This window comes from Tabrizicola sp. (genome assembly GCF_041911175.1).
Classification (GTDB): Bacteria; Pseudomonadota; Alphaproteobacteria; order Rhodobacterales; family Rhodobacteraceae; genus Tabrizicola.
Genome location: NZ_JAYRPN010000122.1, coordinates 1 through 51,861 on the forward strand (window position 1 = coordinate 1; position 51,861 = coordinate 51,861).

The window sequence follows — 51,861 nt, forward strand, 5'->3', positions numbered from 1 at the left end:
GGATCGAGGCCTCGTCCGACTGGTCGCAGGGGATATGGGTGACGCCCGGCAGGGCTGGGCCGGGGCGGCGTGACAGGGCGAAGACGCGCGCACCCGTCGCCGACAGGTGGCGCGTCAGGCAGAGGCCGAGGCCCCGCGCCGCGCCGGTGACGACGAAGGCGCCGTCAGTGGCGGTGGGTGCGGTAGCGGTGCTCGATCCGGGCGACGAGGCTGGCGGCGATGAGGGTGAGGAAGACATAGACGATGGCCACCGTGTTGTAGGGCGCGAAGGTGAGGAAGGTCGCGGACTGGAACTCGCGCATCCGCTGGGTCAGGTCGCGGATCGACAGGATCGACAGCAGCGAGGTGTCCTTCAGGATCGCGATGAATTCGTTGCCCATCGGCGGGATCACGATGCGGAAGGCTTGCGGCAGGATCACCTGGCGGGCGGTCTGCCAGCGGGAAAGACCCAGCGAGCGGGCGGCCTCGACCTGGCCGCGGGGGACGGCCTGGATGCCCGCGCGGAAGATTTCGGCCATGTAGGCGGAATAGGCGATGGCCATCGCGGTGATGCCGCGCAACAGGTTCGGCGGGTCAAGTAAGCCGCCGGTCGAGGATTTCAGCACCCCGGCGAGTGGTAGGCCGATGTAGAGGATGATCACCAGCATCGGGATGCCGCGCAGGGTGTCGATCAGGAACTCGGCGGCGATGGAGAGCGGATGGCGCTGGTAGATGAAGCCGCAGGCGGCGAGGAGGCCAAGCGCGATGCCGAGGACAAGGGCGGTGGTGGCCAGGTTGGCGCGGGCGTCGGGCAGGACCTCGGTCTGCCAGAAGACCAGGTCGGGCGGGGCCAGCGCGGTGGGCACGACGGCGCCGGAGAGCTTTCCGGAGCGGACCTGGGCCACGGCATCCTCGGGCTGGACCACGGTCTTCAGCTTCGGCTCGCCCTCGGGCGCGCCGGGGTAGCTGCCGGAGCGGATTTCGGCGACAAGCTGGCCGGGGGTGCCTGCGGTGATGCCGATGGTGCCGGAGGGTTGGCCGATCAGCGACAGGGCAAGGCGGGGTTGCAAGAGCTGCCAGGCGGCAAGGCTGAGGGCGGCGAGGGCAAGCGCGGTGAAGATCGCCAGCGTATGCCGTCCGCGGCCGAGTTGCAGCAGGCCGACCCAGACAAGGGCCAGGATGGCGGCGAGGATATAGGCGGTGACCCCGGCGCGGATGGCGACGGCAAGGCCGGTGGCAAAGCCGAGATGGGCGTAGAGCAGCAGCCAGGCGAGGCCGATCCCGTCGATCATGAGCAGGAGGCGGCGGGCGAGGGTCGAGCCGGTGCGCAGGAAGGTCACCAGCAGGGCGGTGTTGGCGAAGGTCAGGGCAAGGGCGGCCAGTCCGGCGATGCGGCTGGTGGCGGCGAAGGCGGCGTCGGTCAAGAGGCGGGGGGCCTGGCCCTTGACCACGAGGGCCGAGGTGGTGGCGTCGACGGCATTGGCGACGGTGGAGGCGAGGAAGGGTTGGCCGAGGGGCGTGAGCCAGAGGGCGAGGCCCGCGAGCAGGGCGGCCAGTGCGAGGGGGATGGCCAGGCTGCGCAGGAACAGGGCGGCAATCGGCGCAGCGAAGAGGGTGAGTGTCAGGAGGAAGCCGGGCAGGAAGGCGGCCGCCCCGCGCTCGACCCCGATGATCGCGGCGAGCGAGCGGGTGTAGTCGGTCGAGGTGGCGAAGAGCCAGACCAGGAACGGCAGGGCGAGGAGGAGGAGCAGGTTCGCGGGGCGCAGGCCGTCGATCCGGGTGGGGAGTTTCACGGGCGGGTCTCCTTGCGGGGCGTCAGCGCAGCAGGCGGTCGTCCTGCCGGACGATCAGCTCGGGCCGGACAAAATGGGTGAGCCGCGCCGGGTCCTCGCCTTCCAGGAGCCGCAGCATGAAGTCGGCCAGCACCCGGCTGAGCGTTTGCAGCGGGCAGAGGAAGGTGGTCAGCGGCGGATGGAAATAGGCGCTGGCGTTGATGTCGTCATAGGCGATGACCGAGGCCTCGTCGCCGATCCTGACGCCGGTTTCGTGCAGGCCGGAGAGGACGCCAAGCGCGGTGGATTCGTTGACGCAGACGAAGCCTGTCGCGGGATCGGCCAGCCAGCGCAGGGCGAGGGCGGCGGCCTTGCCATGCGCGGCGGTCAGGTCGCCGCCGACGATCAGTGCGGGGTCGGGGGCCAGCCCGGATTCGGCCAGCGCGCGGGAATAGCCGGCGATGCGGTCGCCGCTGTAGGCCAGCGAGGGATCGGGGTTCACCAGCGCGATGCGGCGGTGCCCGCCCTGCAGCAGGCGGCGGGTGGCGGCATAGGCGGCCCAGTCGCTGTCGATGTCGACGAAGGCGTGGTCGCGTGCGCTATGGCTGCGGCCGAGGGTCACGAAGGGGAAGCCGCTCTCGACCAGCAGGGCGATGCGGGGGTCGTCGTGCAGGATGCCGGAGAAGATCAGGCCGTCGGCCAGGTGGCCCTCGACGATGCTGCGGACCACGTCGATGCTGTCGGCGGTGTCGCGCACCAGATGCACGGCGATGCGGTAGGGCGAGCCTTCCAGCCCCTCGGCGATCCCGGCCAGGATCTCGGCATGTTCGACGCCGTCCCATTCATGGCTTTTCGCCACCGACAGCGGCATGAGGACGGCGATCTGGTAGGACTTGCCGGTGCGCAGCGAGCGGCCCTTGAGCGAGACCTGATAGCCCACCTGTTCCGCCGCCGCGACGATCGCCGCGCGCGTCGGTTCGGTGACCACCGGCGAATTGCGCAGCGCCTTGGAGATGGTGGCGATGGAGAAGCCGGTCATCTCGGACAGGGTCTTGATGGTGGGGCGCGGGCGCATTTTACCTCATCGGGTAGCGGGAAGCGCGCTCAGCTGCGGGCACGCAGGACCTCACGATAGCAGAGGGCGGAGAGCTTGGGGCTGCGTTTCAGGGTTTCCAGGTCGACATGGACGATGCCGAAGGGGGTGGTGTAGCCGTAGGCCCATTCGAAATTGTCGATCAGGGTCCAGGCGAAATAGGCCTTGACCGGCACGCCCTTCCGGCGGGCGCGGTCCAGTTCGGCGATGTGGTCGATGTAATAGGCGGCGCGCTGGCGGTCGTGGATCAGCCCGTCCGCCTCGGGGGTTTCGGGCCGGGTCGCCATGCCGCTTTCCGAGATGTGGATGGCTTTCGGCGCGTAATCGCGGTGGACATACATCAGGATGTCGTGGAGGCAGGGCGGGTAGATCTCGTAGCCGACCGCAGTGTAGTCGCCGGGCGGGTTGACCCGGGCGAAGTTCAACGGCGGCAGGTCGCTGCCGGCCTGCATGACCGAGCGGCGGTAGATGTTGACGCCGAGGTAGTCGACCGGGGCGGAGATGGCGGCAAGGTCGCCGTCGCGGATGTCGGGAAGCTGGTCGTGGCAGAGGGTCAGCAGTTCCTCGGGGTAGCGGCCCTTGAAGACGGCATCGAGATAGAAGCGGTTCTGCGCCAGTTCGAAATGGCGGGCGGCGGTCACGTCCTCGGGCTTCTGGGAGGCGGGTTCGACCACGTTCAGGTCGAGGACGATGCCCACCTCGGCCCCCGGCGCGGCGGCGCGGATGCGGGGGACCGAGAGGCCGTGGGCAAGAAGGGCATGGTGGCTGGCGGCAAGCCCGCCTTTCACGCCGTCCGACAGGCCGGGCGCATCCTCGCCACTGGCGTGGCCGGACCAGCAGAAGGTCCAGGGTTCGTTGAGGGTGGTCCAGTGCTTCACCCGGTCGCCGAAGTGACGGGCCATCGCCTCGGCATGGTCGGCGAGGCGGTGGGCGGTGTCGCGGTTGTACCAGCCGCCCCTGTCCTGCAGGGCCTGCGGCAGGTCCCAGTGGTAGAGGGGGAGGTAGGGGGTGATCCCGGCCTTGAGAAGCCCGTCGATCAGCCGGTCATAGAAGGCGATGCCCTTGGGGTTCATCGCGCCTTGCCCCTCGGGCTGGACGCGGGACCAGGCGATGGAGAAGCGGTAGGCGTCGAGCTGAAGCTCCTGCATCAGGCGGATGTCGTCGGGCCAAAGGTGGTAATGGTCGCAGGCCACGCCGCCCGAGGAGCCGTCGATGATCACGCCGGGCTTGCGGCAGAAGCGGTCCCAGATGCTTTCGCCCTTGCCGTCGGCGTCCCACGCCCCCTCGATCTGGTAGGCCGCAGTCGCGCCGCCAAACACGAAGTCGCGGGGCAAATGCAGCGCGCGGGCGCGGGCGAGGAGGTCGTCGGAAGCATGGTCGAGCATTGGGGTGGTCCTTGGGTAGGTATGGTTCGGGCGCCCCCCACCCCCATCCCCTCCCCACGAGGGGGAGGGGGGGCGCGGGGTGGCAGAGGGTTATTCGGCGGTCCAGTATTTCGCGATCAGCGCGTCCAGCGTGCCATCGGCCTTGATCGCCGCGAGGCCCTCGTTGAAGGCGGCCACCTTGTCGCTGCCCTTCTGGAACACCAGCCCCAGCGGGTCGGCCTTGAGGTCGCGGATGGTGACGACCAGCTCGCCGGCGAACTCGGCCTCGTAAGCCCCGGCATTGGCGCCGTTGATCACCACGCCATCCACGTCGCCGTTGCGCAGCGCGAGGACCGAGCCGTTGAAGGTATCATAGGCCTGGACATTGTCCTTGCCCGCGATCTCCTCGGCGGTGGCGGCGTCGGTGGTGTTCGACTGCGCCGACAGCTTGTGCGCGCCGGATTTGAAGTCATCGACCGTCAGCGCGGCATTCTCGGCGCGGACCAGGATCGCCTGGCCGTTGACGATGTAGGGGTCCGAGAAGTCCATCACCGCCTGGCGTTCCTCGGTGATCGAGACGCCCGAGGCGACCAGATCGAACTGGCCTTCCTGCAGCGCGGTGAAGATGCCGTCCCAGCCGGTCGTGACGAATTCGGCCTTGCAGTTGATCTTCGCGCAGATGGCATTCACCACATCGACGTCGAAGCCGGTGATGGCGCCGGTGGCGGGGTCGATGAACTCCATCGGCGGCGAGGTGGTGTCGGAGCCGACTTTCAGCGTGACGCCGCCAAGGTCGGCAGCCTGAAGCGCGGTGCCGAGGGAAAGGGCGGCGAGCAGGGACAGGAAGGTGGACTTCATTCGGGTTTCCTCCGGTTGGGTCAGTTGGGCAGGGTGGACAGGGCGATTTCGGTTTCCGTGAGCAGGATCGCGGCCTCGGCGGGGCCGAAGACGAGGGGCGGCTTGATCTTCAGCACGTTGTCGTCCGGCCCGTCGGTCGAGGCGAGGATGCCGCGCAGGCGGAGTGTATCGACGATGTGGTCGGCAGCCTCTGGTGCCGGGGTGCGGGCGTCGCGGTCGGTGACGAGTTCGACGCCGATGAAAAGGCCCATTCCACGCACCTCGCCGATCACCGGGAAGCGGCGGGCGAGGTCGCGGTAGCCCTGCATCAGCGCCTCGCCGGTGGTGACGGCTTTGGCCGGCAGGTCTTCGGCCTCGATCACGTCGAGGACGGCGTGGCCGACGGCCATCGAGACCGGGTTGCCGCCGAAGGAGTTGAAATACTCCATCCCGTTGGCGAATTTCGTGGCCAGCGCGGGCGTGGTGACGACCGCGGCAAGCGGATGCCCGTTGCCGATCGGCTTGCCGAGGACGACGATGTCGGGCACCACCTCTTGCGTGGCAAAGCCCCAGAAGGCCGGGCCGATGCGCCCGAAACCGCATTGCACCTCGTCGGCGATGCAGATCCCGCCGCGGGCGCGGATGCGGGCGTAGACCTCGCGCAGGTAGCCCGGTGGCAGGATCACCTGACCGCCGACGCCCGAGAGGGATTCCGCGATGAAGGTCGCGGCGCCGGAGCCGGTGCGGGCCGTGATCGCGTCAAGGCAGCGGTCGATGTCGGCGGCATAGGCCGGGCCGGAACCCGCGCCCCGGTGCGGACCACGGTAGGGGTCGGGGAAGGTTGCGATCTGCACGAAATCGGGCTGCGGGAAGCCGCCCTTGCGCTTGAACTTGTAGGGGCTGATTTCCACCGTGCCGCCGGAATTGCCGTGGTAGGCCCAGTCCAGCACCACGGTATCCTTCTTCCCCAAGGCCGTGCGGGCGATGCGCAGCGCCAGTTCGTTCGCCTCGGTGCCGGAGTTGACGAAGGTCACGACCTTGAGGTCGCCCGGCATGGTCGCGGCGATCCGTTCCGCAAGGCGGGGCATCGCATCGTGCAGGTAGCGGGTGTTGGTGTTGAGTTCGGCGGCCTGCCGGGCCAGCGCCTGAACCACATGCGGGTGGCAATGACCGACATGGGTGATGTTGTTCACCGTGTCCAGATAGCGCCGCCCGGTATGGTCAATCAGCCAGGGGCCCCGGCCCCGGACGATCTTCAGCTTCTCGCGGTAGGAGACCGAGAGGGAGCGCCCGATGACCTGCTGGCGGCGGGCGAGCAGGGTTTCGGGCGGCTCGGGGTCGATCTGGAAGCTTTCCGGTTCCAGGCGGAGAAGGAGGTTCGCATCCGGGCTGATGTCGGCCCAGACCTCCCACAGGCTGTCATGGCCCACGCCGAAGAAGTTGCCCTGCTGGGTGAGGAGGCTGGTGATCACCTGCAAATGCAGATGCGGCGCCCAGCCGCCGTTCTCGTGCCAGTCGCCAAGATGGGCGATCAGGTCCCCGGCGTTGATCGCCTGGCCGGGTTGGCAGAGGCTGGGCAGCGAGCCGCCAAGATGGCCGTAAAGGGTGAAGAACGGGCGGCCTTTCGCCGTCTCGTGCCGCAGGATCAGCGTATGGCCATAGTCCAGCGGATCGGCGTTGTAGGTGACGCTTTCGACTGTGCCGTCCATTGGCGCGTGGATCGCGGTTCCGGCGGGGGCGAAGATGTCGATGCCAAGGTGGCGGGTCCGGCGCTCGGGACTGGCGGCGTCGGCGAACTGGGCGGAGGTGTAGACCGAGCGCTTCTCGCCGTAGAGGCCGAAGCCGAGGAAGGGGAGGTCCGGCGGCAGGTTTGCGGGCCGCTGCGACGCCATCCAGATGTCGAAGGCGCGGTCGGAGAAGGCGGGCATGTCGGCCCGGCTGCCGTCGGTCGGCAAAGCGATGCGGGCGGCGCGGCGGGGATCGAGGGCAAGGATCGGGCGCAGGTCGCGTACAGCAAGATCGGCGGCAACTTCGGATGCGCCGGGGACCGCCTCGAACCCGGCGGCCTTGCGGCAGAGGGCGATCATGAAGGCGGGGTCGATCTGGTCCAGCCGCTCCAGAAGCGCAAAGGCCGGGGCCTGCGAGATCAGCAGGTAGTCGTTTTCCGGGTGCAGTTTCGACTGGCGCGAGGAGAGGCAGACCGAACAGACAAGCCGCATCCGCATCAGGTCGAAGATCAGATCGGCTTCGTCTTCGGTCAGCGGGAATTCCGACGCGAAGCCGGTGATGAGGGCGCGGGTGGCGGCGTAAAGGTCGGGCGTGTCGAGCAGCGCATAGGCCAGCGTGATCGCCAGCTCGTTGACCGTGCGGCCATGACACATGTCGCCGAAGTCGATCAGCCCGGCGATGCGGGTCGGGTCGGTGGCGTCGGTGATCACGTTCCAGTCGTTCGCGTCCTGATGCAGCACCGAAGCCCGCAGGCCGGGAAGGCGCGGCAGGACCTGCGCCTCGTAGCGGATGAAAAGCCTTTTCACCATGTCGCCGCGTGCAGGGTCGGCGATGTCTTCGGCGTGGTCCTTGAGCTGGATCACATGGTCCAGCGACCAGGGAAACTCCGGGCGGAAGGCCTGGGCGTGGCCGAAGCCCTGCATCGACCGGGTGAGGGTGCCCATGAAGCGGCCGAGGTTCGTGAGTTGCTCAAGCGAGCGCGGCGCTTCGGCCAGGGGCGTGCCGCCGATCCATGTCACCAGTCGCATCGCGGCGGGCTGGCCATTCACGCTGACTGTGGCACGGTCAGCGCCGGTGAGGGTCGGCACCACGCGGGGAATGCCGGGCTGGCCCACGCGGGCGAGCTGCAGCATCGTGGCGTTTTGCAGGTCGATCTGACCGGGGTCTTCCGCCGGGTTGGCGATCTTCAGGACGTATTCCCCATCGTCGCAGACCAGGCGCGCATTCTGGTCGCGCTCGGAGGGCAGGGGGCGGATGGTGCCCTGCTTGCCGAAATGCTGCGTGGCGAGGGCGGCAAGGTCCTCGGGCGAGAAGGCGGGATTGCCGGTGGTGAAGGCGGTCATGCGAGGGGTCCTTGGTCGGTCCGGGCCAGCCAGGCCGCGAGGGTCAGGTAGACGGCGGAAGTCCAGGCGAAAGCGCGGTCGCGCAGGCCCTGGCCGGTGAGGGCGTCGAAGTTTTCCGCCATGCCCGAGGTTTCGCAGAGGCGGCAGAAACGGCGGGCGATGTCGGCGGCAAGGTCGGGGCGGCCTTGCCGGTTGAGGCCGTCCCAGACGAGCATCGTCGTCGGCGCCCAGATCGGCCCGCGCCAGTAGCCGTCGGCTTCATAAAGCGGGCTTTGCGGGCGTTCGGTGGCGGGGCCCCAGTCGGTGATCCAGCCTTGGGTCAGGCGGGTGATCAGGCGGGTGGCCATGTCTTGCGGCAGGCGCGGGCCGAGGAGGAGGGGCATGAAGCCGATCAGGCTGTCGTCGCTGCGCAGGCGGTCGGGATCGGAAGCAAGCCGGGTGCCGAAGGTCTGGCCGGTCCAGAGGGTCATCAGGAGCGTGGTCAGCTTCTCGGCCTCACCCTGCCAATGCCCGGCGCGGGCGGGGTCGAGGCGGGCGAGACAGTCGCAGGTCAGGATCAGGAAGGTGGGCAGATCGGGCGAGATCACCGGCCCGCCCTCGGCGAAGAAGCTGGCGTTGTCCCAGCCGGAATCGTTGCCGTGGAAGTAGGCGGGAAGGCTGTGCGCGTCCTTCCGGGCATGGGTCAGCCAGTAGGACAGTTGCCGCTCCAGCCAGAGGACCAATGCGGCGCGGCGGGGTTCGGTCAGCCAGTCGGGCTGGTCCCCGATCAGCCGCAGGATCGCCCAGCCGTGGACCGGGGGCTTGGTGAAGGCGAAGCTCGCCTCGCGGTCGTTGACGAAATCGGGGAGGAGGCCAGAGGGGTGCTGGTGGTCGTAGATCGCGGCGAACTGGTCGAAGGCAAGGCTCGGGTCCATCGCCGCGACGCCGAGGGCCGAGAAGGCGTTGTCCCAGGACCAGATGTTGATCATGTGGTTCTTCGACATGAAGACGGCGGGTCGGGTCAGGGCGCCGGAGGCGGGGACGGTGTTGGCCCAGAGCAGGTAGGCGGCGAGAGTGCGTGCCTCAGGCTGGCCGCCCAAGGGCGGGCGGGACAGCCAGCCCGCGAAGTCGGCGGCGGTGCCGGTGCGGGCCTGATCGAAGGTTTCCTGCGACGCGGCGGGCGGGACGGCGGGGAAGAGGTCGATGGTGCCCTCGAACCCGCTGTTGCCGCCGAAGACCATCGCCACATTGTCCGCGTGATCGCGCCGCCAGTCGCCGGTGACCCGCACGACGCCCTTGGTCACACGCGGCAGGAGCCGGGTGTTCTCATAGGCCGCGACCAGGCAATGCGTGCCTTGCGGGGTCTGGTAGGCGTAATCGTAGCGCGAGCCTTCCAGCGCGAAGCTGACGCTTGCCCCCTGCCCGCGCAGATGCAGCCGCTCGCCTGCGCCGATGGTGAACTCCACCCGCCCCGCAGCGGTTTCGGCGGTCAGCAGGTCCGGGGCAAGGGTCCAGACCACAGGCCCCTCGCCAACCGTGATCCGGCAGAGCCGCCCGAGCGACGGCTTCAGGTCGCCGCCTTTGACCAGCCGCAGCCAGACCTGCCCCTCCATCGTGGAGAGCGTCAGGAACCGGCCAAAGCGGCTGAACGGGATATGGGCGAAGTCGAACATCAGCCCTTCACCGACGAGCCGAGCGCGTTGTCCATGATGTAGCGCTGGACGAAGAAGAACAGCAGCAGGGGCGGCAGGCAGAGGACCACGGTGATCGCGGCAATGGCGATGTTGTCCACGTCATGCCGCCCCTGGAAAAGGCCGAGACCCAGCGGCAGCGTGTATTTCGTCTGGTCGTTCAGATAGATCAGCGGCCCCAGGTAATCGTTCCAGGCGTTCATGAAGTGGAAGGTGCCGACCAGCACCAGCCCCGGCAGCATCAGCGGCAGGTGGATGCGCCAGTAAAGCTGCCAGGCATTCGCGCCGTCCATCCGGGCAGCCTCGTCGATCTCCATCGGCACGGTCATGATGTACTGGCGGAGGAGGAAGATGAAGAAGGCCTCGCCGAACCAGGCCGGAATGATCAGGGGTTTCAGGGTGTTGATCCAGCCCAGGAGGTTGAACTCCATGTAGAGCGGGATCATCTTCACGTCCCAGGGGATCATCATCGTGGCGAGCAAAAGGACGAAGATCGGGTCGCGGCCGGGAAAGCGGAAGCGGGCGAAGCCGAAGGCCACCAGCGAGGAGGAGAAGACCTGGCCCACGGTCGACACTGCCACGACGGTCGTCGAATTCCACAGATAGGTGCCGAAGGGCTGCTTGGCCCAGCTTTCCGGGAAGTTCGCCCAGCGCCAGTCTTCTGGCCAGAAAACGGGCGGCCAGGCGACCAGCTCGGCCTCGGTCTTGACGGCGGTCAGCAGGGTCCAGAGGAAGGGCGCGACGAAGAGGGCCGAGAGGAAGATCAGCGCGCCGTAGGTCAGCGTCCTAACCATTGCCGCCCCCCTTCACTTCGCCTTCGTAATGCACCCAGGCGGCGGAATATTTCAGGACCAGCATGCTGAGGGTCAGGATGATCAGGAACATCACCCAGCTCATCGCGGCGGCATAGCCCATGTCGTGAAACTTGAAGGCGTTGTCATAGATGTACATCGCGAAGAAATAGGTGGAGTTGAGCGGCCCGCCCTTGGTGAGAAGAAGCGCGATGGTCAGTTGCTGAAAGGCCGAGATCAGCGAGGTGATGAAGGTGAAAAGCAGCATCGGCGACAGCATCGGCAGAGTGATGTAGACCGTCTGCGCCCAGGCCGGCACGCCGGAGATGCGGGCGGCCTCATACAGCTCCTTCGGGATGGATTGCAGCCCGGCGAGCAGGATCAGCATCGTGCCGCCCAGACCCCAGAGCGAGGCGATGATGATCGACAGGATCGACCAGTTCGGATCGCCCAGCCAGTTCGGCCCGTCGACGCCGAGCACGGAGAGACCATAGTTCAAGAGGCCGTAATCCTTGGAGTAGATCCATTTCCAGATCATCACCAAGGCCACGCCCGAAATGATCGAGGGCAGGTAGAAGGCGGTGCGGAACAGCGCCGTGCCGCGCACCTTGACGTTCAGAAGCACGGCCAGAAGGAAGGACAGAAGAATGTTCAGCGGCACGAAGATCGCCGCGAATTTCACCGTGACGCCAAGGCTTTGCCAGAACTTCGGGTCCTGCGTCAGCATCACGCGGTAGTTGTCGAGGCCGACGAAGCGGCGTTCCCCCACCACCGGCCAGTCATGCAGGCTCATCACCAGCGAGAAGACCATCGGGCCGAGGGTGAAGGCGAGAAAGCCGATTATCCACGGAGAGATGAAGAGCCACGGCGCAAGATTGGGCCGGCGTCGGGAGGAAAACCGTCGGGCGTTGGGCATGGCGGTGACCTTCACTCTCCGTGGACCCCGGTCCCTAGTTCAGGAACCGGGCAGAGGCGGCGACCGCCTCATCCAGATGGGCCTTGGCATTGCCCTGATCGACCATCGTGGCCTCGATCGCGGTGGCGAGGTTGGCCTGGATCTGGCCCCAGTCCGGGTTCTTCAGGAAGGCGTTGGTCTCGCGGTTCGAGACGGCCAGCATGTCGAAGAAGGGCTTGGTGATCGGGTCGGTCGCAAGGCCCAGCTTCTCGGCCACCGAGGTACGGATCGGCAGGTCGTTCGTCCGCATCTCCACCGCTTCGGGGGTCGAGAAGAACTTGACGAATTTCCACGCCAGCTCCGGGTCCTTCGCATTGGCCGAGATCGACAGGCCCGAGGCGCCGATCACCGAATGCACCGGCTTCGCACCAAAGGCGGGCAGCGGGGCCACGCCGTAGTTGATGCCGGACTCATCAATGCCGGTCTTCGACCACATCGCCGACTGGAACATGGCGATCTTGCCCGCCTTGAACAGGGCGGAGCCGGGGGTATCGTCGCCGATGTTCAGCGCCACGGCTTCCTCGGTCTTGATCATGTCGGCGAACATCGTGAGGACTTCCACCGCCTCGGGGCTGTTCATGTAGCCCTCCAGTGTCTTGCCGTCGTCCGAGATGTATTTGGTGCCGTTCGACCAGAAGAACTGCTCGAAATCGAACGGGTCGGGCTTGGCATCGACGGCGAAACCATAGGTCTTCGTCTCGGCATTGCGGAACTTCGCGGCGTCAGTGCGCAGATCGGCCCAGGTCCAGCCCGCGACGGGTTCCGGCACCCCGGCGGCGGCGAACATGTCCTTGTTGTAGAACACGACCTGCGTGGTGAAGCCGATCGGCATCGCATAGGTCTTGCCGTCGATCTTCGAGATGTTCATCAGCCCGGCGGGAATGTCGTCGAGGTTCAGTTCCGCCGCATCGCGGGCGATCAGGTCGTCCAGCGGCAGCAGCGCGTCCTTGTAGGCCGGGAAGTTCCACATGTACATCAGGTCGGGCGCGTCACCGGCCCCCATCGCGGCCGTCAGCTTGTCGTCGAACCCGTCGCCGTACAGCTCGATCTGCACCTTCACGCCGGGGTTCGCTTCCTCGAACTTCGTCGCGATGGCCTGGTTGATGGCGATGCTCTCGGGGTCGGTGTTCCAGGTGGCAAAGCGCAGGACCTGGTCCTCGGCGTAAGCGCCGCCGGGCAGGGCCAGGATCGTGGCCGCCAGAAGCGCGCGTCTGGTGATCTTCATCGGTCTTCCTCCCTATGGTCGGGCCGGTTCCGCCGGTCCCTCTGAGTCGTTGATCAATGCTGCCGTCGCCGCGTCCAGCCGCCGGGGCAGGGACTTGCCCGCAGCGTCGAAGACATGCGCGTCGGCGGGCGGGATGCGCAGCCGCACAGTGTCGCGGGCGCGGGCCGAATGGGTGCCGTCGGTGATGACGACGACGCTGCCGCCGGTGTCGAGGTCGATGTGCAGGTGGTTTTCCGTCCCCAGCCGTTCGGCCAGGCGGATGGTGCCGGAAAGCTGGCCGTCCGGCGCGATTTCCAGCCGGTCGGGGCGGACGCCAAGGGTCACGCGGCCCGAAAGGGCTGGGGCGGCGGTGGCGACGGTCAGGCTGCCGCCCATGACCGAGAGGGTCAGGCTGTCGGCAGTCTGGCCGGTGACATCGGCGGGCAGGAAATTCATCTGCGGGCTGCCGATGAAACCCGCCACGAACAGGTTCGCCGGGCGGTGGAACAGCTCCAGCGGGCGGCCGACCTGGGCGACATGGCCCTTGTCCAGCACGACGACCAGGTCGGACAGGGTCATCGCCTCGACCTGGTCATGGGTGACATAGATCATCGTCACCCCCAGCCGGTCATGCAGCGCCGCGAGTTCCGCGCGCATGGTCACGCGCAGGCTGGCGTCGAGGTTCGACAGCGGTTCGTCCAGCAGGAACAGCTGCGGCTGCCGGGTGATCGCGCGCCCGATGGCGACGCGCTGGCGCTGCCCGCCCGACAGCTGGCGCGGCTTGCGGTCGAGAAGCTCGGTGATGCGCAGGGTCTCGGCGGCGTTCCGGACGCGGGCGTCGATTTCCGCGCGCGGCATCCCGTTCAGCGCCAGGCCGAAGGCCATGTTCTTGCGCACGGTCATATGCGGGTAAAGCGCGTAGTTCTGGAACACCATCGCGATGTCCCGTCTGGCCGAGGGCAGGTCGGTGATGTCACGCGCGCCAAGCTGGATGCCGCCTTGGGTCAGCTCTTCCAGACCTGCGATGCAGCGCAACAGGGTGGACTTGCCGCAGCCCGAGGGGCCGAGGAAGCTGACGAAGGCACCGTCGGGAATGTCGAGGTCGATACCCTTCAGGATCTCGACCGCGCCGAAGGATTTCCGCAGTCCGGTGACCCGCAGTTCCGCCAAGCCCCACCCTCCCCAGAATCGCGGCCTGAGGAGAGGCTATACGTTTTTATTTCGTATGAAAACGTTTTTATTTCGCGTCGTCGGCCACTCTAGGACGATTTTTCCGGCAGTCGGCTTCTGGTCAGCGTCCTGGCAATTGCCCGTCCCGGGGTCGGACCACGGCCTTGATCAGCTCTTCCCTGTCGTTGGCGAGCGCGGCGAAGCGGTCGGGCAGGTCGGCCAGCGCCAGTTCTGCCGACAAAAGCGCATCCGTGTCGATCCGGCCGTCGCGGATCGCGGCCATCACCCGCCTGAAATCCGCCTCAACCGCATTGCGGCTGCCGATGATCCGCGCCTCGCGCTTGTGGAATTCGGCATCCTCGAAGCTGATGCGGTCCTTGACCACGCTGACCAGAACATAGGTCGACCCGTGCGCGAGAAGCGGGAAACCGGCCTCGATGGCTTTCGCGCTGCCGGTGGCATCGAAGACGATGTCGAACCCGTCGGCCAGATCACCCCGAAGCAGCGTCGCGGGATCCGAATGCAGGCGGTCGAAGCCGAACTTCGCCCGCGCCTGCTCAAGCCGCCGGGTGCTGAGGTCAAGCAGATGGACCTCGGCCCCCGCCAACCGGGCGAAGAGCGCAGTGCCAAGGCCGATGGGCCCTGCCCCGGTGACCAGAACCCGGTCGCCTGCCTGCACATCCGAACGCGTAACGGCATGGGCTCCGATGGCCAGAAACTCGACCATCGCCGCCTGGATCTCCGTCAGCCCGTCCGCCGGATAGACATTGCCCGCCGGGATCGCGATCCGGGCGCAGAGCCCGCCGTCGCGATGCACCCCAAGCACCTGGATGGCGCTGCAGCAGTTCGGCTTGCCGCGGTTGCAGGCCCGGCATGTGCCGCAGGAAACGTAAGGATTGACGACCACCAGCGTCCCGGCGGCAAGCGCGCCGACAGGCGCCACCAGCCGACCCGAAAGCTCATGCCCGATCACCCTCGGGTAGTCGAGGAACGGGTGCTTGCCCGCGAAGATGTGGTAGTCGGTGCCGCAGATGCCGACAGCTGCGATGTCGACCAGGACCCAGCCTTCCGGGGCCGTCTCGGTCAGCGGGACCTCGCGCAACTCGAACACTCCCGGTTCGACGCAGGTTCCGGCCAGCATCCTGCCAGCGCTCATTGCCGCACCCCGGTGGTCCGGGGGCTCCAGCCCTCGGGAAGCGCGCCCTTGATGATGAGGCTCAGGATATCGTCCTTGCTGACCGTCTCGATCCGGTGGGACCCGACACAGACGCCCCGGTTCATCACGACCACGCGGTCGCACAGGTCGAAGACGTCGTGCAGGTCGTGGCTGATCAGGAAGATCCCCACGCCTTCCTGGCGCAGCTGCTTGATCAATTCGCCCACCATCGCTGTTTCCGCCGGGCCAAGCGCCGCGGTCGGCTCGTCCATGATCAGGCATCTGACATTGAAATGGATCGCCCGCGCAATGGCGATGACCTGCCGCTGGCCGCCCGACAGCTTCGAGACCGGGTCGGCCAGGTTGCGGAAGTTCGGGTTCAGCCGCGCCAGAACCCGCCGCGTCTCCTCCAGCATCCGCCGGTCGTCCAGATTGCCCCAGCGGGTCCGTAGCTCGCGCCCGAGGAACAGGTTCGCCGGCGCGTCCAGATGGTCGGCAAGGGCCAGCGTCTGATAGATCGTCTCGATGCCGTGGTCGCGTGCGTCCTGCGGCGAGGCGATCTCGGCCCGCCGACCGCCGACGCGGATTTCCCCGGCGCTTGGCGGCATCGCCCCCGACAGGATCCGCATGAGGCAGGACTTGCCCGCGCCGTTGTGGCCCAGAACCCCCACGACCTCGCCCGGGAACAGGTCCACCGAAACGCCGTTGACGGCCTGCACGCCACCGAAGTGTTTCTCGATGCCGATCATTTCCACCAACGGCGCCATGCTCTGGTTCCCTGCTGTCAGTTGAAAGACGGGGCGACGGTGAGGTGCCGCCGCCCCGGAACGCTCTTAGTACAGGACGTTCCTGGCTTCCGGGCTGTCGATGTTGTCCTTGGTAACATAGACGACACCTGTGTCGATCGTGGCTTCGACCGATTTCCCCCCGATCAGGTCGGCCACAGCCTTCACGCCCATCTCGCCCATCGCGAACGACCCCTGCACCAGCGTGGCGTTCAGGGTGCCGTCCTTGACCATCGCCTGCAGGTCCTCGTTGCCGTCGAAGCCGATCGCCGCGATCTGCCCCGCCTTGCCCGCCTGCTGCAGCGCGCGGCCCATGCCAACCGCCGTCGGCTCGTTGGCGCCGAAGATGCCCTTCAGGTCGGGGTTCGCGGTCAGGACGTCCGTGGTCTGGTTCAGCGCGGTGGCCATCTGCGATTGCGAGTAGAACGGCCCGACGATCTCGATCTTCGAGTTCGCCTTGATCTGGTCGACAAAGCAGCCGACCCGTCCAACTTCGGAGCCGACGCCCGCCACATAGGACATCACGGCAACCTTGCCCTCGCCGCCGGTCAGCTTGATCATGTTGTCGGCGGCCATCTTGCCCGCAGCGCAGTTGTCGGTCGCGAGGAAGGTCTGGTAGGTGCCCGCCGCCGCATCGCCAAGCGCCGAGTCGATGATGGCAACCGCGATGCCCGCATCATTGGCGCGCTTGACCGCCGGAGCCAGCGCATCCGGGTCCGACGGGGCCAGCACGATGCCCTTCACGCCGCGGTTCACCGCGTTGTCGACCAGGTTCACCTCGTCGGCGACGGCGGATTCCGCCGCCGGGCCGTCGAAGGTCATGGTCAGCCCGGTGCCCTCGATCGCCGTCGAGGCGCCCTTGTTCACGTTCTGCCAGAAGTTCGAGTTCGTCGTCTTGACGATGACGGCGATCTCGTCGGCCATCGCGCCCGCCGGAAGCGCCATGACGGCGCCGAGTGCGAGCAGGGCCTTGAATGTCGGTTTCATGTCTCTCTCTCCCTTGGTGGACTTTTGTTGGTCGGGTCGGCTCACCTGCGGCTTCGCATCTGGTCGATGTAGACGGCCAGGATGACGACGAAACCGATGATGATCTGCTGGATGAATGCCGAGACCCCGGCCATGTTCAGGCCGTTTCTCAGCACTCCGATGATGAAGGCGCCGATCATGGTGCCCGAGATGCCGCCCACGCCGCCCATCAGCGAGGCGCCCCCGATCACCGAGGCGGCGATGGCGTCAAGCTCGTACATCACGCCCTCGTTCGGCTGGGCGGTGACAAGGCGCGACATCAGGACATTGCCCGCAAGACCGGCCAGCGCGCCCGACATGACATAGGCGGCGATCTTCGTGCGCTCGACATCCACGCCGGACAGCCGCGCGGCCTCCTCGTTCGAGCCGGTGGCATAGAGGTGGCGGCCAAGCGCGCGGCGGCCAAGCAGGAAGGCGGCGGTGATGGCGACGACGGCAAGCAGGATCGCCGGATAGGGGATGCCGGGGAAGATCACCTTCGACAGCCCGTTCGGCTGCTTCTCGACCATGCGGAACAGTGCGCCGTTGCCCAGCCGCCCGAAGGCCTCGCCCAGTTGCGAGATCGGGGCTGCCCCGGTCAGTTGCAGCGCGGTGCCGCGGGCGATCAGCATCATGCCAAGCGTCGCCACGAAGGGGGTGATCCGCATCCTCGTGATCACAAGGCCATTGGCCAGCCCGCAGGCCGCGCCGACCAGGACCCCCGCCGACATGGCCAGCGGCACCGGCGTCCCGGCCTTGACCAGCATCCCCGTCACGGTACCCGACAACGCCAGCACCGAGCCCACGCTGAGGTCGATGCCGCCGGTGATGATGACCATCGTCATGCCGATGCCGAGAAGCCCGATGACCGAGGTCTGCAACAGCACCGTCAGCCCGTTGTTCACCGTCAGGAACGCCGCATTGCCGAAGGCGAAGACGCCGATCAGCAGCGCCAGCGTGGCAAGCGCCGAAAGCTTGTGCAGGCCCTCGGTGTTCAGGGCTGGCAGCACGCGGCGGAAGGCTTCGGTCGGGAGGGGCGCCATGTCGGCTCTCTGTTGGTCTACTATTATTAAATACTTCATTGACGGCCACAGGCGGACCTGTCAAATGTTTTTAATCATTGTCGACAATGCAGCTTTCCCGATGCCGGGATCGACAGGACAGGGAACGTCATGGCCCGGACCGACGAGAGATTTCGCGAAGCTTTCAATGCCTTGCTGGACTATTGCGCCACCCTGGCACCGGGCGAGCAACTGCCTGCCGAACTGCCGCTTGCCGCGCATCTGGATGTCAGCCGCACCGTTGTCCGAACCGCGCTGGATCGTTTGCAGGCCGATGGAATCATCCGCTGGGACGGCCGCGACAAGACGCTGCTGCGCCAACCGGGGGCGGCGGACCGGCTGGTGATCGAGGCCGGGCAGATTTCGGCCGAGGAGCTGGAACGTCAGTTCCTGGACTGGGTGCTGCGCTTCGACGTGCCGCCGGGAACGCCGCTCAACGTGACCGAGCTGGCCCGCAAGTTCCGCGTTCCCGCCTATGGCCTGCAGGAATTCCTCGCCTCGCTCAGCCGGTTCGGGCTGGTACGCCGCCGCCCCAAGGGCGGCTGGGAGCTGGTGGGCTTCACTCGCGACTTCGCGGTCGAGCTATCAGACTTCCGCATGACGCTGGAGCTGAACGCGGTGACGCATCTGGTCGCCCTGCCCGCCGACCATGCCATCTGGCCCCGTCTCAAGGAGCTTGAGGCCGAGCATCGCCAGCTGGCCGACCATCTCGACTCCCGCTTCCACGACTTCTCGCTTTTGGACGAACGCTTCCACACCGCCATCGGCAGCGTCGTGCAGAACCGCTTCGTGAACGAGTTCCAGAAGGTGATCGCGCTGGTCTTCCACTATCACTACCAATGGGACAAGACCGACGAGCGCGAGCGTAACAAGGCCGCCATTGACGAACATCTGCGGCTGATCGATGCCTTGAACCGGCGGAACGAAGTCGAGGCGCTGGCCGCCGCGCGCGATCACCTGCGCACGTCGAAACAGACGCTTTTGTCCTCATTGCGCAGCAACGCGCTGGCCTAAACCTCTTGCAAGGCAGAGTCAGCCGATGCTGGCCAGGGCGCTTCAGCCGCGTCGAGGTTGCGGTCCAGCGACGACGCCTTTGCCGTGCCGATCAGGACGGAAGCCGCCTGCGGATGGGTCAGCGCAAAGCGCAGGGCCGCCGTTGCGAGATCGACGCCCGCCGCCTGCGCCCGGTCCTGCAGCCGGGTCGCGCGGGCAAGGATCTCCGGCGAGGCGGGCGCATAGTCGAAATGCGCGCCCGGTCGCGGCCCGGTGGCAAGAATGCCCGAATTGAAGATGCCGCCCAGCACCAGGCTTGTCCCCCGTGCCCGGCACAGCGGCACCAGTTCCGCCTCGGCGGTCCGGTCAAGCAGCGTCAGCCGACCGGCGAGCAGAATGACGTCGATCTCGGCCTCGGCCATCACCTCAAGGCAGACCTCGTTCTCGTTCACTCCAAGGCCGAAGGCGCCGATCCGCCCCCCGGCCTTCAGCGCCCGCAGCCGGTCCAGCCCGCAGCCCAGCAGATCGCCCATGTGGCGGGCATGGTCCGCGCCATGCGTGACCTGCCCGATGTCATGGACATAGAGGATATCGATGAACCGCGTGCCAAGCCGGTCGCAGCTTTGCTCGAAGGCCGCCTCGATCCCGTCTCCGGTGTAGTCGTAGCGCACGGCATTCGGCAGCGGCGCGATGAAGCCGTCGGCCTCGGCAAGCTCGGAACCGGGCGACAGAAGCCGCCCGACCTTGGTCGAAATTGCATACAGGCTACGGTCGCGGCCCTTCAGGAACCGGCCCAGCCGCGCCTCGGACAGCCCGCGTCCATAGTGCGGGGCGGTATCGAAATAGCGGATGCCGCGGTCCCAGGCCCGTTGCAGCACGGCCTGGGCGTCGGCCTCGGCGATCCGGCGATAGAGGTTGCCAAGGCCCGAGCAGCCGAAGGAAAGCCGGGTGACCTCAACGGAAGTCCGCCCGATGTGATTGCGCCTCATGCCCCGGCCCCGGTCATGGCGATCACCCTGCGCAGACGCGGTTGTGGGGCGATCACGTCCAGGCTGTCGCCCCAGTCGACAAAGGCCGCGATGCGCCGGCGCACCTTCTCGGCATGGTTCTGTGCGATGTCTGACAGCCGATGCGCGAGGTAGGGATTGGCGAAGCGGTCCATCGTGGTCGCGACATAGCTTCGCGCCTCGTCCGCCTGGCGTGCCGCCGCAAAGACCGGCAGGACCTCTTCGTCGAAAAGGCTTTCCAGATCGGCGCGAACCGCCGGTGTTGCCAGTTCGTCACGCACCAGCGCCGAGGCCCTGCCCCCCCGCGCCAGCCAATTTGCCACCAGATAGCTGTGGCCAAGATTGAGGATATGGAGCTTCAGCCGCTCGATCCGGGTCAGGTCGGCAACCACCTGCATCTCAGGATGGCGACAGGGCAGGACAAGGCCGGGGCAGGCCTCAATCGCCCAGAGCGCATAGGGTTCGGCAACCGCGCCCGCCGGGTCGAGCGGCTCGGACACGATGCGGTCGACCAGCGAATTGGCAAAGCACACCTGCCCGGCGACCCAACCGGCAAAATCGGCACCAAGCGGTGCCGCAAGCCGCAGCACCCGGGCCCGAAGCTGATCACCATTGCGTGCGACCAGCTCGGTCGGCATCACCACGATGCTGCGGCCCCCGGCCCGGAACCGCGCCAGCAGAAGCTGCGTCAGCTTTGCCGGATAGGACATGCCCTGCCGGAACTCCGCCGCACTGTCATCAGCCGAGGTGAGCCAGCCCGCATCGCCGGTGTTCGACAGGATCACTTCGGCCTCTTCCGCCGCGATCCGCGCGATCTCCGGCCAGTCGGTCCCGGTCGACAGCGCGCGGGCGACGGACCTGACCTGCACGATGCGCGAAACCGTGCTGCCACTCTCGATGCCCTCGACCCGAACCGGAAAGCCGCCGGGCGACGCCAGCGCCGCAAGCCGCCCGCTCCGTCCGGCATCGCCGCTGGATTGCACGACGGTGACCGGCCCAAGCGCCTCGCCCCGCGCCAGCGCCTCCGAGATGAACAGGTCGGCATGGGCCTGAAGGAACCGGCTGGTGCCGAATTGCAGGATCGGGGTGATTGACATGGCGTCCTCCGCAGCGATACGGTTCTTAATGATAACATACATTCTGTCAAGCGGCAGGGATTGCGGCCAGTGGGGGGACGGATGCTGCGACTTCTGTGCATGGGCGAGGCGATGGCGGAACTGCGCAAGACCGGCGATGGTTTCGCCGTGGGCTTCGCGGGCGACACCTTCAACACCGCCGTCTACTGCCGCCGCCTGCTGTCCCAGGACGACGCGGTCGGCTACCTGACCCGCGTCGGCACCGACCCCTTGTCGGACGGCTTCCTCGCGCTGGCCAGGGCCGAGGGCATCGACACCACGCGGATCGGGCGCGAGGCGGCGCATAACTTCGGCATCTATTCGGTGCAGACCGATGCGGCGGGCGAACGGTCGTTCCACTACTGGCGCGATGCCTCTGCCGCCCGGCAACTGTTCGGTTCCGCTGACGATCTTGCCGTGCTGGACGGGGCGGAAATCCTGTATCTCTCGGCCATCACCCTTGCCATCATCGCACCCGCCGCACGCGAGGCGCTGATCGCCCGGCTGGCCGAGTTGCGCGGCCAGGGTCGGCGCATTGTCTTCGATTCCAACTACCGCCCCCGGCTCTGGCCCGATGCGAAGACCGCGCGCGACTGGACCGGACGGATGTGGCGGATCGCCGACATCGCCCTGCCCTCGGCCGACGACGAACGCGCACTGTTCGACGATGCTGACGATGCGGCGGTGCTGTCGCGGCTGCGCGGTTGGGGCTGCCGGTCAGGCGCGCTGAAGCGCGGCGCCGCCGGGCCGGTTGCCCTGGATGAACGGCTTGCTGGCGGGCATTTCCCCCCGGCCAGCCGCGTTGTCGACACGACGGCGGCGGGCGACAGCTTCAACGGCGCCTACCTTGCCGCGCTGCTGCAGGGTCAGGACGAGGCCACCGCGCTGGACTGGGGTCACCGTATGGCCTGCGAGGTCATCGGCCAGCCCGGCGCCATTATCGCCCGAACGCCGGACTGAACGCCCCGGCGCTGGCCGGACATTGCCGCAGCCCCCTGGCTTGCCGCCTTCCCTGCCTTTCTTGCATGGATTTCATCTGCTTGCACAAGGGCTCGAAAACTATTTGACTAAACATGCAGTATAATTAATGCTCACTCCACCGACTCCACGAAAGATTCGTGCGCGGTCGGCGCCCGGTTCGTTCGAAAGGGAATGCGCAGTTGCCGACAGAAGCCTCCGCCATCGAAGTGCGCGCCGTGTCGAAGGTGTTCGGCGCGGGGCAGTCGGCCTTCACCGCGCTGGACGCCGTTTCCATCGACATCCGCGCGAACGAATTCTTCACGCTGCTCGGGCCCTCGGGCTGCGGCAAGACCACGCTGCTGCGCCTGATCGCCGGGTTCGAATATCCGACCGACGGGGAAATCCTGCTCTCCGGCAAGGATATCGCGCTGCTGCCGCCCTATGACCGCCCGGTCAACACGGTGTTTCAAAGCTACGCCCTGTTCCCGCACCTGAGCGTCGCCCGCAACATCGGCTTCGGGCTGGAGATGCAGGGCCGCCCCAAGGCCGAGATCGCCGCCCGGGTCGACGAGATGCTGCGCCTTGTCCACATGGAGGAGATGCGCAACCGCCGGACCAGCGACATTTCGGGTGGGCAGCAACAGCGGGTGGCTCTCGCGCGCGCCCTTGCTCCGGCGCCCAAGGTGCTGCTGCTGGACGAGCCGCTCTCGGCGCTGGACTACAAGCTGCGCAAGGAGATGCAGATCGAGCTGAAGCGGTTGCAGCATGAAACCGGCATCACCTTCATCTTCGTGACCCATGATCAGGAAGAGGCGCTGACCATGTCGGACCGCATCGCGGTCATGTCGCGGGGCCGGGTGTTGCAGGTCGGCTCCCCGCAGGAGATCTACGACAGCCCGCGCGTGCGCTTCGTCGCCGACTTCATCGGCGAAGCCAATTTCCTGGACGGTCGGGTGGTGCACAATGCGGCCGGACAGGCCCGCCTTGCCCTGCCCTGCGGCGCCGAGATCGACACCATCCTGCCCGACGGCATGGCGCCGGATGGCGAGGTGACGGCGATGATCCGGCCCGAACATGCCGAAATCGTCAGCGACGGCGGCCCCTGCGACCTGGAGGGGACGCTGGAAAACGTCGTCTACTTCGGCACCGACACGCATTTCCACGTCCGTCTGAAGGGCGGGCTTCCCTTCGTCGTGCGGCTTCAGAACGGCCCTTCCTCCGCCACCCGCCTGACACCCGGCACCCATGTCGGGGTGAAGATCGACGAGGCCGCCGCCAAAGTGCTGAGGGACTGAGATGGGCCGCGCTGCCGAAATCGCCGCCGAGGCCGCCCGCCGCGATATCCGCACCCGCTGGTGGATGTCGGCCCCGGCGCTGGTCATCATCCTTCTGGCCGCCATCCTGCCGCTGTTCGTCGTCGTGATGTATTCGGTGATGGTCAAGGGCGACTATGGCGACGTGAAATACTGGCAGTTCTCGGGCGAGGGCTGGTTCAGCGTCTTCTTCGAACGCGACATGTTCGACAATTCGCTTTCGCTGGCCGATGCCCATGTCAGCATCCTGTGGCGGTCGGTGAAGCTGTCCATCCTGACCACGCTGGTCTCGCTTCTGGTGGGGTTTCCCACCGCCTATTTCATCGCCACGCAGGACCGCACGAAGCGCGACCTGTGGCTGTTCCTGATCACCATCCCGTTCTGGACCAACCTGTTGATCCGCACCTTCGCGATCCAGGAGGTGTTCCGCAACGAAGGCGTGCTGAACAGCGCGCTGCTCTGGACAGGCGTGATCGACAAGCCGATCCAGATCATGTTCACCGAATCCGCGATCATGCTGGGCATGGTCTATGTCTACCTGCCGCTGATGGTGCTGCCGCTTTACGCCAGCCTGGAAAAGTTCGATTTCCGCCTCGCCGAAGCGGCCTCCGACCTTTACGCCAGGCCGCGCCGGGTGCTGTTCCGCGTCATCCTGCCGATGGTGCGACCGGGGATCATTGCCGGGTCGATCCTCGTTTTCATCCCCTCGCTTGGCGCCTATGTCACCCCCCGGCTGCTGGGCGGCGGGAAAAGCCTGATGCTGGGAAACCTGATCGAGCTGCAATTCGGCCAGGGCCGCAACTGGCCGCTTGGGTCGGCGCTGTCGATCACCCTGACGGCGATGGTGATGCTGGTCCTGATCGTCTACGTCCGCGCCACCTCGAAGACCGGAGACATGCGGCATGGCTAAACGCTTCTCCGTCCGGCGACAGCGCGGCTTCACCTTCATCGCGCTCGCCTGCTTCTTCCTGCTGTATCTGCCGATCGCGACGATGGTGGTCTATGCCTTCAACGCGGGCACCACGCTGGGCGACTGGCAGGGCTTCTCGTTCCGCTGGTTCACGTCGATCTGGCAGAACGATGCAATCGTCGACGCCACGATCCGCTCGCTGACCATCGCCCCCATCGCCGCGCTGGTCGCCACGGTCACCGCGACGATGGCGGCGCTGGCGACCACAAGGACCGCGCCCTACCGGGGCATGATGCTGAAATACTCGCTGATCAACCAGCCGCTGATGGTGCCGGAAATCGTCACGGCGGTCGCGCTGCTGGTGGTGTTCTCGCGCATCAAGATCTGGACCGGCTATTCCGGCATCGGCTACCTGATCGCCGCCCACAGCGCCTTCTGCATTCCCTTCGCCTTCCTGCCGATCCGGGCGCGGCTGGAGACGATGGACCTGACGCTGGAACGCGCCGCGGCCGACCTTTACGCCCGGCCCTGGATGGCCTTCCGCCGGGTCACGCTGCCGCTTCTTTGGCCCGGCATCCTTGCAGGCTTCATGCTGGCCTTCGTGGTGTCGCTGGATGATGTGGTCATCACCGAATTCATCAAGTCCGCCGGGCAGGAAACCCTGCCGACCTACATGCTGGGCCGCCTGCGCCGCACCATCACCCCGGAAATCAACGCGATCTCGACCGTGTTCCTTAGCCTGTCGGTGGTGATCGTCACCCTGTTCTTTTTCGCCAGCCGCAAGAAGGACTGACCCGTCCTGCACCCCAACCGAAAGGAAGACCTCATGCGAATTCTCGTCGCCGCCGCTGCCTCCAGCGTGGTCCTTCTGCCCTTCGCCGCCCAGGCCGAAGGCGTGCTGAACATCTTCAACTGGGGCGAATACACCAACCCCGACCTGATCAGGAAGTTCGAGGAGACCTATGACGTCAAGGTGACGATCACCGACTACGACTCGAACGACACCGCGCTGGCCAAGGTGCGCCAGGGCGGCACCGATTTCGACATCGTGGTGCCATCCTCGACCTTCATGCAGATCTGGATCGACGAGGGGCTTTTGCTGGAAACCCGCCCCGACCAGATGGAGAACTTCAAGAACGTCGATCCGCGCTGGGTCGACGTGGCCTTCGATCCCGGCCGCCACTATTCGGTGCCGTGGCAATGGGGAACTACCGGCGTTGTGGTCGATACCTCGGTCTATGCCGGCGATCCGAACACTTCGGCGATCTTCCTCGATCCGCCGGAAGAACTGGTGGGCAAGATCAACGTCTATCCGGAAATGGGCGATGTGATCGACCTGGCGGTCCACTACTTCGGCGGCGAGTCCTGCACGGCGGACATGGAGGTGCTGCGCAAGGTCCGCGACAAGCTGGTCGAGGCCAAGCCGAAATGGGTGGCGATGGATTACGCCAGCATCGAGAAATATGTGCAGGGCGACTATGCCGCCGGCATCAGCTGGAGCGGCGCCTCGCTGCGGGTGCGGCTGGAGGCCCCCCGTTTCGTCCACGGCTATCCGAAGGAAGGCTATCCGATCTGGATGGACAACGTGGCCGTGCTGAAGGACGCGCCGAACGCCGAGAACGCCAAGCTGTTCCAGAACTTCATCATGGACCCGGAGAATGCGGCGTTGATCTCCGCCTATGCCCGCTATGCCAATGGCATCGTGGGGTCAGCGCCCTATATGCCCGCCGACATGCAGGATGCCCCGGAAATCAACGTCCCGGCCGAATTCCTGGACATGGGGTCGTTCACCCCGGCCTGCCCGCCGGAGGTGACCGAGCTTTACACGAAGATCTGGACCGACGTGCTGAAGTAACCCGCAACCCCTGCCCTGACCCTGACTGCCGGTGGCCATCGTGCCACCGGACGGGGGCGACATGCCGCCCGGTCCTCAACCTACGGAGCTTTCGATGAGCGATCCCGACCTGATCTACCTGCCCGCGCATGAGGCGCTGCGCCGTTTCAAGGCCCGCGAACTGTCGCCGGTCGAGCTGATGGAGGCGACGATCCGGCGCGCCGAGGCGCTGAAATCCTCGGTCAACGCGCTGACCTTCACCCATTTCGACGAAGCGATGGACAAGGCCCGCAAGGCCGAGGCGAAATATGCCCGCGGCGCCCGCACTCGCGCGCTGGAGGGCCTGCCGGTCGGCATCAAGGACGAAAGCGAGATCGCGGGCAAGCCGACCTCGTCGGGGTCGCTGATCTTCAAGGACAATGTCGCGACCCAGACCTCGACGATGAACGCGCGGATCATGGCGGCGGGTGGCATCGTCCACGCCCGCACCGCGACGCCGGAATTCTCCTGCGCCGGAACCACCTGGACACGGGCTTGGGGGGTGACGCGCAACCCGTGGAACCGCGACTTCACCCCCGGCGGGTCGTCCGGCGGGGCGGGGGCATCGCTGGCCTCGGGCACCTCGTCGATTGCCACCGGCTCGGACATCGGCGGCTCGATCCGCATTCCGGCCTCGGCCTGCGGCGTGGTGGGCTACAAGCCGCCCTATGGCCGCAACCCCGACGACCCGCCGTTCAACCTGGATTTCTTCTGCCACACCGGGCCGATGGCGCGAACAGTCAGGGACACGATCCTGCTCCAGAACGTGATGTGCGGCCCCAGCCCCTTGGACATCGCCACCCTGCGCCCCAAATTGCGGCTGCCCTTGGACTACAAGCCGATCAAGGGCTGGAAGATCGCGTACTCGCTCGACCTCGGCCTGTTCGAGATCGACCCCGACGTGCGCCGCAACACTCTGGCCGCGCTCGACGTGTTCCGCGAGCTTGGCGCCACCGTCGAGGAGGTTGATCTGCGCTGGCCGTCCTCCACCCTTGCCGCCGGGATGGGCTATCTGAACCACCTCTTCGGCGCCTACCTGTCCACCCTGCTGGACGAGCATGGCGACGAGATGACCACCTATGCCCGGAAATTCGCCGAAGACGGGCGGGAGTCGAAGGCGATTGATTTCGTCCACAGCCTGGAAGTCATCGCCGGGATGTATGAGAGCTTCGGGCCGATGATGGAAAAGCATGACGTCTTCATCTGCCCGACCAATGCCCTGCCCGCCGTGCCTGCCGATTTCGACCAGACGACCGGCACGGTAAGGATCAACGGCAAGGTGGTCGATCCCACGCTCGGCTGGGCGATGACCACGCCGTTCAACATGCTCAGCCGTTGCCCGGTCCTGTCGGTGCCCTCGGGCCACGCGAAGAATGGCGTGCCGACCGGCATCCAGATTGTCGGGCGCAGCTATTCCGACGCCGACGTGTTCCGCGCCGCGCTGGCCTATGAGACGGCGCAGGGCGGCTGGTTTGGCGACGCCTCACGACGGCCGGTGCTGTAGGGCGGCGTTGACGGGGCTGGTCGCGCGGCCAATAACCACGAGGGGCTGACGGGTTGGACAAGGCGATGGCGCAGAAGGCGATGACGGTGGAACAGGAGGCGGCGCCCGGCCCGAAGGCGGACGGTCGTCGCCAGCGTGGCACCGCCAGCGCGCAGCGAATCATTGACGCGACCATCCGGCTGATCGCCGACGAAGGCCTCGGCGGGATGACCATGCAGCGGATCGCCCAAAGCATCGGCTCGTCGAACTCGCTGGTGGTCTTTCACTTCGGCAGCAAGGAAAACCTGCTGCGCGCCGTGATCCAGCACCTGAGCGACCAGTTTGACCAGATGTGGCGGCAGATGGTGAACGCGCCGGGGCTGACGGCTGAACAGCGCGTGCTGGGCGCCATCGACTGCGCGCGCCACTTCAGCCGCCAGCACCCCGACTGGGTGGCGGTCTGGGTCATGGTCGGCGGCGACCGCCAGACCATGCAGATCGACCGGGCGATCAGCGCGCCGAACGACCTGGCCTATACCGCCCAGGTCCGGGCGCTGCTGGCGGAAATCGCCGAGAGCGGCGGCTATGCCGGGGCCGATCCCGACATCCTCTCCGCCGGCTTGAACTATCTGGTGCAGGGCGCCTGGTACTGGGACAACGCCTTTCCCGACGCCAAGGCCTCGGACGCGATGCACAAGACGGCGCTGATGCTGCTAGCCTATGCCTTTCCCCGGCATTTCCAGCCGGGGTGACGCCACGGATATCGGCGACCAGGTCCAGGCTACCTGTGGTGGTATCCAGAGAGCGATTTCGTGACGGCATGGACGGTCCGCGCGTCACAGTCGTCGCGGACGCGCGCCACGAACCCCGGAAGCGTGCCGGTTTCCAGCAGCCGGCCAAGACGGCTTTTGCCCGCTGACCATCCGGATCTCGCTGGTCGAGAGCCTGCGCCTCGCCTGAGGGCCACCGGCACGGGCAAGCCCTGCGACGACACCGGCGCAATCCCGCAGCGGGCGGAAACGCTTCGTCACCCGGTTCCGCACAAGTTCCGCCTGCAACGTGGTTCTGGAGGCACCTACTGCGCGCTCTCGCCGATTGCCCCCACCGGACGCAGCACGATCTCGGTCGCGTTTCGCACCGTCAGCACCAGACCCGGCAACAGCCCCACACGCGCCCGCGCATCGGCCGTGAAGGAATCGGCAATCCCGATGAGCCCACCGAACAGCTTCAGCAGCGCCGGGTTCTCGCCCAGGTTCAGGTGCCCGGTCCCCGTCGCATAGGCCGACGTGTCCAGATAGATCACGTTCAGGTCGGCGATCTTCCCCACGCCGTCGATGTTGCCCAGCCGGTCCCCCGTTCCCGACAGCGTCGCCGAGATGTTCAGCACCCGGTCGCGCGAACTGCCGAAGATCACGAAGGGCTGCGGCAAGGTGCCGATATCCTTCGCCTGCGCCCGGAACACGTCCAGGTCCAGGTCCGGCGCGATCAGCACCACGCCCTTGATCCGATCCAGCGCATGCGGCCCACCCGTCAAGGCCATCTGCCGCAGCGCCTCCATCGTCAGGAACGCCCCCATCGAATGCGCGACGATGATGATGTCCTTCGCCCCGGCATCCTCGACCTCGTCCAGCAGCGTCACGAAGCCCGACCGCGCGAACAGGACCGAATCCCGATCGTAGACATAGCCCAGCGCCGACCCGCGCGAGGGCCAGGCGTAGTGCACCGCCACCCCCGGCACTTGCAGGTCGTGGTGCATCTGCGCCACCCGGTAGACGCCTTCGGCCATCGTGTTGTTGAAGCCGTGGACATAGACCACCGCGTCGCGCTGCCCCCGCAGCTTCATCGCCGCCCGCAGGGCCGTGCTGAACTCGTCCCCCGAGGCAAAGTCGCGCTGGTCCAGCGTCAGGAAATCCCGCTTGCCATCCGGCTTCCGCGACCTTGGCGGCCAGTTCACCTCGCCCGGCTCGCGGTCGGTCGGGATCGCGATGTCATAGCGCAGGAAACTCGGCTCGCCCGCCCGGGCGAAATCGAAGGCCCCGCCCTCCTTCATCCGCGTGGTGCCGACGAAGATCGTCTCCGGCGTTCCCCCCGCCAATCCCGAGGGTGCCATCGTGAAATCCCCCCGCGCCGCGCAGCCCGCCAGCACCAGAACCAACATAAGCTTGCGCACCGGCATCTCCCTCTTTCCGCGACCCTTGCCCGACCCCCCGGCAGCGTCAACCCGATGCCGACTGTGGACAGCGGACCTCTGCCACAGCTACCCTTCCAGGGTCACGGAAGGAGCCTCCGATGAAACTCACCGGCAAGACCGCCCTCGTCACCGGCGGCAATCGTGGCATCGGGCTTGCCACCGTCCGCGCCCTGGCCGAAGCCGGGGCGACGGTCCACTTCACCGCCCGCACCGCCGCCAACCTCGCCGCCGCCCAGCGCGACCTGGGCGAGATCCGGGCCACCGGCCACCACGCCAACCTGACCGACCGCATCGCGATGGCCACGCTCCTCGACCAGGGCTTCGACATCCTGGTCAACAACGCCGCCGTCATCGCCCCCATCGGCCGCATCCTCGACATCTCGGCCGAGGATTGGGCGACAAGCATCGACATCAACCTCACCTCCGCCTTCCACGCCACCCAACGCGCGCTGGCCCACATGGTTGCGCAAGGCGGCGGCACCATCGTCAACATTTCCTCCGGCGCCGCCCATCGGCCACAGGAAGGCTGGTCCGCCTATTGCGCCGGCAAGGCGGGCCTGGCCATGCTGACCCGCTCGGTCCATCTGGAGTATGGCACGCAGGGCATCCGTATCTTCGGCTTCGCCCCCGGCGTTGTCGACACCGACATGCAGGTCGCCATCCGCGCTTCGGGGATAAACCCGGTCTCGAAGCTTCCCCGCGAAAGCCTGGCCCCCGCAAGCGAGCCTGCCCGCGCCATCGCCTGGCTCTGCACCCCCGCGGCCGATGCACTTGCGGGGCAAGAGCTTGACGTGCGCAACCCCGACCTGCGCGCCGCCGTGGGATTGCCGCCCATCTGACGTAGCTACAACCTGTAGTTACATGTATCTACACGCACTCTCGCGATCGACACATTCAAGCCCTTGATCCGAAAGGTCTCCATGCGCTCCGCTGCTCTTGCCCCCAGCCTGATTGCTCTCGGCCTGATCGGCGCGCCCGCTCTCGCCGGCCCGTCGCTGCAAGACGCGGTTTCCGGCCTCGACCTCTTTCCTTGTGCGCTCTCCAGCCTGTCCTGCACCACGCTCACCGTCCCCCTCGACCACCGCGCCAACGACCCGACCCAGACGCTTCAGATCACCTTCGCCCTGTCCTTCGCGACCGAGGAAAGCCGTGGCATCCTCTTCTACTTCGTCGGCGGTCCCGGCGGCTCCGGCCTTGCCTCGGCGGAAGGCTACCTGTCCTCCTTCGATCCCACCCTGGTCGAGAACATGGACATCGTCTTCGTCGACCAGCGCGGCACCGGCCCGGTGCACGGCCTCGCCTGCCCCAAGGCCCAGGCGGCCTTCGACATCGCCCCCGCGCCGCTGTCGGACCCGGACGCCATTCTCGCCACCGCGAAGACCTATGTCGCCGACTGCACCGCCGAGCTTGACGCCGACGCGCTCCTTGCCGTGGTGAACACCGACCAGGCCATCCGCGACTCCGAGCTGTTCCGCCAGAAGATCGGTTCGCCGAAAGTCTGGCTCTATGGCGAAAGCTACGGCACCCAGCTGGTGCAGGCCTATGCCACCCAGTTCCCCACCGCCGTGAAGGGCGTGATCGTCGATGGCGTGGTCGATCTTTCGCTGACCACTGAACAGTTCTACCGCCGCTATACCCTCGCTGCGGAAAAGCTCCTCGCCGAATCCTTCGCTCTCTGTGCCACGATCCCGGCCTGCCACGCCGATATCCCCGGCGATGCGGCGCAGGTCTACGACGACCTCGCCGCCCGGGTCGCCGCCGCCCCCGTTCCGGTGCCATACATTCTCGCCGATGGCAGCACGGTCCAGCGTCACCTGACCACCGGCCTCCTCGAAGCCAGTGCGTTCAACTCCCTCTACTCTCCCGAAGGCCGGGCCGAGTTCCTGCGTGCCCTCGCCGCCGCCGGGCGCGGGAACCTGATCCCCCTGCTGCAACTCGGCTTTTTCAACATGTACATCGACCCCGAAACCGAAATCGGGATGGAGGACCCCGGCTGGTTCGGTGCTGCCTTCTACGCCATCACCTGCACCGATTACGGCAGTGGCAGCGGCACCCCCGATGAACGAGCGTACCGCATCTTCGACGAGGCGAAAGCCCTCGCGCCCGAAGCGCCCCGGCTTCTCCGCTCCTACTTCCTGGAACGCGTCGCCTGCGCCTACTGGCCGCATCAGGGCTCCGACACCCGCCCCGCACCCTATGCCGGTGGCGACTTCCCCACCCTTGTCCTGAATGGCGACCATGACCCGATCACCCCGATCACGATGGCCAGGTCCGTCCTCGACAGCGCCCGGAACGCCTATGGCGTCTTCATGCGCGGCGGCCCGCATGTGATCTGGGGCCGCGGTCTCGCCTGTCCCGACACCATCGTCCAGGCGCTCCTCTACGACGGCACCCTGCCGGTAGCCCGCGAACAGCTGTGCGACCAGGACCCGATCGGCGATTACACGCCGCTGACCCTTACCGACCCGGCGCAGCTGGCCGACCCCTTCACCGTGGCCCGCGCGGTCGAGGTCGAGCTGCTGAACTACATCCCGCTCGCGGCCTGGGACGGCGAGCAGCCCACCAGCTTCGGTTGCCCGCTTGGCGGCACGCTCACCGCCACGCCCACCGAACCCGGCACCGACTTCATCTTTGCCGATTGCCGCTTCTGGCCCGATCTTGCATTCAGCGGCACCGGGGTCGAGCTGTCGATGGGCCACCCCGATGATGGCATCACCCTGACACTCGGCTTCACCGGCGCGGCAAGGGGCGACCTCACCTACCTCCACCGCACCGCCGATGAGGCCTACAGCCTGACCGGCAGCTGGAACGGCAAGGCAGCAATGTTGCCCCGGTGAAAAGTTAACCGGGAGTAAACCGCCCCCGGTAACTCGTTGATTCCACTCGGTCGAAAAATCTGTCCACCGTGGACAGCTACTTGGCCACCCTTGCATTCCGGCTCGCGATCAGCCGCAGCCGCAGGGCGTTCAGCCGGATGAAGCCTTCCGCATCCTTCTGGTCATAGGCCCCGGCATCCTCCTCGAAGGTGACGTGCTTCTCGGAATAAAGGCTCTCCTCCGACCAGCGCGCCACCGTCACCGCCCGGCCCTTGTACAGCTTGACCCGCACCGTCCCGCTGACATGTTCCTGGGTCTTGTCGATCAGCGCCTGCAGCGCCTCCCGCTCGGGGCTGAACCAGAACCCGTTGTAGATCAGCTCGGCATAGCGCGGCATGATCGAATCCTTCAGGTGCCCCGCCCCCGCATCCAGCGTGATCTGCTCGATCCCCCGGTGCGCCTCCAGCAGAATGGTCCCGCCCGGCGTCTCGTAGACCCCGCGCGACTTCATCCCGACGAAGCGGTTCTCCACCAGGTCCAGCACGCCGACGCCATGCCTGGCGCCGATCTCGTTCAGCTTGGTCAGGATCGTCGCCGGGCTCATCGCCTCGCCATTGATCGCCACCGCATCGCCCTTCTCGAAGGTGATCTCCACCATCTCGGCCTGATCGGGGGCTTCCTCCACCGGCACCACCCTTTGCAGGACGTAGTTCGGGAATTCCTCCGCCGGATTCTCCAGCACGCGGCCCTCGGACGAGGTATGCAAGAGGTTCGCATCCACCGAGAACGGCGCCTCGCCCCGCTTGTCCTTGGCGATCGGAATCTGGTTCGCCTCGGCGAATTCCAGAAGCTTGGTGCGCGAGGTCAGGTCCCACAGCCGCCACGGCGCGATGACCTTGATGCCTGGGTCCAGCGCCGCCGCCGACAGCTCGAACCGCACCTGATCATTGCCCTTGCCCGTCGCCCCATGCGCCACCGCATCGGCCCCGGTCTCATGCGCGATCCGCACCAGATGCTGCGAAATCAGCGGGCGCGCGATGGAGGTGCCAAGCAGATACAGCCCCTCATACAGCGCATTCGCCCGGAACATCGGGAACACGAAGTCCCGCACGAATTCCTCGCGCACGTCGACGATGTGGATGTTCTCCGGCTTGATCCCCATCAGCAGAGCCTTCTGCCGCGCCGGTTCCAGCTCCTCGCCCTGGCCCAGATCGGCGGTGAAGGTCACCACCTCGCAGCCGTATTCCGTCTGCAACCATTTCAGGATGATCGAGGTATCGAGGCCGCCCGAATAGGCAAGCACGACTTTCTTGGGCTTCAGCATCGGGAAGGCTCCACTGTCAGTTTCGCTGGCGCTTAATCCCAAACGCCCGCAAGGGCAAGCAATGCCCTGTGCCCCTTACAATCCCGGCATACCAAGGCATTCCTTGCCTTGTCTCCTGCCTTCCGGCATCTCACCCCCATGACACAGTTCAGCACCGCCGCCCGCCAAGCCACCGCCGCCCTGCGCGAGCTGTTCCCCGAGACGCCCCTGCAGCGGAACGACTTCCTTTCCGCCCGCTACGACGCCGAGATATGGCTCAAGCGCGAGGACCTGACCCCGGTCCGCAGCTACAAGCTGCGCGGGGCCTTCAACGCCATGCGCAAGGTCCGCGCGAAAAAGCCGGACCAGCACCAGTTCGTCTGTGCCAGTGCGGGCAACCATGCGCAGGGGGTGGCCTTCGCCTGTCGGCATTTCGGGGTCGAGGGCGTGATCTTCATGCCGGTCACCACGCCGCAGCAGAAGATCGACAAGACCCGGGTCTTCGGCGGCGACAACGTGCGGATCGAGTTGACGGGCGACTATTTCGACCAGACCCTCGCCGCGGCGCAAGCCTGGTGCGCCGAACGGCAAGCACATTTCCTGTCACCCTTCGACGACCCCGATGTGATCGAGGGGCAGTCCTCGGTCGCGGTGGAGATGCTGGAACAGCTTGGCCGCGCACCCGATCTGGTGGTGCTGCCGGTGGGCGGCGGCGGGCTTGCCTCAGGCGTGACCGGGTATCTGCGCGAGGTTGCTCCCCAGACGGACTTCCGTTTCGTCGAGCCTTCGGGCGGGGCCAGTCTCTCCGCCGCACTTCTGGAAGGTGCGCCGACAAAACTCCCCAAGATCAACAGCTTCGTCGATGGCGCCGCCGTGGCCCGGATTGGTGACAACACCTTCCGCATGCTGTCCTGGGTCGACCGCGCCGACGTGCTGCTGGCGCCCGAGGACCGGATCTGCGTGACCATGCTGGAGATGCTGAACCACGAAGGCATCGTGCTGGAACCCGCAGGCGCGCTGTCGGTCGATGTCCTGCCCGAGCTTTCCGAGGACATCCGCGGCAAGACCGTGGTCTGCGTTACTTCCGGCGGCAACTTCGATTTCGAGCGTCTGCCCGAGGTCAAGGAACGTGCGCAACGCTACGCGGGCCTGAAGAAATACTTCATCCTGCGCATGCCCCAGCGCCCGGGTGCCCTGCGTGAATTCCTGAATCTGCTCGGCCCGGAGGACGACATCACCCGGTTCGAATACCTGAAGAAATCCGCCCGCAACTTCGGCTCGGTCCTGATCGGGATCGAGACCAAATCCGCCGACGGCTTCGCCCGGTTCACCGCCCGGATGGATGACGCCGGACTTGCCTTCCGCGACATCACCAATGACGAGGCGCTGTCCGAGTTCCTGATCTAGGCCGCCCCCGCCTGATCCGCCGAAAGCCCGCCCAGAAGGCTGGCCCGCGACGCCCGCCAGATCGCCGCGACCTGCGCCGTGTCCACCGTGGCCCCCTGCCCGGCGGCGGCCCTGCGCTCGCCCTCCTGGCAGATCGCCGCCAGGTCCGAGAGCCCCAGGTTCAACGCGCTGCCCTTCAGGAAATGCAGCTGGCCCTCCACCTCGTCGGGAGCTAGGCCCGCCATCAAGGCGCATACCGCGCCTTCCGCTTCGTCCAGGAACATGTCGGCGACCTCGACAAAGCCATCGGCGCCGATCTCCTCCTTCAGTTCCGCAACCCGTTTCCAGTCGATCATGGTCCACACCCGCTAACCACCCAAGGCCACAGTTTGCCGCCATCGCCGTTAACAATTCGTGGCCAGGCACCCGCGAAGCGACAGGCATTTTAGCTTTCACCACTCGTTAAGACCTCGCGCGCAGCTTGGCCGCAACGGAGGTCAGTCGTGCTTGCCAGTGTCATGAGGGTGGAAGACGGAATGCAGGCGATCGCACTGCCGCGTCATGTGCTGGTCGTCGACGACAGTCGCGCGCAGCGGCACATGGTGTCCATGCAGCTGCGGCGCTGGGGCTACCGCGTCACCGAATGCGAATCCGCCCTTGTCGCGCTGGACCTGTGCCAGCTGTCGGATATCGACATCATCATCAGCGACTGGATGATGCCGGGCATGACCGGCCTGGAATTCTGCCGCAAATTCCGTGGCTTGGGACGGGAAAGCTATGGCTATTTCGTCCTCCTCACCTCCAAGTCGGAAAAGACCGAAATCGCCGACGGGCTGGAGGCCGGGGCCGATGACTTCCTGACCAAGCCCGTCGCCTCGAACGAACTGCGCGCCCGTCTGCGCGCGGGGGAGCGGATGCTTGCCATGCAGGCCGAACTGCTGGCCAAGAACAAGGTCATCGTCTCGACCCTCGTCGAATTGCAGAAGCTCTATGATTCGCTGGACCGTGACCTGATCGAGGCACGGAAGCTGCAACAGACCCTGATCCGTGACCGGGTCCGCGATTACGGCTGGGCGCGCGTTTCCCTGATCCTGCGCAATTCGGGCCGGGTCGGCGGCGATCTCGTCGGCAGCTTCCGGGCGGATGACGACCGGGTGGTGGTCTATTCGATCGACGTCTCCGGCCACGGCGTCGCCTCGGCGATGATGACGGCGCGGCTGGCGGGGTTCCTGACCGGATCGTCGCCCGAACAGAACCTGGCGTTCCAGACCGGACCGGAGGGGGATCACATCCTGCTGCCGCCCGCCGCCGTTGTCGAACGCTTCAACCATCTGATGCTCGAGGAAATCCAGGCGGAACAGTACTTCACGATGGTCTTCGCGGTGATCGACCGGCGCTCGGGCAGGCTTGATCTCGTGCAGGCCGGCCATCCGCACCCGATGCTGATCCGCGCCGACGGCGGGGTGCAGCGGCTTGGCAACGGCGGCCTTCCCGTCGGCCTGATCGCCGGGGCGGGATTCGAATCCGTCACCGTGCAGATCAGGCCCGGCGACCGGCTGGTTCTCGTCTCGGACGGGTTCACCGAATGCCCCCTCCCGAACGGGCAGGATTTCGGCGAGGACGGGTTGACCGAAAGCCTGCGCGCCTCGTCCCACCTCTCCGGTTCCGACCTGCTGGAGGCGATGGTCTGGGATCTGGCCCGCGCGGCAGGGACCGAATCCTTCCCCGACGATGTTTCGGGGATCGTTCTGGATCTTCTACCGCAGGAAGCGGGCCAGCATTGCCCGGTCGCCAGCGTTGCCCAGCCGGGTCAGCGCCTCTTCGACGGGTAGCCAGACGGCGGTATGCCCTGGCTCAGATGGCGGGCCCAGCCGCATCACCGGCTGCGCCAGATAGACCGTGCACAGCTTTTCCGCCCAGATCGCGTATTCCGGCATGAAGGCGAAGCGCCGGAACGCCCCCAACCGCCGCGTCACCGCGATCTTCCAGCCGGTTTCCTCATAGACTTCCCGGTGCAGCGCGGGGATCGGCTGCTCGCCCTTGTCGATCCCGCCCCCCGGCAGCTGGAACTCCGGCACCGGGGCCGCCTGATGCGTCGCCAGGAGATGATCCCCGTCCAGCAGGATCGCATAGACCCCCGGCCGCCGGGTATATCGCTGTCCGGCCTTCACCGGCTCGCCATAGCGTCGGATCATGTTGCCCCTTGGACCTGCGGTTGCTCTGCCTATATAGGCGCGATATGCCAGCACTGGCACCATCAGGAAATCCCCTATGTCCACCGGAACGCAGATCGCCTGGGACGATTCCGTCCTGCCATTCCAACTCGACGCCTCGGGCATCCGTGGCCGCATCGCGCGGCTGGACGGCGTGCTCGACCAGGTTCTGAAGCAGCATGCCTATCCCTCGGTGATCGAGGCGCTGGTGGCCGAAACGGCGGTTCTAACCGCGCTGATCGGCCAGGCCATCAAGCTGCGCTGGAAGCTGTCGCTGCAGGTCCGCGGCAAAGGCCCCGCCCGCCTGATCGCGACCGACTACTATGGTCCGACCGAGGAAGGCGGACCCGCCCGCATGCGCGCCTATGCCAGCTTCGACGCCGACCGGCTTGACCCGAACGCCGACCCGTTTTCTCAGATTGGCGAGGGCTACTTCGCGGTCATGATCGACCAGGGCGAGGGGACCTTGCCCTACCAGGGCTTCACCCCCATCGCGGGCGGCTCACTGTCCGCCTGCGCCGAGACCTATTTCGCCCAGTCGGAACAGATCCCGACCCGCTTCCAGCTTGCCTACGGCGAAAGCGCCGAGCCGGGCCGTCCGCTGCACTGGCGCGCGGGGGGCATCATGCTGCAGCACATGCCTGCCGTGGGGGGCGTGGCCGCCGAACAGGGCAGCGGCGAAGGTGGACTTCTCACCCATGCCGACATTCTTGGCGGCGCGGAATCGGAAGACTGGAACCGCGCGAACGTCCTTCTCGACACGGTGGAGGAGCTGGAGATGATCGGCCCGTCCGTCCCGCCGACCGACCTGCTGGTGCGCCTGTTCCACGAGGAAGGCCCCCGCGTGTTCGACGCCCAGCCGGTGCGCTTCGGTTGTTCCTGCAGCGAAGACAAGGTGCGCAGCACCATGTCGATCTACAGCCAGAAGGACATCGCGAAGATGACGACCGAAGCCGGGATCGTCACCGCCGATTGCCAGTTCTGCGGCGCGCATTACGAGCTGGACCCGAAGACCCTGGGGTTCGAGGGCAAGCATGGTTGAACTGGCGCTGCTGCGAAGCGCCGTCCAGCTGGCGTCTTCGGGCGAGACGTCGGATTTCGACCTGAACCCCTCCGTCCAACTGCCGCCGGGCCGCAAGCTGCGCCCGGCGGCGGTGCTTCTGGCCTTCCAGCCGGGCAAGGGCGTCTGGCTGACCAAGCGGTCCTCGCACCTGAAGCATCATCCCGGCCAGATCGCCTTTCCGGGTGGCAAGCTTGACCCGACCGACGCCAGCCTGGAAGCCGCCGCCCTGCGCGAGACGCAGGAGGAGATCGGCCTGCCGCCCGAACATGTGCATATCCTCGGCACCCTGCCGCCGCATGAGACCGTGACCGGCTTTCTGGTGACGCCCTTCGTCGGTCATGTGTATCGTGACTTCACCGCCCGGCCCGAAGCGGGCGAGGTGGAAGAGGCCTTCACCGTGCCGTTGCATCACCTGATCGACCCGGCGAACTATCACATCCAGTCGCGGCGTTGGCAGGGACAGCTTCGGCGCTACTACACCGTGCCCTGGGGCCCCTATTACATCTGGGGTGCCACAGCCCGCATGCTCTACGGTCTTGCCGCAAAGGCGCCGGTGTCATGAAGCTGACCGGCGGTTGGATCGACCATCCCGGCACCCAGGCGCTTTGTGCCGCGTTGGAAGCGGCGGGGTTCCGGGCGCTCTTCGTCGGCGGCTGCGTGCGCAACGATCTGCTGCGAGAGCCGGTCAGCGACATCGACATTGCCACCGATGCGACGCCCAAAACAGTCTCTGACATTGCCCAAAGCGCCGGTTTCAAGGTTGTCCCGACCGGGATCGACCACGGCACGGTGACGGTCGTGGCAGAGGGCGAGCCGCACGAAGTCACCACCTTCCGCCGCGACGTCGAAACCGATGGCCGCCGCGCGGTAGTGGCCTTCTCAACCCGCATCGAGGAAGACGCGCAGCGCCGCGACTTCACGATGAACGCGCTCTATGCCGACCGGGGGGGCAGGGTGATCGACCCGCTGCATGGCCTGCCCGATCTGCAAGCCCGCCGTGTCCGCTTTGTCGGCGATGCCGAAACCCGCATCCGTGAGGACTACCTCCGCATCCTCCGCTTCTTCCGCTTCCACGCCGCCTATGGCGACCCGGAGGGTGGCCTCGACCCCGAAGGCCTCGCCGCCTGTGCCGCGTTTTCCGCCGGGTTAGAGACGATTTCCCGCGAACGCATCACCGCCGAGCTGAGAAAGCTCCTAAGCACGCGCGACCCCGCCCCTTCCATCGCCGCGATGGCGCAATCGGGCGTGCTAACCAGCATCCTGCCCGGCGCCGATCCCCGCACGCTGGCTCCGCTGGTCCATCTCGACCAGGCCGAACCCCCGCGCTGGCTCCGCCGCCTTGCCGTCCTCGGCGGCGACAATGAAAGGTTGCGGCTCTCCAAATCCGAAGCGCGCGACCTCGCCAGCCTCCGATCCGCCCTCGGCTCGACCGAGACCCCCGCTGCGCTGGGCTGGCGCCTTGGCGAACCTTTGGCCACCGACGCGATCCTCGCCCGTGCCGCCAGCTTTGGCAGCTACCCGCCCGAAGACTGGCAGGCTGAGGCCCGTCGCGGCGCTCACGCCCGCTTCCCCGTCACCGCCGCCGACCTGATGCCCGCCCTGCAAGGTGAGGCTCTCGGCGCCCGGCTGAAGGCGCTGGAATCCCGCTGGCTCGCCTCGAACCTCACCCTTGCAAAGGACGCCCTGCTGAAAGGGGCGTGACAATCCGCCGCGACTCAGCTACGGAAGACCCACCCAAGGACGGAGACCAGCATGGAACACGGGATCTCATTTCAGCTCGCCTGAGCCGACCGATCCCGTCGTGGCGGTCGCCTGACAGGCACCGCGTCACCCCATCGCTGCATCCTACTTCGGGTCTTCCCCCATGTTCCGCTTCCTTGAAAACCTCGTCGATCCCTATCAGCCCTATGCCGAACTGGACGCCCCGCCCAGAAAGCTCTGGCCCTTCCTGCGCGACTATGTCCGCGCCTTCCGCAAGGTCTTCGCCGTCACCGCGGTCTTTTCCATCGGCAACGGTGTCCTCGACATCGGGCTGATCTGGTACCTCGGCCGCCTCGTCGACCTGATGACCGGCCAGACCCCGCAGGCCTTCCTCGCCGCGCATTGGGTCGAAATCTGCGTCGTCGCCTTCGTCGTGGTCTTCGTCCGTCCCCTCGTGGCGGGCGGGGCCGTGGGCCTGCTTCACAACACGATCCTGACGAACTTCGGCACCATGATGCGCTGGCGGGCACACCGCCACGTCTTGCGTCAGCCGGTCGGCTGGTTCGAAAGCGATTTCGCCGGCCGCATCGCCAACCGGATCATGCAGGCCCCGCCCGCCGCCGGGGACGCGGTGTTCCAGGTCTTCGACATGGCCGCCTTCGCCTGCACCACCTTCGTCGGCGCGCTCCTGATGCTCGCCGATGCCGACCCGCGCCTGATGATCCCGCTTCTCCTCTGGCTGGTCGGCTACATCGCCCTGATGCGCTGGACCATCCGCCGCGCCGGTCCCGCCGCCACGGCGTCAAGCGAAGCCCGCAGCGCTGTCACCGGCCGCGTGGTGGACAGCTACACCAACATCCATTCGGTCAAGCTCTTCGCCCATCAAGGCAGCGAACTCGACTACGCAAAAGAAGCCATCGAGACCGCCCGCAACGCCTTCCAGCGCGAGATGCGGATCGTCACCAAGATGGACATCGCGCTGACCACGTTGAACGGGCTGATGATCCTCGGCGTCGCGGGCCTGGCCATGTGGCTCTGGACCCACAACCTTGCGACCGTGGGCGTCGTCGCCGCTGCCGTGGCCCTGGTCCTGCGGCTGCATTCGATGACCTACTGGATCATGTGGGCCTCGACCCAGCTGGTGCAGAACCTCGGCACCCTTGCCGAAGGGATGGAGACCATCGCCCAGCCCGTCACCCTGACCGACAAGCCGGGCGCCAAACCCCTGCACTTCAAGCAGGGCCTGATCGAGCTGAAGCAGATCAGCCACCACTATGGCCGTGGTTTCGGCGGCTTGCAGAACGTGTCGCTGACCATCCGCCCGGGTGAGAAGATCGGCGTCGTCGGGCGGTCCGGCGCGGGGAAATCCACGCTGGTCAAGCTGATGCTGCGCTTCTACGACACCGAATCCGGCGCGATCCTGATCGACGGCCAGAACATCGCCGACGTGACGCAGGAAAGCCTGCGCCTGAAGATCGGCATGGTGCAGCAGGATTCGTCGCTCCTCCACCGCTCGGTCCGCGACAACATCCTGTATGGTCGCCCCGACGCCACCGAAGCGATGATGATCGCCGCCGCGCAGAAGGCCGAGGCGCATGACTTCATCCTGACGCTGGAAGACCCGCAGGGCCGCACCGGCTATGATGCCCATGTCGGCGAACGCGGGGTGAAACTGTCGGGCGGCCAGCGCCAGCGCGTCGCCATCGCCCGGGTGATCCTGAAGGACGCGCCGGTCCTGATCCTGGACGAGGCGACCAGCGCGCTGGATTCCGAGGCGGAAGCCGCCATCCAGGGCGCGCTTTACGGCGTGATGGCGGGCAAGACGGTGATCGCCATCGCCCACCGCCTGTCGACCATCGCCGCGATGGACCGGATCGTGGTGCTGGAGGACGGCCAGGTGGTCGAGGACGGCCCGCATGCCGAACTGCTGCGGAAGAACGGCCTCTACGCCCGGTTCTGGGCGCGGCAGTCGGGTGGCTTCATCGGGCTGGAGGAAGACGCAGCGGAATAGGAACCCCGCCCCGGGCTTGATCCGGGGCCTCCATCGACAGCAGGAGGTCCCGGATCAAGTCCGGGACCGGCCTACTCCGAAGCTCCACTCTTGCCCTTTCCCGCCCACAGGCCTACCTCTCCCTCATGAGCGCCCTTCAAAGCCTCGGCTCCCTCATCGACGCCTTCCGCCCCGCCGACGGCCCCCCGCCACAACGGCTGGGCCGCTTCATGCGCTGGTCGCTGGCCGGGTCCTGGCCGATGCTCGTCGTCGCAGGCATCCTCTCCTCGCTTGCCGGCGTGACCGAGGTCGTCTCGGCCCTGATCCTCGGCTGGGTGATCGACGCCGCCGTGAACTCGGGCCCGACCGACTTCTTCGGCCAGCACTGGACCCTGATCCTGTGGTTCCTGGGCTTCTACCTGATCCTGCGCCCGCTGGCCTTTGCCGTCTCCTCCGCATCGAACAGCATCATCGTCGGGCCGAACGTGCTGCCGCTGGTCCTGTCGCGCCTGCACCGCTGGACGCTGGGCCAGGCCGTCACCTTCTTCGACAACGACTTCGCCGGTCGCATCGCGCAAAAGCAGATGCAGGCCGCCCGCGCCGTCACCGACGTGGCGACCGAGGTGATCAACACCGTCTGTTTCGCGCTGGCCTCCGTCATCGGCTCGGTCGCTTTCCTTCTGGCCGTCGATGCCAAGGCCGCGGTGGCCCTGATGGTCTGGCTGGTCGCCTATGTCTTCCTGATCCGCTTCTTCCTGCCGGTGATCCGCAAGAACTCCGCCGCCCGTGCCTCCTCGCGCGCGATGGTTTCTGGGCAGGTCGTCGATACGATCACCAACATCAAGACGGTGAAGCTTTTCGCCCATGCCGCCTTCGAGGACCGCGTCGCCATCGACGCGATGGAGGTCTTCCGCGACCGCAGTCTTGAATTCGGCGTCATCTCCACCTGGTTCCGTCTGGCACTGATGCTGTTGGCCGGCGTCCTTCCGGTCGTCCTGATCGGCGGGGCCGTCCTCTTGTGGCAACAGGGTGCGGCCACGGCGGGCGACATCGCCGCCTCGGGTGCCATCGCGCTGCGGATCGCGCAGATGTCGGGCTGGGTCAGCTTCACGCTGATGTCGATCTATACTTCGGTCGGCGAGGTCGAGGACGGCATGCGCACCCTTTCCGTCCCGCATACCCTGACCGATGCCCCCGATGCCGTGACCCTGCCCCGCGTGCAGGGGGAAATCCGCTTCGATGACGTGACCTTCGCCTATGGCCGCGAGAGGGGCGGGGTCCGCGGCATCGACCTGACCATCCGCGCGGGTGAGAAGCTGGCCATTGTCGGGGCTTCTGGGGCGGGGAAATCCTCGCTCGTCTCGCTGCTTCTGCGGCTTTACGACCCCGAACAGGGCCGGATCACGGTGGATGGCCACGACCTGCGGGCCGTGACGCAGGAATCTTTGCGCAAGCAGATCGGCATGGTCACGCAGGAAACCGCGATGTTCAATCGTAGCGCGCGCGACAATATCGCCTACGGCCGACCTGAAGCCTCGGAGGCAGAGATCATCGCCGCCGCCCGCGCCGCCGAGGCGGACGAATTCATCGCCCATATGCTCGACCACCAGGGCCGCAAGGGCTACGACGCCTTCCTTGGCGAACGCGGGGTCAAGCTTTCCGGCGGCCAGCGCCAGCGCATCGCCCTGGCCCGGGCCTTCCTCAAGGATGCGCCGATCCTGGTGCTGGACGAGGCGACCTCGGCCCTGGACTCCGAGGTCGAGGCTTCGATCCAGGAAGCGCTGGGCCGGGTGATGCAGGGCAAGACCGTGCTGGCCATCGCCCACCGCCTGTCCACCATCGCCGCGATGGACCGGATCATCGTGATGGACCGGGGCCGGATCGTCGAACAGGGCACCCATGCCGAGCTGTTGGCACTGGACGGCCTTTACGCCCGCTACTGGAACCGGCAGTCTGGCGGCTTCATCGACACCGAAGACGAAGCGGAAGCGGCAGAGTGATCGTCACCATCGAACGGCTGGGCCATCTGGGTCACGGCATCGCGCCCGGCCCGATCTACGTCCCCGGCACCCTGCCCGGCGAGGTGGTCGAGGGCACGCAAGAAGGCGACCGTCTGCTCGACCCGAAGATCGTCACCCCCTCGCCCAACCGGGTGAAACCCCCCTGCCGCCACGCCCGCGCCTGCGGCGGCTGCCAGTTGCAACACGCCTCGGACACCTTCGTCGCCGCGTGGAAGCAGGAGGTCGTCCAGAACGCCCTGGCCGGACAAGGGCTGACCGCCGAGTTTCTTCCGCTGGTGACGTCGCCGTCAAATTCCCGCCGCCGCGCCACGCTTTCCGCCCGCCGCACCAAGTCCGGCGTGCTGATGGGCTTCCACGCCCGCGCCTCCGACACCATCGCCGAAATCCCCGACTGCCAGCTCCTCCACCCTGGTATCCTCGCCGCTTTTCCCGGCTTGCAGGCGCTGGTCATGGCCGGAGGGTCGCGCACGACCGAACTCTCGCTACAGGTGACGCTGACCCGCGGCGGCCCGGATGTTGTGGTCACCGGCGGCAAACCCCTCGACGCCGCCCTGCGCATGGACCTCGCCCGTCTGGTCGAAACCCATGCCTTCTCCCGCCTCACCTGGGACGGCGAGACCGTCGCCCTGCGCGACCGCCCGGCGCTGACGATGGGCCGGGCCAGTGTCGCTCCCCCCGCCGGGGCCTTCCTGCAAGCCACCACCGAAGGCGAGGCCGCTCTCCTCCACGCCGTCCGGCAGGCCCTCGGCCCGCAGAAGCGCGTGGTTGATCTCTTCTCCGGCATCGGCACCTTCACCCTTCCCCTCGCCGAAGCGATGGAAGTCCACGCCGTCGAAGGCGACGCCGCGATGACCAAGGCCCTCGACCTTGCCGCCCGCACCACTCCCAACCTCCACCGCATCTCCACCGAAACGCGCGATCTCTTCCGCCGCCCGCTGGAACCTGACGAACTGCTCAGCTTCAGCGGAGCCGTCATCGACCCCCCGCGCGCCGGGGCCGAGGCGCAGACCGACCGCCTGGCGCAGTCGAAGATCCCGGTGATCGCCGCCGTCTCCTGCAACCCCGTCACCTTCGCCCGCGACGCCCGCACCCTCACGGACAAAGGCTACCGGCTCGACTGGGTCCAGGTCGTCGACCAGTTCCGCTGGTCCACCCACATCGAGCTTGTCGCACGCCTCTCCCGCTGACATTTCCGTGAACCCTGCGCCCCGCCAGCCGACTAGGCAAACCCGGCCCTTTCCTGTATTCATTGGAAAAAACAGGCAGACTACAGGCGGACACGGGCAATGCGGCTTTTCGGTTGGTTGGCGATCCTCGTCGCGGTGATCGGGCTTTCGGGCTGCGACTCGAAATTCAAGCGTTACAACGGCCCCGAAGTCACCCAGGTCCAGGTCCACAAGGCCGACCGCAAGATGTATCTCTTCCACAACGACAAGGTGTTGAAGGCCTACGACATCGGCCTCGGCTTCGCCCCCGTCGGCCACAAGCAGTTCGAGGGCGACGGCAAGACACCCGAGGGCCAGTATTTCATCAGCCACAAGAACCCGGATTCGCAGTACCACCTCTCGCTCGGCATCTCCTACCCGAATGCAACCGACATCGCCTTCGCCGAGGCCGAAGGCAAATCCCCCGGCGGCGACATCTTCATCCACGGCGGCCCGAATACCCGCGTCTCGAAACGCGACTGGACATGGGGCTGCATCGCGCTGACCGACAAGGAGATCGAGCGGGTCTACTCGATGGTCAAGCCGGGAACCCCGGTCTTCATCCTGCCCTGACCCGGACACATGAAAAAGGGGCCCGAAGGCCCCTTGATCCACGCTGTTTCCCGGGCTTATGCCCCGGTCAGCATCGTCCACCAGATCTTGCCACCCGGCTCCTGGAACCAGGCAAAGCCCAGTTTGGTCGCCAGCGGGTCCATGATCACGTTGCGGGTATCGCCCTGCGCCATCCAGGACGACAGCGTTTCCAGCTCGGTCTCGTAGGTCTCCGAGATGTTCTCGCCCAGAAGCCGCCCGGTGAACCCGCTGCGCTGCACCCGAACCAGCGGCGACGAGCCATCCGACCCAAAATGCCAGGGCCGGTTCTGCACCGACATGTCACGCGAATGTGTTTCGGCAGCGGCGTTCAGCGTCGCGTCGAAGGCCACCGGCGGCAGCGATTTGGCCGCGCGCAGGGTGTTCATCGAATCGAGGAAGCGGAACGAAACCTCGCGCGCATCCTTGATCTTGTAGACGCGCGGCAGGGGTTTGCCGTCGGCACCAACCGTCGGAGCGCTTGTCGAAGCACAGGCTGCAAGGGCCAGGACCGCGCCCTGAGCAAGGAAAATGCGTCTATCCATTCCGTCCACCAGTTCGTAGCCGCCCGACGCGACCGTTCGGCCCTTCCTTAGCCGAAGCTTGCGACGGGTTCAAACAGGCTTCTGCCCCTCGGCGGATGCCGACAGAAAGTTGATCTCCGCCGCTGCCGACAGGCGCTTGCCGATTGATCGCTGCTGACAGGTGTTTGATTTGCGGCGGGTCGCGAAAACCGCTATAGGCCGCCCAAACACGGTCTTTGAGGAGTTTCAGCCATGTCGAACGGCCCCGTCAGCCGCCGCGCGGTTCTGGGTGCAGCAGTGGGCGTTGCCGGAATGGCGGCGCTTCCGGCCTTCGCGCAGGACAACAGCACCGAATTTTCCGAACCTGCCACCTCGGTGCGCAACAACATCTCCAGCTTCCGCATGCTGCAGTGGCAGGACTACTTCGACAACACCCGCAACGGCGCGATCCTGGCCGACACCACCTCGCGCGCGCTGCATTTCTGGTCGGAAGACCAGTCGATCTACCGGCTCTACCCCACCTCGGTCCCCCTGACCGATGATCTGAAGCGCCTCGGCGTCACCTCGGTGATCCAGAAGGTCGAGAATCCGACCTGGCGTCCGACGGCGTCCATGCTGGCACGCCACCCGGAATGGCCCTCCGTCGTGGAAGGCGGGGCACCGGACAATCCGCTTGGCGTCCGCGCGCTTTATCTCGGCTGGCCCGCCTACCGGATCCACGGCACCCACGACACCCGCAAGATCGGCCGTCGCTCCTCCAGCGGCTGCATCGGGCTTTACAACGAACATATCCTGGAACTTTACGGATACGCCAAGGTCGGCACCCAGGTCCGGCTGATCTGACCCTCTGCCACCGCGCTGAAATAGGACCGCAGGCCAGTTGGCGCTGCGGTCTTTTTCATTCCGCTTCCAGAACCTTGCATGGCCCGGCCTCACACCCATACTGGCTTGGGAGCGCGCGCCTTCGCGCGACCTTTGACGACTTGTGAAAGGGTGATCATGCCAAGAACCGCTCTCGCTTGCCTGAACACGCCCGCGCTGGTGCTGGATGAAGCAAGGATGATGCGCAACATCCAGCGACTCGCCGACCGGGCACGGACCTTGAACGTCACGCTTCGGCCGCATCTCAAGACGGCAAAGTCGACGGATGTCGCAAGCCGCGTCTTTGGCTCCGCGACAGGGCCGATCACGGTTTCGACCCTCGCCGAAGCCGAAACGTTCCATGCAGCCGGTTACACCGACATCCTGTATGCAGTCGGGATCGCTCCCGCAAAGGTCGCGCGGGTTGCGGCATTGCGGGCGGCAGGATGTGATCTGAAGGTTATTCTGGACAGTGCCGCACAAGCACAGGCCGCTGCCGAAGCAGGCATTCCGGCGCTGATCGAAATCGACAGCGACGGTCATCGCGGCGGTGTTTCTCCCGATGCTGCCGTGCTGATCGAAATTGGGCAAATCCTTCATCGCGCCAAGGTTCTCATGGGAGTGATGACCCATGCGGGCGAAAGCTACACGGTATGCGGTGCCGAGGCCCATGCCGCCTTTGCCGAACGCGAGCGCGCCGCCTGTGTCCAGGCCGCCGAGGCCTTGCGCGCCGCCGGATTGCCCTGCCCGATCATCAGTGTCGGCTCCACACCGACGGCCCATGCCGCCCGTGACCTTTCCGGCGTCACCGAACTCCGAGCTGGCGTCTACATGTTCTTCGATCTGGTGATGGCCGGGATCGGGGTCTGCTCCCTCGATGACATCGCGCTTTCGGTTCTGACCAGCGTCATCGGGCACCAGCCGGACAAGGGCTGGATCCTGATCGATGCCGGATGGATGGCAATGTCGCGTGACCGCGGCACATCGGCCCAGCGGATCGACCAGGGCTATGGGGTCGTCTGCGACAGCAATGGGCTGCCATACCCCGACCTGATCGTGACCGGATGCAATCAGGAGCATGGCGTGGTCAGTTTTCGCCCCGGTGCCGCTGGGCCTTTGCCCGATCTTTCGGTGGGGACGCTGCTGCGGATCCTCCCCAATCATGCCTGCGCGACGGCGGCCCAGTTCGACCACTACAACGTGCTTCCCGAAGACGGCGGATCGCTGCGGACCTGGTCCCGATTCAGGGGATGGTGACTTTGGTTCGGCGGAGGCCAAGGCCACGGACTGTCGCAGGCCGTCGGTCCGTGGTACCTGCCCGCCCGTCCCGCCGACTTCTGCGCAAACAATCGGTCCGTCCAGACTAGCAGGTTAAGAATTGGTAAGTGTCCGTGGTTAAGTTAATGTATATATTTATAAAATAGAAAATGTCCACTGTGGACACATCACCCCTTCCGCCTCACCCACCCCCCCAGATTCTCCTCGATCACCGCCACCAGGGCCGCGATATGGGCGGGCTGGTCGTTCAGGCAGGGGACGTAGGTGAAGACCTCGCCCCCCGCATGCAGGAAGGCCTCGCGGATTTCCCCGTTGATCTCCTCCAGCGTCTCGATGCAGTCGGCCGAGAAAGCCGGGGCCATCACCGCGATCCGTTTCTTCCCCGCCTTCGCCAGCGCCGCCACATGCTGCACCGTGTAGGGCCGCAGCCATTCCTCGCGCCCGAAGACCGACTGGAAGCTGGTGTCGATCGACCCGGCCTCCCACCCCAGCCTCTCCCGCAGCAGCCGCGAGGTTTTCTGGCACTGGCAATGGTAGGGATCGCCCTCCATCAGGTAGCGTTTCGGCATCCCGTGGTAAGAGGCCACCAGCACGTCCGGCCGGTGGTCGAGCTTCGCATAGGCCGCCTCCACTGACCCCGCCAGCGCGTCGATGTAGAGCGGGTGGTTGAAGTATTCCGCGACGGTCCGCGCCGCAGGCTGCCGCTTTTCCTGCATCAGGGCACGGAAGAACTGGTCGTTCGCGGTCGCCGAGGTTGCCCCGGCGTAGTGGGGATAGAGCGGGAAGAACAGGATCTTCTCGCAGCCCGCTGCGACCATCGCCTTCACCCTGGCCTCGGTCGACGGGTTGCCGTAGCGCATGCAGAAGTCGACCATCACCTCCGCCCCGTGCTTTTCGGCCAGCGCCGCCGCAATCGCCGCCGTCTGGGCCTTGGTGATGGTCAGGAGCGGGCTCTCGTTCCGCTGCTCGTCCCAGATCAGCTTGTAATTCGCCCCGGAGGTGAAGGGCCGCTTCGACAGGATCACCAGCTGCAACAGCGGCTGCCATTTCCAGCTCGGGTAGTCCACCACCCGCTTGTCCGAGAGAAACTCGCTCAGATAGCGCCGCATCGACCAGTAGTCATAGGCGTCCGGCGTCCCGAGATTGGCCAGCAGCACCCCGACCCGTGGCTTGCCGACGGGGGGATGGTCGGCGGGGGCATGGGCGAGGCGGCCCTGGCCGGGGGGGACGGGGGTCTTTGATCCCTGCATGGCGGTTCTTCCCAATGGTTCAGGGCGGGACATAAGCGTTGGACGGGCGGGGTCAACCGTCTTTGGGCAGCGGCTTCTCCGGCACGCCCAGGGCATCGGCCAGCCGGGCACGGGCTGAGCCCGGCCGCAGGGGCTGCTGCTGGCTTTCGTGCGGGGTCCAGCCGGTCAGGAAGACCAGCTCGACCGTCGCCTTCAGCCGACCCTCCGGCGTACTGTAGCTACTGGCGTATATACGCGCGGCCTCGGTCAGGACTGCGCGGCGGGTGAAGCGGCGCAGGCGGGCGGCAAGCGCATTGCTTTCGCCTGCGGCGCGGAGGTCGGACAAAAGGCCAGAGAAGCTGCGATACTCAACGGTTTGCACAAGGTTGTCCGCAACCGGAAGCGCGAAGCCGGCACGCTGCATCAAGGCCCCGAGGTCGCGGATTTCGCCCATCGGCAACACGCGGGGGGACAGGCCGCCGGTCACAGTTGCTTCGGCTTCGGCCAGCGAGGCACGAAGCTCTTGCAGGCTGCGCCCACCGGGGAGGACCACAAGACACAGGCCGTCCGGTCGCAGGGCGCGGCGGCACTGGACAAGCTGGCCGATGGGGTCGTTGGCCCAGTGCAGAGACATCGCGTGCACGACAAGATCGTGGGCGTTTGGTTCCAGAGCGATCAGATCGTCGTCGGCAACCACCTCCATCGGGGCCAAATCACCGAAAATCCCGGGAAAACCTGTCACCACGGCAGGCGCGGTAAACGTTCTGTTAACCTCTTCGAGTCTCTCCTGAAGGTCGGCCAGGGCAAGGCGATGCAGGAACAGCGCCTCGTCATGGCCGGGCAGGCTTCGGGCGCGGGCGCGGTGGCGGGTCAGCGCCGCACGGTCGGTCAGGGTCATCGGCTGGGTCATCGGGCGGAGATTAGGAGGGAAGGATGGGAATGCAAGGCGCGCTGCACATCCTGTACCCACCGCAATGCATTTCCTGCACCGCCCCGGTGCAATCCGACTTCGGCCTTTGTGCCGAGTGCTGGCGGGAGACCCCCTTTGTTTCCGGCCTTGTCTGCGACCGGTGCGGCGTGCCTTTGCCGGGACAGGACAGTGCAGAACGGGTGCTCTGCGACGACTGCATGACCATTGCCCGACCCTGGGACCGCGGACGTGCGGCGCTGATGTATCGCGACAACGGGCGGCGGCTGGTGCTGGCGCTGAAGCATGGCGACCGGATGGACCTGGCCCGCCCGGCCTCGACCTGGATGCTGAAGGCGGCGCAGCCGATCCTGCAACCGGACATGCTGGCCGTGCCGGTGCCGCTGCACTGGATGCGGCTGTTCCGGCGACGGTTCAACCAGGCGGCGCTTCTGTCCCGCGCTATCGCCAAATCCGCCGGGCTGGACCATTGCCCGGATGCGCTGGCCCGCAAACGCTCCACCGGCAGCCAGGAGGGCAAGACCCGCGACGCCCGCTTTGCCAACCTGGTTGGGGCCTTTGCCGTACCGAAAGCGCGGGAAAAGCGGGTGGCGGGGCGGGACATCCTGCTGGTCGACGATGTGATGACCTCGGGCGCGACCTTTGCCGCCGCGACCGAGGCGCTGCTGGCGGCGGGGGCGCGGTCCGTCACGGTCCTGTGTCTGGCGCGCGTTGCGAAAGACGGCTGAGGCTCTATAGTCCGGGCACGAAAGAGGTGCCCGATGCGTCCGGTCGAAATCTACACCACTCCCTTCTGCGGCTACTGCGCGATGGCCAAGCGGCTTCTGGACCGCAAGGGCGTCGCCTACCGCGAGATCGACGTCAGCGCCGACCCTGCCTTGCGCGCCGCGATGGTGCAGCGGGCGAACGGGCGGCGGACCGTGCCGCAGATCTTCATCGGGACCACCCATGTCGGGGGATCGGACGACCTGCATGCGCTGGACCATGCGGGCAA

At 66.5% G+C, this 51,861-nt stretch carries 46 protein-coding genes and 1 pseudogene; 23 read left to right on the forward strand and 24 right to left on the reverse strand.

Features of this window, described 5'->3' with window-relative positions:
- The 15 genes and pseudogenes from ACE3P6_RS16605 to ACE3P6_RS16675 all read right to left on the reverse strand — a co-directional run.
- Nucleotides 1-238: pseudogene (locus tag ACE3P6_RS16605) on the reverse strand (hypothetical protein); the annotation flags it as partial.
- Entirely contained in the window at nt 165-1,772 is a 1,608-nt protein-coding gene (locus tag ACE3P6_RS16610; RefSeq protein WP_374397244.1) for an amino acid ABC transporter permease, read from the reverse strand. The pseudogene ACE3P6_RS16605 and the gene ACE3P6_RS16610, both read right to left, overlap by 74 nt.
- Nucleotides 1,773-1,794: 22 nt before the next feature.
- Nucleotides 1,795-2,826: a LacI family DNA-binding transcriptional regulator gene (locus ACE3P6_RS16615; RefSeq protein WP_374397247.1), complete on the reverse strand. Its 1,032-nt coding sequence runs from the start codon at nt 2,824-2,826 to the stop codon at nt 1,795-1,797.
- A 29-nt stretch (nt 2,827-2,855) separates the two neighbouring features.
- Entirely contained in the window at nt 2,856-4,229 is a 1,374-nt protein-coding gene (locus ACE3P6_RS16620) for a GH1 family beta-glucosidase (RefSeq protein ID WP_374397249.1), read from the reverse strand.
- Between the two features lie 90 nt (nt 4,230-4,319).
- Nucleotides 4,320-5,066 carry a transporter substrate-binding domain-containing protein gene (locus tag ACE3P6_RS16625; RefSeq protein WP_374397251.1) on the reverse strand — a complete coding sequence of 249 codons (747 nt, stop codon included), beginning with the start codon at nt 5,064-5,066 and terminating at the stop codon, nt 4,320-4,322.
- A gap of 20 nt (nt 5,067-5,086) precedes the next feature.
- Complete coding sequence (locus ACE3P6_RS16630; protein ID WP_374397254.1) at nt 5,087-8,116, reverse strand: aminotransferase class III-fold pyridoxal phosphate-dependent enzyme; 3,030 nt, start codon at nt 8,114-8,116, stop codon at nt 5,087-5,089.
- Nucleotides 8,113-9,768 (reverse strand): amylo-alpha-1,6-glucosidase, encoded by a 1,656-nt coding sequence (locus ACE3P6_RS16635; RefSeq protein WP_374397256.1) that lies wholly within the window; start codon nt 9,766-9,768, stop codon nt 8,113-8,115. The genes ACE3P6_RS16630 and ACE3P6_RS16635 overlap by 4 nt, the downstream gene beginning before the upstream one ends.
- Entirely contained in the window at nt 9,768-10,580 is an 813-nt protein-coding gene (locus ACE3P6_RS16640; protein WP_374397258.1) for a carbohydrate ABC transporter permease, read from the reverse strand. Before ACE3P6_RS16640 ends, ACE3P6_RS16635 begins: the two co-directional genes overlap by 1 nt.
- Nucleotides 10,573-11,493 carry a carbohydrate ABC transporter permease gene (locus tag ACE3P6_RS16645; protein WP_374397260.1) on the reverse strand — a complete coding sequence of 307 codons (921 nt, stop codon included), beginning with the start codon at nt 11,491-11,493 and terminating at the stop codon, nt 10,573-10,575. Before ACE3P6_RS16645 ends, ACE3P6_RS16640 begins: the two co-directional genes overlap by 8 nt.
- A gap of 34 nt (nt 11,494-11,527) precedes the next feature.
- Nucleotides 11,528-12,757, reverse strand: coding sequence for a sugar ABC transporter substrate-binding protein (locus tag ACE3P6_RS16650; protein ID WP_374397263.1), 1,230 nt, complete (start codon nt 12,755-12,757; stop codon nt 11,528-11,530).
- A 12-nt stretch (nt 12,758-12,769) separates the two neighbouring features.
- Nucleotides 12,770-13,906, reverse strand: a complete 1,137-nt coding sequence (locus ACE3P6_RS16655; protein WP_374397266.1) for an ABC transporter ATP-binding protein — start codon at nt 13,904-13,906, stop codon at nt 12,770-12,772.
- Between the two features lie 121 nt (nt 13,907-14,027).
- Nucleotides 14,028-15,062 (reverse strand): zinc-binding alcohol dehydrogenase family protein, encoded by a 1,035-nt coding sequence (locus ACE3P6_RS16660; protein WP_374397269.1) that lies wholly within the window; start codon nt 15,060-15,062, stop codon nt 14,028-14,030.
- Complete coding sequence (locus tag ACE3P6_RS16665; RefSeq protein ID WP_374397272.1) at nt 15,059-15,829, reverse strand: ATP-binding cassette domain-containing protein; 771 nt, start codon at nt 15,827-15,829, stop codon at nt 15,059-15,061. The genes ACE3P6_RS16660 and ACE3P6_RS16665 overlap by 4 nt, the downstream gene beginning before the upstream one ends.
- Before the next feature lie 66 nt (nt 15,830-15,895).
- Nucleotides 15,896-16,834 (reverse strand): ABC transporter substrate-binding protein, encoded by a 939-nt coding sequence (locus tag ACE3P6_RS16670; RefSeq protein ID WP_374397274.1) that lies wholly within the window; start codon nt 16,832-16,834, stop codon nt 15,896-15,898.
- Between the two features lie 41 nt (nt 16,835-16,875).
- Complete coding sequence (locus ACE3P6_RS16675; RefSeq protein WP_374397276.1) at nt 16,876-17,895, reverse strand: ABC transporter permease; 1,020 nt, start codon at nt 17,893-17,895, stop codon at nt 16,876-16,878.
- A 129-nt stretch (nt 17,896-18,024) separates the two neighbouring features.
- Here ACE3P6_RS16675 and ACE3P6_RS16680 point away from each other — a divergent pair, with 129 nt between their 5' ends.
- Complete coding sequence (locus tag ACE3P6_RS16680) at nt 18,025-18,927, forward strand: GntR family transcriptional regulator (RefSeq protein WP_374397278.1); 903 nt, start codon at nt 18,025-18,027, stop codon at nt 18,925-18,927.
- Here the strand turns inward: ACE3P6_RS16680 and ACE3P6_RS16685 are convergent.
- Both ACE3P6_RS16685 and ACE3P6_RS16690 read right to left on the reverse strand, forming a co-directional pair.
- Nucleotides 18,924-19,895: an aldo/keto reductase gene (locus tag ACE3P6_RS16685; RefSeq protein WP_374397280.1), complete on the reverse strand. Its 972-nt coding sequence runs from the start codon at nt 19,893-19,895 to the stop codon at nt 18,924-18,926. The two genes, ACE3P6_RS16680 and ACE3P6_RS16685, sit on opposite strands and share 4 nt — an antisense overlap.
- On the reverse strand, nt 19,892-21,052 hold the full coding sequence (locus tag ACE3P6_RS16690) for a mannitol dehydrogenase family protein (protein WP_374397282.1): 1,161 nt from the start codon (nt 21,050-21,052) through the stop codon (nt 19,892-19,894). Before ACE3P6_RS16690 ends, ACE3P6_RS16685 begins: the two co-directional genes overlap by 4 nt.
- 39 nt (nt 21,053-21,091) lie before the next feature.
- On the opposite strand from ACE3P6_RS16690, the gene ACE3P6_RS16695 reads away from it, so the two are divergent.
- The 7 genes from ACE3P6_RS16695 (at nt 21,092) to ACE3P6_RS16725 (ending at nt 28,319) form a co-directional block, all read left to right on the forward strand.
- Entirely contained in the window at nt 21,092-21,988 is an 897-nt protein-coding gene (locus ACE3P6_RS16695; RefSeq protein ID WP_374397284.1) for a sugar kinase, read from the forward strand.
- 200 nt (nt 21,989-22,188) lie between these two features.
- Complete coding sequence (locus ACE3P6_RS16700) at nt 22,189-23,283, forward strand: ABC transporter ATP-binding protein (protein WP_374397286.1); 1,095 nt, start codon at nt 22,189-22,191, stop codon at nt 23,281-23,283.
- Between the two features lies 1 nt (nt 23,284).
- Entirely contained in the window at nt 23,285-24,211 is a 927-nt protein-coding gene (locus tag ACE3P6_RS16705; RefSeq protein WP_374397287.1) for an ABC transporter permease, read from the forward strand.
- Entirely contained in the window at nt 24,204-25,004 is an 801-nt protein-coding gene (locus tag ACE3P6_RS16710; protein WP_374397290.1) for an ABC transporter permease, read from the forward strand. The genes ACE3P6_RS16705 and ACE3P6_RS16710 overlap by 8 nt, the downstream gene beginning before the upstream one ends.
- A 33-nt stretch (nt 25,005-25,037) precedes the next feature.
- On the forward strand, nt 25,038-26,066 hold the full coding sequence (locus tag ACE3P6_RS16715) for an extracellular solute-binding protein (protein ID WP_374397291.1): 1,029 nt from the start codon (nt 25,038-25,040) through the stop codon (nt 26,064-26,066).
- Between the two features lie 94 nt (nt 26,067-26,160).
- On the forward strand, nt 26,161-27,588 hold the full coding sequence (locus tag ACE3P6_RS16720) for an amidase (protein WP_374397293.1): 1,428 nt from the start codon (nt 26,161-26,163) through the stop codon (nt 27,586-27,588).
- Nucleotides 27,589-27,641: 53 nt separating this feature from the next.
- Nucleotides 27,642-28,319: a TetR/AcrR family transcriptional regulator gene (locus ACE3P6_RS16725; RefSeq protein WP_374397295.1), complete on the forward strand. Its 678-nt coding sequence runs from the start codon at nt 27,642-27,644 to the stop codon at nt 28,317-28,319.
- A 323-nt stretch (nt 28,320-28,642) separates the two neighbouring features.
- Here the strand turns inward: ACE3P6_RS16725 and ACE3P6_RS16730 are convergent, their stop codons facing one another.
- A complete protein-coding gene (locus ACE3P6_RS16730; RefSeq protein WP_374397297.1) occupies nt 28,643-29,737 on the reverse strand; it encodes an alpha/beta hydrolase in 1,095 nt (364 codons plus the stop codon).
- A gap of 119 nt (nt 29,738-29,856) precedes the next feature.
- Here ACE3P6_RS16730 and ACE3P6_RS16735 point away from each other — a divergent pair, with 119 nt between their 5' ends.
- Nucleotides 29,857-30,597: an SDR family NAD(P)-dependent oxidoreductase gene (locus ACE3P6_RS16735; protein WP_374397299.1), complete on the forward strand. Its 741-nt coding sequence runs from the start codon at nt 29,857-29,859 to the stop codon at nt 30,595-30,597.
- Between the two features lie 81 nt (nt 30,598-30,678).
- Entirely contained in the window at nt 30,679-32,595 is a 1,917-nt protein-coding gene (locus ACE3P6_RS16740; protein WP_374397302.1) for an alpha/beta fold hydrolase, read from the forward strand.
- A gap of 76 nt (nt 32,596-32,671) precedes the next feature.
- Here the strand turns inward: ACE3P6_RS16740 and ACE3P6_RS16745 are convergent, their stop codons facing one another.
- Nucleotides 32,672-33,898: an argininosuccinate synthase gene (locus ACE3P6_RS16745; RefSeq protein ID WP_374397305.1), complete on the reverse strand. Its 1,227-nt coding sequence runs from the start codon at nt 33,896-33,898 to the stop codon at nt 32,672-32,674.
- Nucleotides 33,899-34,036: 138 nt separating this feature from the next.
- Between ACE3P6_RS16745 and ilvA the strand changes: the two genes are divergently transcribed.
- Nucleotides 34,037-35,284 (forward strand): threonine ammonia-lyase IlvA, encoded by a 1,248-nt coding sequence (gene ilvA / locus ACE3P6_RS16750; protein ID WP_374397307.1) that lies wholly within the window; start codon nt 34,037-34,039, stop codon nt 35,282-35,284.
- Here the strand turns inward: ilvA and ACE3P6_RS16755 are convergent.
- Nucleotides 35,281-35,619, reverse strand: coding sequence for an Hpt domain-containing protein (locus tag ACE3P6_RS16755; RefSeq protein WP_374397309.1), 339 nt, complete (start codon nt 35,617-35,619; stop codon nt 35,281-35,283). The two genes, ilvA and ACE3P6_RS16755, sit on opposite strands and share 4 nt — an antisense overlap.
- Nucleotides 35,620-35,799: 180 nt before the next feature.
- On the opposite strand from ACE3P6_RS16755, the gene ACE3P6_RS16760 reads away from it, so the two are divergent.
- Nucleotides 35,800-37,095: a PP2C family protein-serine/threonine phosphatase gene (locus ACE3P6_RS16760; RefSeq protein ID WP_374397312.1), complete on the forward strand. Its 1,296-nt coding sequence runs from the start codon at nt 35,800-35,802 to the stop codon at nt 37,093-37,095.
- Here ACE3P6_RS16760 and ACE3P6_RS16765 read toward each other — a convergent pair.
- Nucleotides 37,021-37,458 carry an NUDIX hydrolase gene (locus tag ACE3P6_RS16765; RefSeq protein ID WP_374397314.1) on the reverse strand — a complete coding sequence of 146 codons (438 nt, stop codon included), beginning with the start codon at nt 37,456-37,458 and terminating at the stop codon, nt 37,021-37,023. The genes ACE3P6_RS16760 and ACE3P6_RS16765 overlap by 75 nt on opposite strands.
- Before the next feature lie 76 nt (nt 37,459-37,534).
- Here ACE3P6_RS16765 and ACE3P6_RS16770 point away from each other — a divergent pair, with 76 nt between their 5' ends.
- From ACE3P6_RS16770 to ACE3P6_RS16800, 7 genes are all read left to right on the forward strand, one after another.
- Nucleotides 37,535-38,518 carry an Hsp33 family molecular chaperone HslO gene (locus tag ACE3P6_RS16770; protein WP_374397318.1) on the forward strand — a complete coding sequence of 328 codons (984 nt, stop codon included), beginning with the start codon at nt 37,535-37,537 and terminating at the stop codon, nt 38,516-38,518.
- A complete protein-coding gene (locus tag ACE3P6_RS16775; protein WP_374397320.1) occupies nt 38,511-39,101 on the forward strand; it encodes a CoA pyrophosphatase in 591 nt (196 codons plus the stop codon). The genes ACE3P6_RS16770 and ACE3P6_RS16775 overlap by 8 nt, the downstream gene beginning before the upstream one ends.
- A complete protein-coding gene (locus tag ACE3P6_RS16780; protein ID WP_374397323.1) occupies nt 39,098-40,240 on the forward strand; it encodes a CCA tRNA nucleotidyltransferase in 1,143 nt (380 codons plus the stop codon). The genes ACE3P6_RS16775 and ACE3P6_RS16780 overlap by 4 nt, the downstream gene beginning before the upstream one ends.
- A gap of 163 nt (nt 40,241-40,403) precedes the next feature.
- The gene (locus ACE3P6_RS16785) at nt 40,404-42,251 is read left to right on the forward strand and encodes an ABC transporter ATP-binding protein (RefSeq protein WP_374397325.1); all 1,848 of its coding nucleotides are present in this window, start codon (nt 40,404-40,406) and stop codon (nt 42,249-42,251) included.
- Between the two features lie 125 nt (nt 42,252-42,376).
- On the forward strand, nt 42,377-44,230 hold the full coding sequence (locus ACE3P6_RS16790; protein ID WP_374397327.1) for an ABC transporter ATP-binding protein: 1,854 nt from the start codon (nt 42,377-42,379) through the stop codon (nt 44,228-44,230).
- On the forward strand, nt 44,227-45,438 hold the full coding sequence (locus ACE3P6_RS16795) for a class I SAM-dependent RNA methyltransferase (protein ID WP_374397330.1): 1,212 nt from the start codon (nt 44,227-44,229) through the stop codon (nt 45,436-45,438). The genes ACE3P6_RS16790 and ACE3P6_RS16795 overlap by 4 nt, the downstream gene beginning before the upstream one ends.
- Nucleotides 45,439-45,537: 99 nt before the next feature.
- The gene (locus tag ACE3P6_RS16800) at nt 45,538-46,029 is read left to right on the forward strand and encodes a murein L,D-transpeptidase family protein (RefSeq protein WP_374397333.1); all 492 of its coding nucleotides are present in this window, start codon (nt 45,538-45,540) and stop codon (nt 46,027-46,029) included.
- A 56-nt stretch (nt 46,030-46,085) separates the two neighbouring features.
- Here ACE3P6_RS16800 and ACE3P6_RS16805 read toward each other — a convergent pair whose 3' ends face one another.
- Entirely contained in the window at nt 46,086-46,592 is a 507-nt protein-coding gene (locus ACE3P6_RS16805; RefSeq protein ID WP_374397335.1) for a CAP domain-containing protein, read from the reverse strand.
- 231 nt (nt 46,593-46,823) lie between these two features.
- On the opposite strand from ACE3P6_RS16805, the gene ACE3P6_RS16810 reads away from it, so the two are divergent.
- Both ACE3P6_RS16810 and ACE3P6_RS16815 read left to right on the forward strand, forming a co-directional pair.
- On the forward strand, nt 46,824-47,414 hold the full coding sequence (locus tag ACE3P6_RS16810; RefSeq protein WP_374375331.1) for a L,D-transpeptidase: 591 nt from the start codon (nt 46,824-46,826) through the stop codon (nt 47,412-47,414).
- Between the two features lie 216 nt (nt 47,415-47,630).
- Nucleotides 47,631-48,689: an alanine racemase gene (locus ACE3P6_RS16815; RefSeq protein ID WP_374397337.1), complete on the forward strand. Its 1,059-nt coding sequence runs from the start codon at nt 47,631-47,633 to the stop codon at nt 48,687-48,689.
- A gap of 188 nt (nt 48,690-48,877) precedes the next feature.
- Here the strand turns inward: ACE3P6_RS16815 and hemH are convergent, their stop codons facing one another.
- Entirely contained in the window at nt 48,878-49,960 is a 1,083-nt protein-coding gene (hemH, locus tag ACE3P6_RS16820) for a ferrochelatase (protein ID WP_374397340.1), read from the reverse strand.
- A 52-nt stretch (nt 49,961-50,012) separates the two neighbouring features.
- The gene (locus ACE3P6_RS16825) at nt 50,013-50,849 is read right to left on the reverse strand and encodes a methyltransferase domain-containing protein (protein WP_374397343.1); all 837 of its coding nucleotides are present in this window, start codon (nt 50,847-50,849) and stop codon (nt 50,013-50,015) included.
- Nucleotides 50,850-50,872: 23 nt separating this feature from the next.
- Here ACE3P6_RS16825 and ACE3P6_RS16830 point away from each other — a divergent pair, with 23 nt between their 5' ends.
- Both ACE3P6_RS16830 and grxC read left to right on the forward strand, forming a co-directional pair.
- A complete protein-coding gene (locus ACE3P6_RS16830) occupies nt 50,873-51,595 on the forward strand; it encodes a double zinc ribbon domain-containing protein (protein WP_374397346.1) in 723 nt (240 codons plus the stop codon).
- Nucleotides 51,596-51,628: 33 nt separating this feature from the next.
- A partial coding sequence (gene grxC, locus ACE3P6_RS16835; protein ID WP_374397349.1) for a glutaredoxin 3 occupies nt 51,629-51,861 on the forward strand: 233 nt, incomplete at its 3' end.

Excerpts from the sequence above, each read along its gene's own strand:
- ACE3P6_RS16630 (WP_374397254.1), bottom strand. The coding sequence starts at position 8,116 with ATGACCGCCTTCACCACCGGCAATCCCGCCTTCTCGCCCGAGGACCTT.
- ACE3P6_RS16770 (WP_374397318.1), top strand. The coding sequence starts at position 37,535 with ATGTCCACCGGAACGCAGATCGCCTGGGACGATTCCGTCCTGCCATTC.
- ACE3P6_RS16760 (WP_374397312.1), top strand. The coding sequence starts at position 35,800 with ATGCAGGCGATCGCACTGCCGCGTCATGTGCTGGTCGTCGACGACAGT.
- ACE3P6_RS16735 (WP_374397299.1), top strand. The coding sequence starts at position 29,857 with ATGAAACTCACCGGCAAGACCGCCCTCGTCACCGGCGGCAATCGTGGC.
- ACE3P6_RS16650 (WP_374397263.1), bottom strand. The coding sequence starts at position 12,757 with ATGAAGATCACCAGACGCGCGCTTCTGGCGGCCACGATCCTGGCCCTG.
- ACE3P6_RS16685 (WP_374397280.1), bottom strand. The coding sequence starts at position 19,895 with ATGAGGCGCAATCACATCGGGCGGACTTCCGTTGAGGTCACCCGGCTT.
- ACE3P6_RS16615 (WP_374397247.1), bottom strand. The coding sequence starts at position 2,826 with ATGCGCCCGCGCCCCACCATCAAGACCCTGTCCGAGATGACCGGCTTC.
- ACE3P6_RS16620 (WP_374397249.1), bottom strand. The coding sequence starts at position 4,229 with ATGCTCGACCATGCTTCCGACGACCTCCTCGCCCGCGCCCGCGCGCTG.
- ACE3P6_RS16830 (WP_374397346.1), top strand. The coding sequence starts at position 50,873 with ATGGGAATGCAAGGCGCGCTGCACATCCTGTACCCACCGCAATGCATT.
- ACE3P6_RS16635 (WP_374397256.1), bottom strand. The coding sequence starts at position 9,768 with ATGTTCGACTTCGCCCATATCCCGTTCAGCCGCTTTGGCCGGTTCCTG.
- ACE3P6_RS16800 (WP_374397333.1), top strand. The coding sequence starts at position 45,538 with ATGCGGCTTTTCGGTTGGTTGGCGATCCTCGTCGCGGTGATCGGGCTT.
- ACE3P6_RS16755 (WP_374397309.1), bottom strand. The coding sequence starts at position 35,619 with ATGATCGACTGGAAACGGGTTGCGGAACTGAAGGAGGAGATCGGCGCC.
- ACE3P6_RS16825 (WP_374397343.1), bottom strand. The coding sequence starts at position 50,849 with ATGACCCAGCCGATGACCCTGACCGACCGTGCGGCGCTGACCCGCCAC.
- ACE3P6_RS16720 (WP_374397293.1), top strand. The coding sequence starts at position 26,161 with ATGAGCGATCCCGACCTGATCTACCTGCCCGCGCATGAGGCGCTGCGC.
- ACE3P6_RS16790 (WP_374397327.1), top strand. The coding sequence starts at position 42,377 with ATGAGCGCCCTTCAAAGCCTCGGCTCCCTCATCGACGCCTTCCGCCCC.
- ACE3P6_RS16690 (WP_374397282.1), bottom strand. The coding sequence starts at position 21,052 with ATGTATGTTATCATTAAGAACCGTATCGCTGCGGAGGACGCCATGTCA.
- ACE3P6_RS16640 (WP_374397258.1), bottom strand. The coding sequence starts at position 10,580 with ATGGTTAGGACGCTGACCTACGGCGCGCTGATCTTCCTCTCGGCCCTC.
- ACE3P6_RS16805 (WP_374397335.1), bottom strand. The coding sequence starts at position 46,592 with ATGGATAGACGCATTTTCCTTGCTCAGGGCGCGGTCCTGGCCCTTGCA.
- ACE3P6_RS16625 (WP_374397251.1), bottom strand. The coding sequence starts at position 5,066 with ATGAAGTCCACCTTCCTGTCCCTGCTCGCCGCCCTTTCCCTCGGCACC.
- hemH (WP_374397340.1), bottom strand. The coding sequence starts at position 49,960 with ATGCAGGGATCAAAGACCCCCGTCCCCCCCGGCCAGGGCCGCCTCGCC.
- ACE3P6_RS16665 (WP_374397272.1), bottom strand. The coding sequence starts at position 15,829 with ATGGCGCCGTTGGTGGAAATGATCGGCATCGAGAAACACTTCGGTGGC.
- ACE3P6_RS16660 (WP_374397269.1), bottom strand. The coding sequence starts at position 15,062 with ATGAGCGCTGGCAGGATGCTGGCCGGAACCTGCGTCGAACCGGGAGTG.
- ACE3P6_RS16670 (WP_374397274.1), bottom strand. The coding sequence starts at position 16,834 with ATGAAACCGACATTCAAGGCCCTGCTCGCACTCGGCGCCGTCATGGCG.
- ACE3P6_RS16710 (WP_374397290.1), top strand. The coding sequence starts at position 24,204 with ATGGCTAAACGCTTCTCCGTCCGGCGACAGCGCGGCTTCACCTTCATC.
- ACE3P6_RS16645 (WP_374397260.1), bottom strand. The coding sequence starts at position 11,493 with ATGCCCAACGCCCGACGGTTTTCCTCCCGACGCCGGCCCAATCTTGCG.
- ACE3P6_RS16705 (WP_374397287.1), top strand. The coding sequence starts at position 23,285 with ATGGGCCGCGCTGCCGAAATCGCCGCCGAGGCCGCCCGCCGCGATATC.
- ACE3P6_RS16775 (WP_374397320.1), top strand. The coding sequence starts at position 38,511 with ATGGTTGAACTGGCGCTGCTGCGAAGCGCCGTCCAGCTGGCGTCTTCG.
- ACE3P6_RS16715 (WP_374397291.1), top strand. The coding sequence starts at position 25,038 with ATGCGAATTCTCGTCGCCGCCGCTGCCTCCAGCGTGGTCCTTCTGCCC.
- ACE3P6_RS16680 (WP_374397278.1), top strand. The coding sequence starts at position 18,025 with ATGGCCCGGACCGACGAGAGATTTCGCGAAGCTTTCAATGCCTTGCTG.
- ACE3P6_RS16815 (WP_374397337.1), top strand. The coding sequence starts at position 47,631 with ATGATGCGCAACATCCAGCGACTCGCCGACCGGGCACGGACCTTGAAC.
- ACE3P6_RS16765 (WP_374397314.1), bottom strand. The coding sequence starts at position 37,458 with ATGATCCGACGCTATGGCGAGCCGGTGAAGGCCGGACAGCGATATACC.
- ACE3P6_RS16780 (WP_374397323.1), top strand. The coding sequence starts at position 39,098 with ATGAAGCTGACCGGCGGTTGGATCGACCATCCCGGCACCCAGGCGCTT.
- ACE3P6_RS16740 (WP_374397302.1), top strand. The coding sequence starts at position 30,679 with ATGCGCTCCGCTGCTCTTGCCCCCAGCCTGATTGCTCTCGGCCTGATC.
- ACE3P6_RS16675 (WP_374397276.1), bottom strand. The coding sequence starts at position 17,895 with ATGGCGCCCCTCCCGACCGAAGCCTTCCGCCGCGTGCTGCCAGCCCTG.
- ACE3P6_RS16695 (WP_374397284.1), top strand. The coding sequence starts at position 21,092 with ATGCTGCGACTTCTGTGCATGGGCGAGGCGATGGCGGAACTGCGCAAG.
- ACE3P6_RS16745 (WP_374397305.1), bottom strand. The coding sequence starts at position 33,898 with ATGCTGAAGCCCAAGAAAGTCGTGCTTGCCTATTCGGGCGGCCTCGAT.
- ilvA (WP_374397307.1), top strand. The coding sequence starts at position 34,037 with ATGACACAGTTCAGCACCGCCGCCCGCCAAGCCACCGCCGCCCTGCGC.
- ACE3P6_RS16810 (WP_374375331.1), top strand. The coding sequence starts at position 46,824 with ATGTCGAACGGCCCCGTCAGCCGCCGCGCGGTTCTGGGTGCAGCAGTG.
- ACE3P6_RS16785 (WP_374397325.1), top strand. The coding sequence starts at position 40,404 with ATGTTCCGCTTCCTTGAAAACCTCGTCGATCCCTATCAGCCCTATGCC.